Annotated in this window: 57 protein-coding genes (1 of these 57 running past the window's edge); 28 read left to right on the top strand and 29 right to left on the bottom strand. The window is 63.5% G+C overall.

Translation table 11 applies throughout. The features are described from left to right. From ACTRWG_RS10335 to lpxB, 5 genes are all read left to right on the top strand, one after another. Positions 1-90 carry the final stretch of an OmpH/Skp family outer membrane protein gene (locus ACTRWG_RS10335; RefSeq protein ID WP_027237453.1) on the top strand. Its footprint begins 525 nt before the window's first position, so only the last 90 of its 615 coding nucleotides appear in the window; its start codon lies beyond the left edge, outside the window; it ends in the stop codon at positions 88-90. 75 nt (positions 91-165) lie between these two features. Then, on the top strand, positions 166-633 hold the full coding sequence (gene fabZ / locus ACTRWG_RS10330) for a 3-hydroxyacyl-ACP dehydratase FabZ (RefSeq protein ID WP_462829291.1): 468 nt from the start codon (positions 166-168) through the stop codon (positions 631-633). 2 nt (positions 634-635) lie between these two features. Then, on the top strand, positions 636-1,421 hold the full coding sequence (lpxA, locus tag ACTRWG_RS10325) for an acyl-ACP--UDP-N-acetylglucosamine O-acyltransferase (RefSeq protein WP_462829290.1): 786 nt from the start codon (positions 636-638) through the stop codon (positions 1,419-1,421). Positions 1,422-1,425: 4 nt separating this feature from the next. Next, complete coding sequence (locus ACTRWG_RS10320) at positions 1,426-2,214, top strand: LpxI family protein (RefSeq protein WP_462829289.1); 789 nt, start codon at positions 1,426-1,428, stop codon at positions 2,212-2,214. Then, entirely contained in the window at positions 2,211-3,377 is a 1,167-nt protein-coding gene (gene lpxB / locus ACTRWG_RS10315; RefSeq protein WP_027237457.1) for a lipid-A-disaccharide synthase, read from the top strand. The genes ACTRWG_RS10320 and lpxB overlap by 4 nt, the downstream gene beginning before the upstream one ends. Positions 3,378-3,642: 265 nt before the next feature. Here the strand turns inward: lpxB and mnmA are convergent, their stop codons facing one another. Continuing rightward, on the bottom strand, positions 3,643-4,788 hold the full coding sequence (gene mnmA, locus ACTRWG_RS10310) for a tRNA 2-thiouridine(34) synthase MnmA (protein ID WP_027237458.1): 1,146 nt from the start codon (positions 4,786-4,788) through the stop codon (positions 3,643-3,645). Between the two features lie 148 nt (positions 4,789-4,936). Here mnmA and sciP point away from each other — a divergent pair, with 148 nt between their 5' ends. The 5 genes from sciP (at position 4,937) to ACTRWG_RS10285 (ending at position 10,841) form a co-directional block, all read left to right on the top strand. Continuing rightward, positions 4,937-5,224, top strand: coding sequence for a CtrA inhibitor SciP (gene sciP / locus ACTRWG_RS10305; RefSeq protein ID WP_008557698.1), 288 nt, complete (start codon positions 4,937-4,939; stop codon positions 5,222-5,224). Positions 5,225-5,341: 117 nt separating this feature from the next. Continuing rightward, a complete protein-coding gene (gene ctrA / locus ACTRWG_RS10300) occupies positions 5,342-6,061 on the top strand; it encodes a response regulator transcription factor CtrA (protein ID WP_008556381.1) in 720 nt (239 codons plus the stop codon). 142 nt (positions 6,062-6,203) lie between these two features. After that, positions 6,204-8,483: an NAD-dependent DNA ligase LigA gene (gene ligA, locus ACTRWG_RS10295; RefSeq protein WP_209320217.1), complete on the top strand. Its 2,280-nt coding sequence runs from the start codon at positions 6,204-6,206 to the stop codon at positions 8,481-8,483. Next, on the top strand, positions 8,480-10,570 hold the full coding sequence (gene recG / locus ACTRWG_RS10290) for an ATP-dependent DNA helicase RecG (RefSeq protein WP_462829288.1): 2,091 nt from the start codon (positions 8,480-8,482) through the stop codon (positions 10,568-10,570). Before ligA ends, recG begins: the two co-directional genes overlap by 4 nt. A gap of 148 nt (positions 10,571-10,718) precedes the next feature. Further along, on the top strand, positions 10,719-10,841 hold the full coding sequence (locus tag ACTRWG_RS10285; RefSeq protein WP_008557605.1) for a hypothetical protein: 123 nt from the start codon (positions 10,719-10,721) through the stop codon (positions 10,839-10,841). Between the two features lie 292 nt (positions 10,842-11,133). Here ACTRWG_RS10285 and ACTRWG_RS10280 read toward each other — a convergent pair whose 3' ends face one another. After that, positions 11,134-11,586 (bottom strand): iron-sulfur cluster assembly scaffold protein, encoded by a 453-nt coding sequence (locus tag ACTRWG_RS10280; RefSeq protein ID WP_027237461.1) that lies wholly within the window; start codon positions 11,584-11,586, stop codon positions 11,134-11,136. Between the two features lie 77 nt (positions 11,587-11,663). Between ACTRWG_RS10280 and hisI the strand changes: the two genes are divergently transcribed. Continuing rightward, positions 11,664-12,035, top strand: a complete 372-nt coding sequence (hisI, locus tag ACTRWG_RS10275; RefSeq protein WP_462829287.1) for a phosphoribosyl-AMP cyclohydrolase — start codon at positions 11,664-11,666, stop codon at positions 12,033-12,035. Positions 12,036-12,088: 53 nt separating this feature from the next. Here the strand turns inward: hisI and gluQRS are convergent, their stop codons facing one another. The 4 genes from gluQRS to ACTRWG_RS10255 form a co-directional block, all read right to left on the bottom strand. Further along, entirely contained in the window at positions 12,089-12,949 is an 861-nt protein-coding gene (gene gluQRS / locus ACTRWG_RS10270; protein ID WP_462829286.1) for a tRNA glutamyl-Q(34) synthetase GluQRS, read from the bottom strand. Further along, a complete protein-coding gene (locus tag ACTRWG_RS10265; protein ID WP_462829285.1) occupies positions 12,946-13,560 on the bottom strand; it encodes a class I SAM-dependent DNA methyltransferase in 615 nt (204 codons plus the stop codon). Before ACTRWG_RS10265 ends, gluQRS begins: the two co-directional genes overlap by 4 nt. A gap of 33 nt (positions 13,561-13,593) precedes the next feature. Further along, positions 13,594-14,949 (bottom strand): methylenetetrahydrofolate--tRNA-(uracil(54)-C(5))-methyltransferase (FADH(2)-oxidizing) TrmFO, encoded by a 1,356-nt coding sequence (trmFO, locus tag ACTRWG_RS10260; protein ID WP_462829284.1) that lies wholly within the window; start codon positions 14,947-14,949, stop codon positions 13,594-13,596. A 353-nt stretch (positions 14,950-15,302) separates the two neighbouring features. Then, positions 15,303-16,088, bottom strand: coding sequence for an enoyl-CoA hydratase (locus ACTRWG_RS10255; RefSeq protein WP_462829283.1), 786 nt, complete (start codon positions 16,086-16,088; stop codon positions 15,303-15,305). Between the two features lie 58 nt (positions 16,089-16,146). On the opposite strand from ACTRWG_RS10255, the gene ACTRWG_RS10250 reads away from it, so the two are divergent. Beyond that, positions 16,147-16,569: a PaaI family thioesterase gene (locus tag ACTRWG_RS10250; protein ID WP_027237467.1), complete on the top strand. Its 423-nt coding sequence runs from the start codon at positions 16,147-16,149 to the stop codon at positions 16,567-16,569. On the opposite strand, the gene asd is transcribed toward ACTRWG_RS10250, so the two are convergent. From asd to ACTRWG_RS10230, 4 genes are all read right to left on the bottom strand, one after another. Continuing rightward, positions 16,566-17,456, bottom strand: coding sequence for an archaetidylserine decarboxylase (gene asd, locus ACTRWG_RS10245; RefSeq protein WP_027237468.1), 891 nt, complete (start codon positions 17,454-17,456; stop codon positions 16,566-16,568). The two genes, ACTRWG_RS10250 and asd, sit on opposite strands and share 4 nt — an antisense overlap. A gap of 295 nt (positions 17,457-17,751) precedes the next feature. Continuing rightward, positions 17,752-18,615 (bottom strand): polyamine aminopropyltransferase, encoded by an 864-nt coding sequence (gene speE, locus ACTRWG_RS10240; RefSeq protein ID WP_027237469.1) that lies wholly within the window; start codon positions 18,613-18,615, stop codon positions 17,752-17,754. After that, on the bottom strand, positions 18,612-19,118 hold the full coding sequence (speD, locus tag ACTRWG_RS10235) for an adenosylmethionine decarboxylase (protein ID WP_027237470.1): 507 nt from the start codon (positions 19,116-19,118) through the stop codon (positions 18,612-18,614). The genes speE and speD overlap by 4 nt, the downstream gene beginning before the upstream one ends. Before the next feature lie 244 nt (positions 19,119-19,362). Next, positions 19,363-19,596, bottom strand: coding sequence for a DUF1127 domain-containing protein (locus tag ACTRWG_RS10230; protein ID WP_027237471.1), 234 nt, complete (start codon positions 19,594-19,596; stop codon positions 19,363-19,365). 96 nt (positions 19,597-19,692) lie between these two features. On the opposite strand from ACTRWG_RS10230, the gene ACTRWG_RS10225 reads away from it, so the two are divergent. The 6 genes from ACTRWG_RS10225 to ACTRWG_RS10200 all read left to right on the top strand — a co-directional run bounded on the left by ACTRWG_RS10225 (position 19,693) and on the right by ACTRWG_RS10200 (position 24,546). After that, positions 19,693-21,096 (top strand): aminotransferase-like domain-containing protein, encoded by a 1,404-nt coding sequence (locus ACTRWG_RS10225; RefSeq protein ID WP_027237472.1) that lies wholly within the window; start codon positions 19,693-19,695, stop codon positions 21,094-21,096. 165 nt (positions 21,097-21,261) lie between these two features. Further along, positions 21,262-21,720, top strand: coding sequence for a 50S ribosomal protein L13 (gene rplM / locus ACTRWG_RS10220; protein ID WP_027237473.1), 459 nt, complete (start codon positions 21,262-21,264; stop codon positions 21,718-21,720). 5 nt (positions 21,721-21,725) lie between these two features. Beyond that, the gene (gene rpsI, locus ACTRWG_RS10215; RefSeq protein WP_036797529.1) at positions 21,726-22,211 is read left to right on the top strand and encodes a 30S ribosomal protein S9; all 486 of its coding nucleotides are present in this window, start codon (positions 21,726-21,728) and stop codon (positions 22,209-22,211) included. A 151-nt stretch (positions 22,212-22,362) separates the two neighbouring features. Further along, a complete protein-coding gene (locus tag ACTRWG_RS10210; protein ID WP_259972615.1) occupies positions 22,363-22,986 on the top strand; it encodes a CatB-related O-acetyltransferase in 624 nt (207 codons plus the stop codon). A gap of 136 nt (positions 22,987-23,122) precedes the next feature. Further along, positions 23,123-23,491 (top strand): group I truncated hemoglobin, encoded by a 369-nt coding sequence (locus tag ACTRWG_RS10205; RefSeq protein ID WP_027237476.1) that lies wholly within the window; start codon positions 23,123-23,125, stop codon positions 23,489-23,491. After that, complete coding sequence (locus ACTRWG_RS10200) at positions 23,488-24,546, top strand: adenylate/guanylate cyclase domain-containing protein (RefSeq protein ID WP_462829282.1); 1,059 nt, start codon at positions 23,488-23,490, stop codon at positions 24,544-24,546. Before ACTRWG_RS10205 ends, ACTRWG_RS10200 begins: the two co-directional genes overlap by 4 nt. Here ACTRWG_RS10200 and ACTRWG_RS10195 read toward each other — a convergent pair. The 10 genes from ACTRWG_RS10195 to guaA form a co-directional block, all read right to left on the bottom strand. Beyond that, on the bottom strand, positions 24,543-25,160 hold the full coding sequence (locus tag ACTRWG_RS10195; RefSeq protein WP_027237478.1) for a TetR/AcrR family transcriptional regulator: 618 nt from the start codon (positions 25,158-25,160) through the stop codon (positions 24,543-24,545). The two genes, ACTRWG_RS10200 and ACTRWG_RS10195, sit on opposite strands and share 4 nt — an antisense overlap. Then, entirely contained in the window at positions 25,153-26,022 is an 870-nt protein-coding gene (gene ppk2 / locus ACTRWG_RS10190; protein WP_259972613.1) for a polyphosphate kinase 2, read from the bottom strand. Before ppk2 ends, ACTRWG_RS10195 begins: the two co-directional genes overlap by 8 nt. A gap of 61 nt (positions 26,023-26,083) precedes the next feature. Then, on the bottom strand, positions 26,084-27,037 hold the full coding sequence (locus tag ACTRWG_RS10185; RefSeq protein WP_259969649.1) for an alpha/beta fold hydrolase: 954 nt from the start codon (positions 27,035-27,037) through the stop codon (positions 26,084-26,086). Position 27,038: 1 nt separating this feature from the next. Further along, complete coding sequence (metA, locus tag ACTRWG_RS10180) at positions 27,039-27,956, bottom strand: homoserine O-acetyltransferase MetA (protein ID WP_027237481.1); 918 nt, start codon at positions 27,954-27,956, stop codon at positions 27,039-27,041. Between the two features lie 59 nt (positions 27,957-28,015). Then, on the bottom strand, positions 28,016-28,879 hold the full coding sequence (locus ACTRWG_RS10175; protein ID WP_027237482.1) for a hypothetical protein: 864 nt from the start codon (positions 28,877-28,879) through the stop codon (positions 28,016-28,018). Positions 28,880-28,934: 55 nt separating this feature from the next. After that, entirely contained in the window at positions 28,935-29,849 is a 915-nt protein-coding gene (locus ACTRWG_RS10170) for a DMT family transporter (RefSeq protein ID WP_027237483.1), read from the bottom strand. A 122-nt stretch (positions 29,850-29,971) separates the two neighbouring features. Next, positions 29,972-31,096, bottom strand: coding sequence for an OmpP1/FadL family transporter (locus ACTRWG_RS10165; protein ID WP_027237484.1), 1,125 nt, complete (start codon positions 31,094-31,096; stop codon positions 29,972-29,974). A 103-nt stretch (positions 31,097-31,199) separates the two neighbouring features. Next, a complete protein-coding gene (locus ACTRWG_RS10160; RefSeq protein WP_027237485.1) occupies positions 31,200-32,084 on the bottom strand; it encodes a DMT family transporter in 885 nt (294 codons plus the stop codon). Positions 32,085-32,228: 144 nt separating this feature from the next. Continuing rightward, complete coding sequence (locus tag ACTRWG_RS10155; RefSeq protein ID WP_027237486.1) at positions 32,229-33,734, bottom strand: hypothetical protein; 1,506 nt, start codon at positions 33,732-33,734, stop codon at positions 32,229-32,231. A 160-nt stretch (positions 33,735-33,894) separates the two neighbouring features. Next, the gene (guaA, locus tag ACTRWG_RS10150; RefSeq protein WP_027237487.1) at positions 33,895-35,457 is read right to left on the bottom strand and encodes a glutamine-hydrolyzing GMP synthase; all 1,563 of its coding nucleotides are present in this window, start codon (positions 35,455-35,457) and stop codon (positions 33,895-33,897) included. 243 nt (positions 35,458-35,700) lie between these two features. Here guaA and ACTRWG_RS10145 point away from each other — a divergent pair, with 243 nt between their 5' ends. Further along, the gene (locus ACTRWG_RS10145) at positions 35,701-37,245 is read left to right on the top strand and encodes a trimethylamine methyltransferase family protein (RefSeq protein WP_027237488.1); all 1,545 of its coding nucleotides are present in this window, start codon (positions 35,701-35,703) and stop codon (positions 37,243-37,245) included. A gap of 16 nt (positions 37,246-37,261) precedes the next feature. Here ACTRWG_RS10145 and ACTRWG_RS10140 read toward each other — a convergent pair whose 3' ends face one another. Continuing rightward, entirely contained in the window at positions 37,262-37,621 is a 360-nt protein-coding gene (locus ACTRWG_RS10140) for a DUF6477 family protein (protein WP_027237489.1), read from the bottom strand. Positions 37,622-37,855: 234 nt separating this feature from the next. Between ACTRWG_RS10140 and ACTRWG_RS10135 the strand changes: the two genes are divergently transcribed. Then, a complete protein-coding gene (locus ACTRWG_RS10135; RefSeq protein WP_027237490.1) occupies positions 37,856-38,923 on the top strand; it encodes a DUF6456 domain-containing protein in 1,068 nt (355 codons plus the stop codon). 72 nt (positions 38,924-38,995) lie between these two features. On the opposite strand, the gene ACTRWG_RS10130 is transcribed toward ACTRWG_RS10135, so the two are convergent. Together ACTRWG_RS10130 and ACTRWG_RS10125 are read right to left on the bottom strand one after the other, a co-directional pair. Then, positions 38,996-39,544 carry a peroxiredoxin gene (locus tag ACTRWG_RS10130; RefSeq protein WP_027237491.1) on the bottom strand — a complete coding sequence of 183 codons (549 nt, stop codon included), beginning with the start codon at positions 39,542-39,544 and terminating at the stop codon, positions 38,996-38,998. A 196-nt stretch (positions 39,545-39,740) separates the two neighbouring features. Continuing rightward, positions 39,741-40,655 carry a hypothetical protein gene (locus ACTRWG_RS10125; protein WP_036797532.1) on the bottom strand — a complete coding sequence of 305 codons (915 nt, stop codon included), beginning with the start codon at positions 40,653-40,655 and terminating at the stop codon, positions 39,741-39,743. Positions 40,656-40,877: 222 nt separating this feature from the next. Between ACTRWG_RS10125 and lipA the strand changes: the two genes are divergently transcribed. Continuing rightward, positions 40,878-41,828, top strand: a complete 951-nt coding sequence (gene lipA, locus ACTRWG_RS10120; RefSeq protein ID WP_027237493.1) for a lipoyl synthase — start codon at positions 40,878-40,880, stop codon at positions 41,826-41,828. A 294-nt stretch (positions 41,829-42,122) separates the two neighbouring features. Here the strand turns inward: lipA and ACTRWG_RS10115 are convergent, their stop codons facing one another. Both ACTRWG_RS10115 and hpt read right to left on the bottom strand, forming a co-directional pair. Then, positions 42,123-42,497 (bottom strand): hypothetical protein, encoded by a 375-nt coding sequence (locus ACTRWG_RS10115; protein WP_462829281.1) that lies wholly within the window; start codon positions 42,495-42,497, stop codon positions 42,123-42,125. A gap of 278 nt (positions 42,498-42,775) precedes the next feature. After that, the gene (gene hpt, locus ACTRWG_RS10110) at positions 42,776-43,321 is read right to left on the bottom strand and encodes a hypoxanthine phosphoribosyltransferase (RefSeq protein ID WP_027237495.1); all 546 of its coding nucleotides are present in this window, start codon (positions 43,319-43,321) and stop codon (positions 42,776-42,778) included. 74 nt (positions 43,322-43,395) lie between these two features. Here hpt and ACTRWG_RS10105 point away from each other — a divergent pair, with 74 nt between their 5' ends. Both ACTRWG_RS10105 and tmpT read left to right on the top strand, forming a co-directional pair. Next, positions 43,396-43,842: a type II toxin-antitoxin system RatA family toxin gene (locus tag ACTRWG_RS10105; RefSeq protein WP_027237496.1), complete on the top strand. Its 447-nt coding sequence runs from the start codon at positions 43,396-43,398 to the stop codon at positions 43,840-43,842. Between the two features lie 94 nt (positions 43,843-43,936). Continuing rightward, positions 43,937-44,578, top strand: a complete 642-nt coding sequence (gene tmpT / locus ACTRWG_RS10100; RefSeq protein WP_462829280.1) for a thiopurine S-methyltransferase — start codon at positions 43,937-43,939, stop codon at positions 44,576-44,578. Positions 44,579-44,676: 98 nt separating this feature from the next. Here tmpT and ACTRWG_RS10095 read toward each other — a convergent pair whose 3' ends face one another. From ACTRWG_RS10095 to ACTRWG_RS10080, 4 genes are all read right to left on the bottom strand, one after another. After that, entirely contained in the window at positions 44,677-45,858 is a 1,182-nt protein-coding gene (locus tag ACTRWG_RS10095) for an ammonium transporter (protein WP_462829279.1), read from the bottom strand. A gap of 139 nt (positions 45,859-45,997) precedes the next feature. Continuing rightward, positions 45,998-46,489 carry a CinA family protein gene (locus ACTRWG_RS10090; RefSeq protein WP_435659477.1) on the bottom strand — a complete coding sequence of 164 codons (492 nt, stop codon included), beginning with the start codon at positions 46,487-46,489 and terminating at the stop codon, positions 45,998-46,000. Between the two features lie 2 nt (positions 46,490-46,491). Next, entirely contained in the window at positions 46,492-46,998 is a 507-nt protein-coding gene (locus tag ACTRWG_RS10085) for a phosphatidylglycerophosphatase A family protein (RefSeq protein WP_259959314.1), read from the bottom strand. Further along, positions 46,995-48,131, bottom strand: coding sequence for a bifunctional 2-C-methyl-D-erythritol 4-phosphate cytidylyltransferase/2-C-methyl-D-erythritol 2,4-cyclodiphosphate synthase (locus ACTRWG_RS10080; protein ID WP_462829278.1), 1,137 nt, complete (start codon positions 48,129-48,131; stop codon positions 46,995-46,997). The genes ACTRWG_RS10085 and ACTRWG_RS10080 overlap by 4 nt, the downstream gene beginning before the upstream one ends. Positions 48,132-48,312: 181 nt before the next feature. On the opposite strand from ACTRWG_RS10080, the gene dusB reads away from it, so the two are divergent. From dusB to ntrX, 5 genes are all read left to right on the top strand, one after another. Beyond that, positions 48,313-49,299, top strand: coding sequence for a tRNA dihydrouridine synthase DusB (gene dusB / locus ACTRWG_RS10075; RefSeq protein WP_260004152.1), 987 nt, complete (start codon positions 48,313-48,315; stop codon positions 49,297-49,299). Beyond that, a complete protein-coding gene (locus ACTRWG_RS10070) occupies positions 49,296-50,375 on the top strand; it encodes a two-component system sensor histidine kinase NtrB (RefSeq protein WP_027237503.1) in 1,080 nt (359 codons plus the stop codon). Before dusB ends, ACTRWG_RS10070 begins: the two co-directional genes overlap by 4 nt. Before the next feature lie 3 nt (positions 50,376-50,378). Next, positions 50,379-51,746, top strand: a complete 1,368-nt coding sequence (locus tag ACTRWG_RS10065; protein WP_462829277.1) for a response regulator — start codon at positions 50,379-50,381, stop codon at positions 51,744-51,746. A 100-nt stretch (positions 51,747-51,846) separates the two neighbouring features. Further along, the gene (locus ACTRWG_RS10060) at positions 51,847-54,129 is read left to right on the top strand and encodes a sensor histidine kinase NtrY-like (protein WP_462829276.1); all 2,283 of its coding nucleotides are present in this window, start codon (positions 51,847-51,849) and stop codon (positions 54,127-54,129) included. Then, positions 54,126-55,511 (top strand): nitrogen assimilation response regulator NtrX (ntrX, locus tag ACTRWG_RS10055; RefSeq protein WP_462829275.1); only part of this gene is annotated, 1,386 nt, incomplete at its 3' end. The genes ACTRWG_RS10060 and ntrX, both read left to right, overlap by 4 nt.

Here is a 55,511-nt window from a genome sequence, read left to right as displayed (position 1 = left end):
GCAGATGCAGCCGACATCACCAGCCTGGCGATTGCCCGGATCGACGCGGTGCTGGGCGACGGCGCGGCGCAAGAGGATGGCGATCGCTGAGCCGGCGAACTTGCCCAAACGCTGCCTCCTTGCTAGGGACGGCGCAGCACATTTGACGAATATGGGAAACCAAGCATGACCACCGAGCTGCAAAGCGCTGACATTCAACTGATCCAGCGGATCCTGCCGCACCGCTACCCGTTCCTGCTGGTCGACAAGGTGGTCGATATCGACAGCTACAAGTCGGCACGCGGCATCAAGAATGTCACCATGAACGAGCCGCACTTCCAGGGCCACTTCCCGGGCACGCCGATCATGCCCGGCGTCACCATCGTCGAGGCGATGGCGCAGACCGCGGGCGTGATGCTGGGGGTTGGCATGGATATGGTCGACACCAACCTGCTGATCTACTTCATGAACATCGACAAGTGTAAATTCCGCCGCAAGGTGGTGCCGGGCGATGTGCTGGATATGCATGTGGAAACCCTGCGCGGCAAGCCGGGCGGCAAGATCTTCAAGTTCTCCGGCCGCGCCACCGTCGATGGCGATGTGGCGGCCGAGGCGGAATTCTCGGCTATGGTCGACGTGCAGAAGGACGGATGAACATGAGCCGGATTCACCCCAGTGCCGTGATCGAAGAGGGCGCCAAACTTGGAAAGGACTGCGAAATCGGCCCGTTCTGCCTGGTTGGCCCTGAGGTTGTGCTGGGGGACCGGGTTGTTCTGAAATCCCACGTTGTCGTCACCGGGGACACTGAAATCGGGGATGAGACTGTTGTCTTTCCCTTTGCCGTGCTGGGCGAGATCCCGCAGGATCTCAAGTTCAAGGGCGAGAAGTGCCGGACCGTCATCGGCAAGCGCAACCGCTTCCGCGAACATGTGACGGTGAATGCCGGCACCGAGGGCGGCGGCGGCGTGACGCGTATCGGCGACGACGGCCTGTTCATGGCGGGCTGCCACATTGCCCATGACGCCCAGATCGGCGACCGGGTGATCGTTGTGAATTCCGCTGCGGTGGCGGGCCACTGCGTTCTGGAGGATGATGTTATCATCGGCGGGTTGTCGGGCATCCATCAGTGGGTGCGGATCGGCAAGGGCGCAATTATCGGCGCCGTCACCATGGTGACCAACGACGTGATCCCCTATGGCCTGGTGCAGGCACAGCGAGGTGAGCTGGACGGCTTGAACCTGGTCGGCCTCAAGCGCCGCGGCGTGGCGCGCAGCGACATCACTGCCTTGCGCGCAGCCTTCCAGATGCTGGCGCAGGGGGAGGGCACCTTCCAGGAACGCGCCAAGCGATTGGGAGATGAGACCGAAAGCCAGTATGTTCAGGAGATCGTCGCCTTCATTACCGGCGAAAGCGACCGCTCCTTTCTGACACCGGGAGGCTGAACCCATGCTGGCTTTGATTGCAGGCACCGGCGGCTTGCCGGCGGAAGTGGCGGCGCGGGCTCCGGGCCGTCCGCTGATCTGTGCGATGGCGGGGTCGGAACCGGATGCGGTGGATCCCGAAATCTCCTTCCGGTTTGAGCAGCTGGGCTCTTTTCTCGAACGGCTGAAGGCAGCGGAGATCACCGAGATCTGCATGGCAGGCGCGGTGCAGCGGCCCAATATCGACCCCTCGGCCATCGATGCGGCGACCCTGCCGCTGGTACCGGTGCTGCAAGGCGCGCTGGCTGCGGGCGATGACGGCGCCTTGCGGGCGATCATCGGCATTTTTGAGCAGGGAGGATTTGCCGTGCGGGCCGCGCATGAGGTTGCGCCGGATCTGCTGATGGCGGCTGGCGTGCCGACCAAGGTGCAGCCGGGCGAGCTGGACAAGGCGGATGCGGAGCGCGGCGCGCAGATCGTGGCCGCGATGTCAGCCGCCGACATCGGCCAGTCCTGCGCCGTGCGCAAGCGGCAGGCGATTGCGGTGGAGAACGTCTTTGGCACCGACTGGATGCTGGCCGCACTGGCGCAGCGTCCGGACGGGCAGGGCGGCTTGCTGTTCAAGGCGCCCAAGCCCGCGCAGGACCGCCGCGCCGATCTGCCCACGATCGGCGTCGAAACGGTTGAGGCTGCGGCCAAGGCCGGCCTCTCCGGCATCGTGCTGGAGGCGGGCGGCGTGATCGTTTTGGATCAGGATGCGGTGATTGCGGCCTGCGACCGGCTGGGCCTGTACCTGTGGCTGCGTGAAGCATGAACCTTCGGGTGTTCATCCTGGCCGGGGAGCCTTCGGGCGACCGGCTGGGCGGGGCGCTGATGGCGGGGCTGAAACAGCTGGAACCTGGCGTCAGCTTTGACGGTATCGGCGGCCCGCTGATGGCGGAGCAGGGGCTGTACTCCCGCTTTCCGATGGATGAGTTGTCGGTGATGGGGCTGGCCGAGGTGCTGCCCAAGTACCGCCATCTGAAACGCCGCATCCGGGAAACCGCGGAGGCGGTGCTTGAGACCCGCCCGGATGTTCTGATCACTATCGACAGCCCGGACTTCAGCTTGCGCGTGGCGCGGCTGGTGAAAGAGAAAAGCAACATCCGCACGGTGCATTATGTGGCGCCTTCGGTCTGGGCCTGGCGGCCCAAACGGGCCGGGAAGATGGCGGAAGTGATCGACCACGTTCTGGCACTTTTGCCGTTTGAGCCGCCTTACATGGAGGCGGCAGGCATGGACTGCGACTTCGTCGGCCACCCGGTGGTTGCCGAACCGCAGGCCACCGGGGCGGAAACTGCCGCATTCCGCGCGGAGTTCGGTCTGGGCGAGTCGCCCTTTGTGCTGGCGCTGCCCGGCTCGCGGCGGTCCGAAGTCGCGCGGCTGGCACCGGATTTCGGCGGCGCGCTGCAGCGCTTCACGGCGGCGCACCCGGACTTCCGGATCGTCGTGCCCGCCGCCGCGCCGGTGGCCGGGCTGGTGCAGGACGCGCTGAAAGACTGGCCGGAGGCTACGGTGCTGGTCGATCCGAACCGGTTTGAGGCTGCCACCGCCAAGGCGCACAAACGCGCCGCCTTTGCTGCGGCGGATCTGGCGCTGGCCGCCTCCGGCACCGTCTCGCTGGAGCTGGCGGCCGCAGCCACTCCGATGGTGATCGCCTACAAGTTCCAGTGGCTGACCTGGCAGATCATGAAGCGCATGGCGCTGATCGACACGGTGACTCTGGTCAACCTGGTGAGCGAGACCCGGGTGGTGCCGGAATGCCTGGGGCCGGAGTGTACACCTGGAAACATTGCCGCCCGGCTGAATGCGCTGGCGGCAGATCCGGGGGCACAACTGGAAGCGATGGAACTGACTATGCAGCGCCTGGGCCAGGGCGGTGAAGCGCCCGGTCTGCGGGCCGCCCGCGCGGTCCTGGACCGTCTGCCTAAGAGCTAAGGCGAAGCGCGCCGGATGCAGAGCCTCCGGCGCGCGCCTTCTGGCAGCACGGGCGCTGGTGCACCCGCGCGGCGCTTGCCGCTCCGGTCATGCAGACCTCTGACAGTCAGGAAAAGAGGGCGCGCGGGAGCTTCTTCTGCTGAGAGGCGCCTAAGGGCAGGTCTGCCCTCAGGCGCCAATCCGATTTTAATCTGGAATACCGCGTCACGGACAAGCCGCGCTGTCGCGCGGCGGCTGCGCCGTCCTTGACCCGGCGGTCAGGCTATCAGTAGCCGCGCCAGATCCAGCCGCCGCCGAAGATGCGGGAGCCTTCGCTGGCGTAGAACACGCAAGCCTGGCCGGGGGAGACGCCTTCCTCCGGGGTCAGCAGCTCCACTTCGGCGGTTGTATCCGTCAGCGGCCGGATGATCGCCTCCCGGGGCGGGCGGGTGGAGCGGACCTTGACCTTCAAATGCCATTCGTCCCGGCTGGTGAAAGGCTCATCGCCCAGCCAGTTGATCTCGCGCACCGGAATGGTGCGGGTGGCCAGCAGCTCCTTGGGGCCGACCACCACCTGTTTCTTGTCCACATCCAGTTTCACCACATAAAGCGGCTCCGAGAGACCGCCGATGCCAAGGCCGCGGCGCTGGCCGATGGTGTAGTGAATCACCCCTTCATGGCTGCCCAGCACCCGGCCATCGGCGTGCACGATCTCGCCCGGATCCACGGCGCCGGGGCGCAGTTTCTCGATCACGCTGGCGTAGTTCCCGTCCGGCACGAAACAGATGTCCTGGCTGTCCGGCTTGTCCGCCACCGCCAGCCCGTATTGAGCCGCCATCTCACGCGTTGCGTCCTTGGAGGGCAGGTGCCCCAGCGGGAAGCGCAGAAAATCCAGCTGCTCCGGCGTGGTGGAGAACAGGAAATAGCTCTGGTCGCGGTTGGCATCCTCGGCGCTGTGCAGCTCCGGCCCGCGGGTGCCTATTTTGCGCTGGATGTAATGGCCGGTGGCCATGCAGTCGGCCTCCAGGTCCTTGGCAGTTTCCAGCAGGTCCTTGAACTTCACCCGCTCATTGCAGCGGATGCAGGGTACCGGGGTGGCGCCCGCCAGATAGCTGTCGGCGAACTCGTCAATCACCGCATCTTTAAAAATGTTCTCATAATCCAGAACATAATGCGGGAAGCCGCGCTCCTCGGCGACGCGGCGCGCATCGTGGATATCGATGCCGGCGCAGCAGGCGCCTTTCTTGGCCAGCGCCGCGCCGTGATCGTACAGCTGCAGGGTCACGCCGACCACATCATAGCCCTGATCGGCCAGGTATGCTGCAACGACAGAGCTGTCGACGCCGCCGGACATGGCCACCACCACCCGGGTTTCCGAGGGCGGTTTGGCAAAGCCAAGCGAGTTCAAGGTGGTGTTGTGGTCCAGCGCCATGGGGCAGCTCCTGAAGGCAAGGGGGCAGGCGCCGCAGAATATAGGAAAATCCTAACGACTCTCAAGGGCCTTGGTTCACGCCCCGTTAAGCCTGATCGGAAATTCTTTTGCCGGACCGCAACGAAAAAGATCTTCAAAGGGAAGACGGATGTTTTTGAAGAAAGTCGACGGCCCGCGGGCAGTCACCCTGCCGGACGGAACCATCATGACCCGGGCGGATTTGCCGCCGGAAACGACCAAGCGCTGGGTCGCCTCGCGCAAGGCTGCGGTTGTGCGCGGCGTGCTTTACGGGCTGCTGCCGCAGACCGAGGCGATGCGCCGCTACGGGCTCAGTGAGGAGGAATTCCGGAGCTGGGTTGCGGCGGTGGCCGACCACGGTGAAGAAGCGCTGAAAACCACACGGTTGAAGAAATTCCGCAACCCGGACGCAAAATAGTTTGGGCCGCCCTTGAGTTGAATTCGTAAATTAACCATCATGGTAACGGGCCATTAACTTTTTTCCACCAAGGTTAACGAGACCTGAGGGAAACAGTGTACAGGCGGAGAATAAAATATGCGCATTCTTTTGGTTGAGGATGATCCGACCACGGCAAAAAGCATCGAGCTGATGCTGACCCACGCCAACCTGAACGTCTATTCGACGGATTTGGGTGAGGAGGGGATCGATCTGGCCAAACTCTATGATTACGACCTGATCCTGCTGGATCTGGGGCTGCCGGATATGAACGGCCATGAGGTTCTGCGCCAGCTGCGCATGTCCCGTATCGAAACCCCCATCCTGATTTTGTCCGGTGCCGATGATACCGACAACAAAATCAAGGGCTTCGGCTTTGGGGCGGACGACTATCTGACCAAACCGTTCCACCGCGAGGAACTGGTGGCGCGGATCCATGCGATCATCCGCCGGTCCAAGGGCCATTCGCAGTCGATCATCAAGACCGGCAAGATCTCGGTCAACCTGGATGCCAAGACAGTTGAGGCTGACGGCAAGGCGGTGCATCTGACCGGCAAGGAATACCAGATGCTGGAGCTTTTGTCCTTGCGTAAAGGCACCACGCTGACCAAGGAAATGTTCCTCAACCATCTTTATGGCGGCATGGATGAGCCGGAACTGAAGATCATCGACGTTTTCATCTGCAAGTTGCGCAAGAAACTCAGCAACGCAACAGGCGGCGAAAACTATATCGAAACGGTCTGGGGCCGCGGCTATGTGCTGCGTGATCCGCAGGAGGATCATATGTCCGGCGGCCAGCGGATGGCGGTCGGCGCTTGAAAGAATGAAAGTCCGGACGGCACTTGAATTTGTGCCGCCGGTTGTAAAGGCCTGCCCTTTGGCGGGCTTTTTTCATGTCTGCCGGCGCAGCAGACCGCTCTGACAGAGTCGCTGGACGCGGCGCGCGCGGCGTCCTATCACCATGGGTGAGAACGAAGAGGGACCGCGCGTGGCAGAGAATTCGGAAAAAGACGTGACCGGCCTGACGGCAGAGGACGCCCGGGCAGAGTTTCTGGCGCTGGAGGAGCAGCTGCAGGCGGCGGATCTGGCCTATCACCAGGCTGACGCGCCCGAGATCAGCGATGCCGAATATGATTCGCTGAAACGGCGCTACCGCATGCTGGCGGACGCCTTCCCGGAACTGGCGGAAGAAGCAACTCAGCTGGAGGCGGTCGGCGCGCCGGCGGCGTCGGGGTTCGGTAAGATCACCCATACGGTGCGGATGCTGTCGCTGGGCAATGCCTTCGAGGATGAGGATGTCTCCGACTTTGACCGCAGTATCCGCAAATATCTGGGCCTCGGCGGCGGGGCCGCGCTAGGCTACACGGCGGAGCCCAAGATTGACGGCCTGTCGCTGTCTCTGCGCTATGAGCAGGGCCGACTGGTCCAGGCCGCCACACGCGGCGACGGCAGTGTGGGCGAAAACGTGACCGCCAACGCGCGAACCATCACCGATATTCCGCAGCAGCTGAACGGCGCGCCGGAGGTTCTGGAGGTGCGCGGCGAAGTCTATATGAGCCACGCCGATTTCGAAGCACTGAACGCCCGCCATGCGGAACGCGGAGGCAAGATTTTTGCCAATCCGCGCAACGCCGCCGCCGGGTCCTTGCGGCAGCTGGACGCAGAGATCACCCGCGCCCGGCCTTTGCGGTTCTTCGCCTACAGCTGGGGAGAGCTGAGCGCACCTTTGGCAGAAACGCAGTTGGAGGCGATCGAACGGCTGCAGTCGCTTGGGTTCCAGACCAATCCGCTGACCCGGCTGTGCACCAGTGTTGCGGAGATGATTGATCATTACCGCAGCATCGAGGAACAGCGCGCGACGCTCGGCTATGACATCGACGGCGTTGTCTACAAGGTCAACGATCTGGCGCTGCAGGGACGGCTGGGGTTCCGCTCCACCACCCCCCGCTGGGCCATTGCGCATAAGTTCCCGGCCGAACTCGCCTGGACCCGGCTGGAAGCCATCGACATCCAGGTCGGCCGCACAGGCGCGCTCAGCCCGGTGGCGCGGCTTACCCCGGTGACCGTTGGCGGGGTGGTGGTGTCAAACGCCACTTTGCACAACGAGGATTACATTCAGGGGCGCGACTCCAAGGGCGAGGAGATCCGCGGCGGCAAGGACATCCGCATCGGCGACTGGGTGCAGATCTACCGCGCCGGCGATGTGATCCCGAAAGTGGCCGATGTGGACCTGTCCAAGCGCCCGGAAGATGCAGAACCCTATGCGTTTCCGCACACCTGCCCGGAATGCGGCAGCCCGGCGGAACGGGAAGAAGGCGATGCCGTGCGCCGGTGTTCCGGCGGTCTGATCTGCCCTGCGCAGGCGGTCGAAAAGCTCAAGCATTTCGTCTCCCGCGCGGCCTTTGATATCGAAGGACTGGGCGCCAAGCAGGTGGAGCAGTTCCACAGCGATGGCTGGATCAAGGAGCCTGCGGATATCTTTGATCTGCAAGAAAATTATGGCTCTGGCCTGCAGCAGCTGAAGAACCGCGAGGGCTGGGGGGAGAAATCCGCTGACAACCTGTTCGCGGCGATTGAGGAAAAGCGCACGATCCCGCTGGCCAAGCTGATCTTTGCCCTTGGCATCCGCCACGCGGGTGAGGTCGCGGGCCGCGATCTGGCGCTGCACTACCGGGACTGGCAGGGAATGGCGGCTGCGATTGACGCGGCCCGTCCGGCGGCGCTGGCGCACCGGGCCGCCGATGAGGCCGAGGAGACCGAACGCCAGGCCGCCAAGGAGGAGGGCCGCCGCGCCCGGATATCTGAGACCCGTTCTGCCGCCGTTGCTGATTGCGGCGTGCCGGCCGAAGCCGCAGCCGCCTGGGCGGACCTGATCGGCGTCGACGGGATCGGCGCGGTGCTGGGCCTGTCGCTGTCGGATGCCTTTGCCAACCCGGAGGAACGCGCGGCCATCGACCGGCTGGTGGCGAAACTGACCATCGTGCCGCCCGATGCGCCGGCTGCGGACAGCCCGGTGGCGGGCAAGACTGTCGTATTCACCGGCACATTGGAGAAAATGACCCGCGCCGAAGCCAAGGCCCGGGCCGAGGCGCTGGGGGCCAAGGTCTCGGGCTCAGTTTCCAAGAAGACCGATATCCTGGTGGCTGGCCCCGGGGCGGGCTCCAAGGCCAAGAAGGCGGCAGAGCTGGGCATCCAGACCCTGGATGAAGACGGCTGGCTGGAGCTGATCGCAGAGGCATGAGCGGGCGTCCGGAGATCCTGTTTCCGCTGTTTGCCGGCGCCGAGACCCTGCAGGGTGTCGGCCCGAAAACCGCGCAGAATCTGCTCCAGATGGATATAGAAACGCCGCGCGACCTATTGTTTTCACTGCCTTATTCAGTGATCGACCGTCGGCGGCGCGACACCATCCGCGGGGTGGATTTGCCCGCGGTGGTGACGGTTGAGGTCACTGTGGGCCGTCACCGGCCCGCGCGGAGCAAGGGCGGTGCTTACCGCATTCATGTGCAGGACGCGGAGACCGAGTTCCAGCTGGTCTTTTTCCACGGCCGCAGCCGCTATCTGGAGGCACAGCTGCCGGAAGGCGCGCGCCGGGTGGTCTCGGGCAAGCTGGAGCTGTTCGACGGCATCGCGCAGATGGTGCATCCCGATCACATGCTGCCGGTGGAGGAGGCGCATGAGATTCCGGAGTATGAACCGGTCTACAGCCTGACCCATGGGGTCACGCAGAAAACCATGTATAAGGCGGCGCAAAGCGCGCTGTCGCGGATGCCGGAGCTGGCGGAATGGATCGACCCGGCGCAGATGCTGAAGGAAGGCTGGCCCGCCTGGCATGAGGCGCTGCAGTCTGCCCATGCGCCACAAGGCCCGGATGACCTGAGCCCGTTGTCGCCGGCGCGGGCGCGGTTGGCCTATGATGAGCTGTTTTCGCATCAGCTGACCCTGGCCCTGGCCCGCCAGACGGAGCGCAAGGCGCGGGGCATCGAAAGCCACGCCACCGGTCGGCTGCAGTCGCGTGTGCTGAAGGCGCTGCCTTACAAACCCACCAATGCGCAGGCGCGAGCGATCGAGGAAATCTCCGCCGACATGGCATCGCCCAAGCGCATGAACCGGCTGTTGCAAGGCGATGTTGGCGCCGGGAAAACCCTGGTTGCTTTCATGGCTTTGCTGGTCGCGGTTGAAGCGGGCGGGCAGGGGGTGATGATGGCCCCGACCGGCATTCTGGCGCAACAGCACATGGAAGGTCTTGCGCCGCTGGCCGAGGATGCGGGCGTGGTGATCGAAATCCTGACGGGCCGCGACAAAGGGGCTGAGCGCAAGGCCAAGCTGGCGGCGCTTAAGCGCGGCGACATTCAGGTTCTGGTCGGCACCCATGCGGTGTTCCAGCAGGATGTCGAATTCCGCGACCTGCGGCTGGCGATTGTCGATGAACAGCACCGCTTCGGCGTGCGCCAGCGGATGGAGCTTGCGGAAAAGGGCAAGGGCGCCGATGTGCTGGTGATGACCGCAACGCCGATCCCACGCTCGCTGGCGCTGGCGCAATACGGCGACATGGATGTCTCGGTGCTGGATGAGAAACCGCCCGGGCGCAAGCCGGTCAAGACGGCTGTCATCAGCACCGAACGCATGCAGGAGGTTGTCGATCACCTGCGCAAGGCGATTGCGGAGGGGCGGCAGTGCTACTGGGTCTGCCCGTTGGTGGACGAGTCCGAGCTGAGCGATCTGACCGCGGCGGAGGAGCGATTCAAGCATCTGCGCGCGGTGCTGGGCGAGGGGATTGCTGGCCTGGTGCACGGTCAGATGCCGCCCGCCGAGAAAGATGCCGCGATGGCGGCGTTCCAGGAGGGCAAGACCAAGGTTCTGGTCGCGACCACGGTGATCGAGGTGGGGGTGAACGTGCCCAATGCCTCGATCATGGTGATTGAGCGGGCGGAAATCTTCGGCCTGGCGCAGTTGCACCAGCTGCGCGGCCGGGTCGGGCGCGGCAGCGCTGAATCGACCTGCCTGCTGATGTATCAGCCGCCGCTGACCGAAGGCGGCCGCAAGCGGCTGGAGGTCCTGCGCGAGACAGAGGACGGCTTCCGGATTTCGGAGACCGATCTGCAGATGCGCGGGGCGGGCGACATGATTGGCACCGCGCAATCGGGCGTGCCGCGATTCCGGATTGCCGACCTGGAGCGTCAGGCCGGGCTGATGGCGGTGGCGCAAAGCGACGCCCGGTCGCTGCTGGCAGCCGATCCCAAGCTGGAAAGCGTCCGCGGCAAGGCGGCGCGTGTTCTTCTGTGGCTGATGAAGCAGGATCAGGCAATACGTTTGATTTCAGTGGGTTAAGCCGCGCTTCCGTGGCTGGCCTCCTGCCGCGTTCTTGTTTGTTCGCAAATGTTCTCAAAAAGTTCTTTACAGGTGGTCCTGAAAATGAGAACAAAGAGGAAACAAGATTGCCAGAGAGCAGCGAACCAAACTGGAGGAGGCCCGAGCCATGATGACACAGATCAAGACCACCATTCAGAATGCCCATTCCACCCTGCTGCAGGACGCCATCGGCGCGGCCTCGCTGATGGTGATGCTGGTGGCCGCACTTCATTTGCCCGGCCTGCTGTGACCCTGATTCCGAATTCCTGATTGCATCTGCCGTGCCGGGCCGGCCCTTTCCTGTCCCGGACTGTTTTAGGGGGTCAACCGCCTGTCCCGATCCCTGAATGGATTGCCTCAAGATCCTGCCTGGCCCGCCCGGGTCCCGCACAGCAGAGCATAACTGCCGCCGCCATCCTGCCCGGATGCGCGGCGGTTTTTTGTTGGACAGGCGGATTCAGCAGCAAATTCACCCTTGCAGTACTGCAGGGGAGGGCGCGGGTTTTACAGTCAATTGCTGTCAGTGGCGCAAAAGGCAGGCGTCAGGCGCACTGCTCCTTGGCGGCGGTCTGCATCGCCTCCAGGGTGGCCTCAAGCGCCAGCATGATGGAGGCGTGGCGGTTCTTGAACTCGCGCGCGGGCTGCAGAACTTCCAGCCCGTCAAAGGGCGCATCCGGCACCGGGCCGTCCTGGGTCAGCATGGTCTTCAACTGGTCGCGCGCCGTTTCAACCTCAGCCAGCGAGCGGCCGACCACATTGGCGCCGACCACCGCTGCTGAGGCTTGCCCCAGCGCGCAAGCCTTTACGTCCTGGCCGAAATCCGTGATCCGCCCGTGCTCAACTTTGATATCAACGGTAACGGTGGAGCCGCACAGCGGGGAGCGTTTCTTGACCGTGGCGTCAGGGGCCTCCAGCCGGTCGAGATGCGGAATATCCGCGGCCAGCGCCAGAATGCGCGAAGAATACAGCTTGATCAGATCGGATTCGCCAGACATCGCTTTCCCGGGCTTTCCCTGCTTGGTGGTTCCCCATACATAGGGAGCCGAACAGCAGATGCAAAAGGTTTTTGTCCATGTCTATTGCCGCGCCCTTTGATCCCGCCAGCCTGGTATATAATGATGCGGGACTGATCCCCTGCATCGCGCAGGACGAGGCCTCGGGCGAGGTGCTGATGATGGCCTGGATGAACGCGGAGGCGGTGGCGCGCACGCTGGAAACCCGCCGGGTCACCTATTGGTCGCGCTCGCGCAAGGCGTTCTGGATCAAGGGGGAGACCTCCGGCCACGTGCAGGAACTGGTCGATCTGCGGGTCGATTGCGACCGGGACTGCCTGCTGGCGCTGGTGCGCCAGACTGGCGCCGCCTGCCATACCAACCGCCGGACTTGTTTCTATACCGCGGTGCGGGAAGGCGGCGAGGTCGAGCTGATGAAGCCGATGGAGTGAGCAGCACCTAAGGGGGGCGGCCCTGGCGGGCCGTGCCTCCGGCGGGGATATTTTCAGCCAGAAGAAGCGGGCAGACCCACTAGGCCGCGGATGTCCTGCGGGGTGGCACCCTCGGCGCGGTACCTGGCGATGGCGCGGGCGTCGTCGCGTTTGGCGAGCCGCTTGCCCTGTGCATCGCGGATCAGGCGGTGATGATGATAAACCGGTGTGGGCAGGCCCAGCAGACTTTGCAGCAGCACGTGGATTTGGGTGGCCTCGAACAGGTCAGCGCCGCGCACGGCATGGGTGATGCCCTGGTCCGCGTCATCCGCCACCACCGACAGGTGGTAGGAGCTGCCCATGTTGCGGCGCACCAGGATGATGTCGCCAACACCTGAAATCAGCTGCTCAGGGTCCAGCTGGTGCGAGCCTTCAAACTCCGGCCCGGTTTCGGTGAAGCTGCGCAGCTCTGCGGCCTGCACGGCCTTTTCCATGTTCAGCCGGATCACGTCGCGCTCTGTCGCTTCAGCGGGCGGGCGGCTGCGGCAGGTGCCGGGGTAGATGCGCCCGTCGGGGCCGAATTGCGGCACGCCTTCCTGCGGCGCCCCCGCCGCGGCCTCGATATCGGCGCGGTTGCAGCGGCAGGGGTAGGTGAGCCCCAGGGCGGTCAGCCGGTCCAGTACCGCGCGGTAGCGGGGCAGCCGCTGTGATTGGCGCATCACTGGCTGCGGCCACTTAAGGCCCAGCCAGTGGAGGTCGTCATAGATCTGCGCCTCCCATTCGGGCCGGGCACGGGACTGGTCGATATCTTCGATGCGCAGCAGGAAACGGCCGCCCGCAGCCACGGCCATATCATGCGCCAGCAGTGCGGAATAGGCGTGGCCCAGGTGCAGCGGTCCGGTTGGCGAGGGCGCAAAGCGGGTAGTGAATGTCACGCTTTCTCAATTACATAAACAGTGGACTTAAGGTCGATTCCGGGCAGATGGTCGCCGTATTCCCTGAATAGCAGCCGTGCCGCGGAACAGTCCAGCCAGTCATTGAGCTTGCCGGTATAGGCGCGGTCCTCCAATGCGTGATCGTTGTAAGAGAAGACAAACAGGCCGCCGCGCGGCAAGGCGTGCATGATCATATCGAACACCGCAGGCGGGGCCGCGCCGGTGCCCAGCACACCGCAGCCGGTGATCAGGCGGTAGGCGCCTGCCGGGATCGGTGTGCTGTCGGCAACATCAATCAGAGTCAGATTACGGTAAACGCCTTTGCTGCGGGCCTGGGCAAGCATTTCCGCCGAAGGCTCCATGCCGTCCACGGTTTCAAAACCCCGCAGCCGAAGGGCCAGGCCCGAGAGGCCAGTGCCGCAGCCGAAATCCAGAACTGGTTCGCCCATCTCCGGTTGGAATTTCGCCAGTGCTTGGGCAATCCGCCCCGGTGTCGCATACCCGTTCCCGGCAATCTCGGCGTCATAGGAAGCGGCCCACTGATTGTAGTGCTCCAGGGTCGCTTCCGGTGTTTCAAGGTCGTAGGCCTTGTCCAGAAACTTATCGCTCATGGCGTAAGTTTAGGCGCTGCTTCCGTATCGCGTCTAGGAAAAGTTGCCAAGCCATTCCTGCCAGACCACTTTGGCGCGGTCGGTATAGGCCTTGTAGCGGTCCTTGCGGCCGCGGCGGCCGCCCTTCAGGCCGTCGACCGGGCGGAACAGGCCGAAGTTCACGTTCATCGGCTGGAAGGTCTTGGCCTCCGCGCCGCCGGTGATGTGGTGGATCAGCGCGCCCATGGCGCTGTCCTGCGGCACGCCGGGCAGTTCCCGGCCGAGGATCTCCGCCGCTGCCAGCCGCCCTGCCAGCAGGCCCATGGCGGCGCTTTCGACATAGCCCTCGACACCGGTGATCTGACCGGCAAAGCGGATGTTGGGTTTCCGCTTCAGCCGCATCTGCGCATCCAGCAGGGTGGGCGAGTTGATGAAGGTATTGCGGTGGATGCCGCCGAGGCGGGCAAAGCTGGCGTTCTCCAGGCCCGGGATCATCCGGAACACCTCAGTCTGGGCGCCGTATTTCATCTTGGTCTGGAAGCCGACGATGTTGAACAGCGTCCCCAGAGCATTGTCACGGCGCAGCTGCACCACGGCATGGGCCTTTTCTTCAGGCTTATGCGGGTTGGTCAGCCCCACCGGCTTCATCGGCCCGTGGCGCAGCGTTTCGCGGCCGCGTTCGGCCATCACCTCGATCGGGAGGCAGCCGTCGAAATAGCCCGCGGTTTCGCCCTCGTGGAACTCGGTTTTGTCAGCTGACAATAAGGCGTCGATGAAGGCCTCGTACTGGTCCTTGTCCATCGGGCAGTTGAGGTAAGCGGTGCGCTCTTCCTCGGTCTCGCCCTTGTCATAGCGCGACTGCATCCAGGCCTGAGACATGTCGATGCTTTCGGCATAGACGATCGGCGCGATGGCATCGAAAAAGGCGAGCGACTCGGCGCCGGTCTCGGCCTGGATCGCTTTGCCCAGTTCCGGCGAGGTCAGCGGGCCGGTGGCAAAGATCCAGTGGCCGTCTGCAGGCAGCTCGGTGATCTCCTCGTAGGAGACCGACACATTCGGATGCGCCTTCAGCCTGGCGGTCACGGTTTCGGCAAAGGGCTCCCGGTCAACGGCCAGGGCGCCGCCAGCCGGCAGGCGGTGCTGATCGGCGGTGGTCATGATCAGGCCGTTCGCCTGACGCATTTCCCAATGCAGCAGGCCCACGGCGTTCTGCTCGTCATCATCCGAGCGGAAGGAGTTGGAGCACACCATCTCGCCCAGGTTGCCGGTCTGGTGGGCAAAGGTTTCCACCTTGGGGCGCATTTCGTGGATCACCACCTGAACGCCCATGTTTGCCGCCTGCCAGGCCGCTTCCGAGCCGGCCATGCCGCCGCCCACGATGTGCAATGTCTGTGCCGAATGATCTGTCATGCCCGCCACATAGGGCAGGGGGCGGGGCTGTGCAACCGGCTTGGCGGCTCAATGCGGGCCGCGGAGATGCCGCATTCTGCGCGCGGCAAATACCGGATGCTCAGGCTGAACGGATGAAGGGGGAATTTGGGGCCGCCGCTGCGGGAATGATCGACCGGTGAGAGAGAACCGGCTGGAGGGACCCTTCCGCAGCAGCAGCCCAAATTGTGCAGGCCCGGGACTGTGCACCGGCCTTGCCCAATCTTTGCCATCTTTCCGCCTGAATTGAAAGGCAGTTGGCTGGCGTCTTAAGGAAACAATAGGTTTCGATTGGTAAACAAAGCCTAAAGTTCTCCGAAAATTTTCGGTTAAACTTATTCCTGCCAGTCCGGCGCGCGTTTTTCGATAAAGGCGGCCATGCCTTCGATGGTGTCGCGGTACATAAGGTTCTCGACGATCACCCCGCTGGTATAGGCATAGGCCTGATCCAGCGGCATCTGCAGTTGCTCATAAAACGCCTGCTTGCCGATCTTGACCGCCGCGCCCAGTTTCGCGGCGATTGTTTCGGCCAGCTTGGTGGTTTCCGATTCCAGCTGATCCAGCGGCACAGCGCGGTTGGCCAGCCCCAGTTCCACCGCGCGGGCCGCGTCGATGAATTCGCCCGTGGTCAGCAGCTCAAACGCCTGCTTGCGCGGGATGTTGCGGGACAAGGCCACCATCGGGGTGGAGCAGAACAGGCCGATGTTCACCCCGTTGACGCCGAACCTGGTGCCCTCAGCCGCCACCGCCAGATCGCAGGAGGCGACAAGTTGGCAGCCCGCCGCCGTGGCGATGCCGTGAACCTGAGCGATCACCGGCTGGGGCAGGGACTGCAGCCCTGTCATCACGCGGGTGCAGCGGGCAAACAGATCCTGGAAGTAGGCCTTGCCGCCGTCTTCTGCGGCGCGGCCCGCAGTCATCTGCTTGATGTCATGGCCTGCGCAAAAGCCTTTGCCGGTGCCGGACAGGATCACCACCTTGATGCTGCTGTCCTCGCGCAGGGCCTCAAACTGTTCCTGCAGCGCCGCCAGCATCTCGTCCGACAGCGCGTTCAGCTTTTCCGGTGTGTTCATGGTCAGCCGGGCAATGCCGCCCGTGTCGCAACGTTCCAGAATTGCCATCTTGCTCTCCTCCCAAGGGTTGCGCCAACTCTAGTCAGCGCGAAGGGAAAGGAAAAGCATGGCACTGGCATTTGATGTCGCAGGTCTGACGGACTACCTGCATGAGATCTTTCCGCAGGTGAAGGACGATTTTGCCATTGATGCGATGGATGAGACGGGTCTGCGGATGCGCCTTCTGACCGCGGAGCGGCACCTGCGGCCCGGCGGCACCGTGTCGGGCCCGTCGATGTTCGCGCTGGCCGATTGCGCGATCTATGCGCTGATCCTGTCGCGGCTGGGGCGCGAGGCGCTGGCGGTCACCACCAATTGCGCGCTCGATTTCATGCGCAAGCCTGTGGCAGGCGCCGATGTGATCGCCGAGGCGCGGTTGCTCAAGCTGGGCCGGGTTCTGGCGGTGGCGGATGTGCTGATGTATTCCGAAGGGATGGCGGAGCCGGTCGCCCGCGCCTCCATGACCTATTCGATCCCGCCCAAGCGCTAAAGCCCGGTGGCCAGCGGCTGGCCGACCTTGACCAGCGTTTCCCGGCCCTTGGCGCTGTTGGCCGCGAGGTCATCGGCAAACCGGATTCTGCCCGGCTCGAACACCACCACCACGGTGGAGCCGCCGAACTTGAAATAACCCTTTTCGTCCATCTTCTGCACTTCGCCGGCCGTGCGGGTGTTGACGATGGCGCCGACGCCAAAGGCGCCGACCTCGACAAAGCAGTAGCTGCCGAAGTTTTCGGTCTCAACCAGCGTCCAGCTGCGCTTGTTCTCGCCGAACACATCCGGCCCGGCCCCCAGCGCAATCGGGTTCACCGAATGCAGCGCGCCGGGAATGTCCTCTGCCGCTGCGATCCGGCCTGCGGCGGGGAAGTGATAGCGGTGATAATCCGCCGGGCACAGCCGCACGATGGCCAGCGCGCCGCCGATGAAGCGGTCCGCAATGCCCGGCAGCATGGTACGGACTGACATCGGATAGCCCTTGACCGGGACAAACACATCCTCTGCCAGTTCAGGGAACACCAGCACCCGGCCGTCGGCGGGTGATACAATATCCTTCGGGTCATCGCTGAAGGGGCGGGCTTCGGGTTTCAGGTGGCGCACAAAGAAATCGTTGAAACAAGCGTAGCTGTCAGCAGGGGCCGTGGCCTCAGACATGTCAATCGACAGATCGTCGACCACCTTGGCGATCTTGCCCCTGGAAAACCGCGAGTCGAACCAGGCGCCCATCAAGCGGCTGATGAGCGCGGAGCGGAACAGCAGCTTTTCCACCGGCCTGGCGCTGGCATTCTGATAGGCCCAGCGGATCCATTTCTCGCCCAGCACCACCTCCTCAAAGGTCTCGCCGGTTTCGCGGTCAACAACAAGGATGGGGTCGCGCTGCATTTGGCCTGCCACGTCTGATGAATGTCCCGCCGCGCCTAGCAAAGACGAGCAGTCAGGCCAAGGGGGATTGGTGCGCAACGTTAGGGCCGGGACCGTCCAGGGGCTGGATCAATCAAATCAGCGTTCGCCCGCCGTGGGGCGGGCGGACGCGTGTTTGCCGCTGGCGCGGCAGGCGAATTGGAAAAAACAGACCCGGTTCAGGCTGCAACCAAACAAGACGTAATAGATTACAACAAGGTTTCCGAATTAGCCCCGGATACGAAAAAGGGGGCCGAAGCCCTCTCATGCCTCCCGCTTACGGGAACAGCTTTTTCACATAGTTCGGCAAGGCAAATGCGGCTTTGTGAACTTCCGGGTTGTAATACCCGGTCTCGATCCCGGCAGCGGCAAAGCGTGCCTCCAGATCCTCAAGGCTCACGTTGCGGGCTTTGTCCGAGTGGCTGCCCCAGCCGAACGCCATCGGCCCGCCCGCATAGGTCGGCACGGTGGCCAGATAGCAGGACGCATCGGCAAACAGCGCCTGGAATGCGCGCAGGGTGCCGGTCAGCTCATCGCCCTGCATGAACGGCACGCCGTTCTGGGTGACGATGATTCCGTCCTCGGTCAGCGACCGCGCCGCATGGCCATAGAAGGTATCGGTGAACAGAACTTCACCGGGGCCGATCGGGTCAGTCGAATCGACGATGATCACGTCGAACTTCTCGGTGTTCTCTTTCATGAAGAGCGCACCGTCGTTGATCACCAGATTGAGGCGCGGATCATCAAAGGCGCCGTCGCTCAGCATCGGCAGATACTCTTTCGAGAAATCCACCACGCCGCCGTCGATCTCCACCATGGTGACATGCTCGACCGAGGTGTGGCGCAGCGCCTCGCGGGCCATGCCGCCGTCGCCGCCGCCGATGATCAGCACGCGCTTTGCGTTGCCATGCGCCAGGATTGGCACATGGGTCAGCATCTCGTGGTAGATGAAGTTGTCGCCTTCGGTGGTCTGCACCACGTCGTCCAGCGTCAGAATGCGGCCGAACTGGCCGTTCTGGAACACTTTCAGGCGCTGGTGCTCGGTGTTGCTGTCATAGAGCATCTCATCCACGCGCAAACGCTGGGCGTAATGCGCGTGCAGGCTCTCTGTGACCCACTCCTTCTTGACGGCATCGCTCATGCTGCCACCTCTTTGGCGATCAGCTCCTCCCCGCGCAGCAGTTCGCGCACTTCCACCATGTCGGTGCTGAACGCTTCCTTCAGCACGCCGACGGCTTTCCAGGGCTCTGCATCGCCGCACATGAACACGTCAAACGCGCCATAGCCGATTTCCGGCCAGGTGTGGACGGAGATGTGGCTTTCCGCCAGCACGGCCACGCCGGACACGCCCTGCGGCGAGAACTTGTGGGTGTGGATGTGCAGCAGGGTGGCGCCGCAGACCTCGACGCATTTGCGGAAGGCGTTCTGTATGCGCTCTTCGCAGTCCAGGCCGGTGCCCTTCATCACTTCGATGATCAGATGGGTGCCGGCAAACACCTTGCCATCCTTGCGGATGAAATGGTCTTCGCGGTCGGAATCAACAACAGCATCAAGATTCGCGGCAGTTACACCGCGGGCGGTATCTTCCTCATGGGCGCCTGTCTCCAGACCGATCCCCAGTTGGAAGAGGTTGGCGTCTTTCATGGCGCTCCCCTTCGTTCCAGTAGATGACAATCCAGACGGCCCTTAGCGCCCCCCCGGATAAGAGTCCGGGGTTGGGATCGGTGCCGAAAGTGAAGGGGCATGTAGGACCCATGAAGGATTCGATCAACCTTTAATTTCCGCATAGCTGGTAACGCATGGGCGGGCGGGTCCGGCCGGGGCGCGGAGGGCATAAAAAAAGGCCGGGGCGAACCCCGGCCGTCAGGTTGTTCTTTTGCCCAGGGGATCATGGGCGCCAGAACGGAAGAGTGGCTTCATAATGAGCGTCGGCGCGGGACAGGCCGATGTCCTGCAGTTGCGCGTCGCTCAGGTGTTTCAGCTGGCACCGGGTTCGGTGGCGCAGGCTCCACTTGGTCACCAGCACGGCAAAGAGGACGGCCCACTGCGCCAGCACCGGCAGGGCCGGGCGGCTGTTCAGAAAGGACATGTTCGATTGTGCCATTTGCGTGTGCTGTGCCATGGGAGGCTTCCTTCGTATTGTGTTGATACAATCCTGTTGATTTGCTGTAAATTCCTGATACAAAGAGGCGGGTGTAATGTCCAAGGATGGATTGTAATGGGTACAATTTGGCCGCAGAGCCTGGCAGAGGCCAAAGGGCCGAAGTATAAGATGGTGGCCGACACAATCCGGTCCGCCATCGAAACCGGCGGATTGAAAACCGGTACAAAGCTCCCTCCGGTCCGCGATCTCGCGTACCAGTTGAGCATTACGCCCGGCACCGTGGCCCGCGCCTACAGCATTCTCACCGATGAGGGGGTGCTGGAAGCCGAGGTCGGGCGCGGCACCTTTGTAGCCGAAAAGAAGAAACCGGTGCCGGATGACGTATGGTCGCGGCAGCTGCATTTGGCCGAGGCGCGCGATCCCGGCCACGTCAGCCTGTTCAGCCCGCGCATTGCCGACATGGGGCAGGTCGCCGCGGTGCGCGAAGCGCTGCAAAAAGTGGCCGAAGGCGACGCGCAGAAGTTTCTGAATTACCCGACCCGCGACGCCTATCTGCCGGTGCGCCAGGCCGCAGCCGCCTGGGTGGGGCAATCGCCGGTCGGCACTGTCACCGAAAATGACATTGTACTGACGCACGGCGGCCAGAACGGGCTGATGGTGGTGCTGCAAGCCATCCTGGAGGGGCCGCAGCCGGTCATCATGGTCGAGGATCTGACCTATGCGGGCTTCCGCCGCGCGTCGGAGCTGCTGAGGGCGCAGGTGGTCGAGGTGGCGATGGACGACCACGGCATCCGCCCGGATTCGATGGAGCTGGCCATCCGCAAGACCGGCGCCACCGTCCTGTGCACCAGCCCGGAGGTGCACAATCCCACCGGGCTTTACACGCCTTTGGAGCGGCGAAAGGAAATTGTCCGGATTGCCCGCCGCCACGGGGTGCAGATCGTCGAGGACGACTGCTACCGCCTGGGCGAGTCCCGGGCGCCCAGCTACCGGGCGCTCGCGCCGGAGCTGGCCTGGCACGTCTCCTCGATCTCCAAGATCCTGACGCCCGCCCTGCGCGTCGGCTTTGCGCTGGCGCCAGAGGGGCGGGCGGCGGATCTGCGGCGGGTGGCGGAACACGGCTATTTCGGGCTGGCGCAGCCGCTGGCCGATCTGATCCGTATCCTGCTGACCGATCCCCGGCTCCCCGGGCTGGTCGGCAAGGTCCGCGCCGAGATGGCCCGCTATGTGCGGGTGGCGGTCAATGCACTGGGCGGCTTTGACCTGACCTGGAACCCGGATGTGCCGTTCCTGTGGCTGCGGCTGCCCTCGGGCTGGCGGGCGGCGGCCTTCACCCGCGCGGCAGAGGCGAACGGTGTGCAGATCCGGTCTGCCGATGAATTCGCCCTGCGCGACGGCCGCGCCCCGCACGCGGTCCGCATCGCCGTCAACGCCCACGTGCCGCTGAAACGCTTCGAGGAGGCGATGCTGCGCCTGCGCGCCCTGCTGGACAACCCGCCGGAGCAGATCAGCGTCTGAAATTATGGGGTATTATAATACCTATTTTATAAATCATTGAATACTAAAGGTTTATTATTGTTTGACCCTGTTGACGCAGCATTGCGATCCCCGTAAACCCCCTCCATCGCATTCAGGCGGGACCGTTTTGGATTCTGCCTTCACGACAAACAGGATTGACCTGCCATGAAAACCTTCTCTGCTACTCCGGCAGATATCGAGAAGAAGTGGATCCTGATCGACGCCGAGGGCGTTGTTCTGGGCCGTCTTGCCTCGATCGTTGCCATGCGCCTGCGTGGCAAGCACAAAGCCTCGTTCACTCCGCATATGGACATGGGCGACAACGTCATCATCATCAACGCCGACAAGGTGCAGATGACCGGCAAAAAGCGTGACGAAAAATTCTACTGGCACACCGGCCACCCGGGCGGCATCAAGTCGCGCACCAAACAGGACATCCTGGAAGGTGCCCACCCGGAACGCGTCGTGTTCCAGGCCGTCAAGCGCATGCTGCCGGGCAACCGCCTGTCGCGTCAGCAGATGACCAACCTGCGTATCTATGCCGGTGCCGAGCACCCGCATGAAGCCCAGGCCCCCGAAGTTCTGGATGTTAAATCCATGAACAAGAAAAACACCCGGAGCTGATATCGATGGCTGATCAGATCAACACTCTCGAAGAGCTCGCAGCTGCAACCGGCGTGGAAGCAGTGGCTGAGGAAACCATCGCGCGTGAGCCGGTTCGTGACGAACTGGGCCGCTCCTATGCCACCGGCAAGCGTAAAGACGCTGTTGCCCGTGTCTGGATCAAGCCGGGCTCCGGCAAGGTCGAGGTGAACGGCAAGGAAATCAACAAGTACTTCGCCCGTCCGGTGCTGCAGATGATTCTGCGCCAGCCGTTCCAGGTTGCCGGCGTCGAAGACCAGTTTGACGTCTACGCCACCGTCAAGGGCGGCGGCCTGTCCGGTCAGGCCGGCGCGGTCAAGCACGGCATCTCCAAAGCGCTGCAGCTGTACGATCCGTCGCTGCGCGGCGCGCTGAAGGCCGCTGGCTTCCTGACCCGCGACAGCCGCGTTGTGGAACGTAAGAAATACGGCAAGGCCAAAGCCCGCCGCTCGTTCCAGTTCTCGAAGCGTTAATTCGGAACACATCCAATTCGAAAGGGTCCGCCGCTGGCGGGCCCTTTTTTTTGCCTGCCTGCTTTTGCCGAAATCTTTCAGGGTTCTTTTAGAAAGATTTTCTAATTTGTTTCCGGATTCGAGTGACCAGCAAGCGAAGGCAGGACAGATAATGGTAACACCGGAAAACCCCAAGACCGCACCGATCGGAAACGGGCAGCTGGACATCGGCCGCTTCACCCATGGCTACGAGGGCCTGGACATCCAGGAGCAGGGCGGCGGCGCCAATGTGTCCATCGGCGCGTTTTGCAGCATCGGCAGGGGTGCAAAGATCCTGCTCGATGCCTCGCCCGCGCTGGACCGGATCACCGCCTTTCCCTTCGGCGAGGTTTTCACCGGGGAGCTGGGCAGCGCCGGGGTTCACGTGCCGCGGCAGGGCGGCGGCGATGTTGTCATCGGCAACGACGTCTGGATCGGCGCCAATGCAACCGTGCTCGCCGGGGTGACCATCGGCAACGGCGCCGTCATCGGCCCCAACGCCACTGTTACCTGCGATGTCGGCCCCTATGAGGTTTGGGCAGGCAACCCGGCGCAGATGGTGCGCAAGCGGTTTGACGATACGGTCTGCGGAAAACTGCAGGAACTGCGCTGGTGGGACCTGCCGCTGCCGCTGATCCAGGAAATGGCGCCGCTGCTGTCGGCCCAGCCGACGGTGGAGCTGATTGAAGGTCTGCAAGGCATCGTCGCCGATTTGGTGACCTTCACCGATCAGGAGGCCGCCGGCAGCGCAGCCTGAGGCGGGGCAGGGCCTTTGCCCGCGGAACACCACCGTGATTTCCGGCCCGGGACCCGGCCAGGTCCCAGGGCCGTTAACTTTTGCGGAAAACTGTCGTAACATCGGCGGCACTGCTTCCTGATGGGGGAAAGCTGTCATGCCGCAAACCATTTACGAGAAATACGGCGGGTTCAGCGCCATCAGCCGCGTCGTGATGACATTTTACGAGATGGCGCTCGATTCCGATCAGATCGGGGACTACTTCGCCGACGTCGACATGGCGCGGCTGATTGACCACCAGACCAAGTTCATCTCCTCGCTTTTGGGCGGGCCGGCCTCCTTCAGCGATGAACGGCTGGAGGCGGTGCACCGGGCCCTCGGCATCACCCATGAGGATTTCGACGAAATGGCGGCCCTGCTCAAGGACGCGCTGGAGCAGCATGGCCTTTCTGAGCCGGATGTCCGCACCACGCTGGCGGCGATCGAGGCCAAGCGCAACATCATCGTCACCAGGAACGCGGCATGAGCATTGCCGCCATCAACGAACAGCTGCTGCGCGCGATCGGCGTCGGGGTGGCGGTGGTGCGGGCCTCTGACCTTGGGTTTGTTTTTCACAATCAGCCCTTTGCGGAATGGTTCGGCACGCCGAGCGAGGGCGCGGCGCTGACCGATGCCATCGACGGGCTGGACCGCGAGGATCTGGGCCCGCTCTGCGAGGAGGGGCTGCGCTATTCGGCGGAACTGAAGATCAAGCGCAAGCGGCGCACCCTGGTTTTTGCCATCAACATCTCGCAGGCCAGCCATCTGGATGAGGCGCTTCTGGTGGTGGAATGCCAGAACATCACCCGCATCCGCGAGCTGGAAAGCATGATCGACAGCTACTCCGCGATGGTCGAGCGCAACACCCGCGAATTGGAGCGCGAGAAGGAGCGGGTGGAGCGGCTCCTGCTGAACCTCATGCCGCGCCAGGTCTATGAGGAGTTCAAGACCTTCGGCGTCGTCACCCCGCAGCTGTACCCGCAGGTGTCGGTGGTGATGCTGGATTTCGTGAATTTCACCGATTTCGCCTCCCGCACCGATCCGACGGTCACGCTGGGAGAGCTGAACGACATCTTCACCGCCTTCGACCGCATTGTCGAACAATACGGCTGCGAGCGGATCAAGACCATTGGCGACGCCTATCTGGCGGTGGCTGGAATGCCGGAACCGATGCCCGAACACGCCACCGCCGTGGCCCATTGCGCCACCCGCTTCCTGCGCTATCTGGAGCGGCGCAACCTGAGCCACCAGCACAAATGGCAGGCGCGGATCGGGCTGGGCACCGGCTCTGCCGTCGGCTCGGTGGTGGGAATCCAAAAATATGTCTACGACGTGTTCGGCCCCGCGGTAAACCTGGCCTCCCGCCTGCAAGTCTTTGCCAACCCGATGAAAATCGTCGCGCCAGAGGAAATGAAGGACGCCTTGTCCGAGGAATTCCATGTCACCGACATCGGCCCCGAGGACATCAAGGGCATTGGTGAGGTGAACCTGATCAACGTCGGTGCCGAGTTGAGCGCGCCGCAGCCTGCCAGCCGGTTTTAGCTGTCCGGTTCAATCAGCCCCAGCCCGCGCAAGTAGATGCCGATGCCGCTTTCCAGTAAATCCTCGGGCGGAAACGGCGACGTGGCCCCGGGAGAGTTGCGCGCATACAGCTCCACCACCCCGTGGCTCATCGCCAGAACATGGGCCGAAAACATCGAAGCGGGCGGGCGTTTGTGCTCCGGGATATGCTGGCTCAGGTCCGCGGCGGCGCGTTCCAGGATCGCCCGTGCGCGGGCGGCGGCATCAGCCAGTTCCGGCGTGCGGTTCACTGACACACCGCTTTCGAACATGGCGATGTAATGGCCCGGGTGTTTGCGCGCAAAGGCCAGATAGGCCCGGCCCGTCGCCTCAAACGCCGCCAGCGCCGAGGGCTGGTATTTCTCATAGGCATGCTGCATCAGGTCGGCAAACATGACGTAGCCCTGGCGCGCGGCTTCTGCGATCAGATCCTCGCGCCCCTCGAAATGCCGGTAGACCGCCGCCGGGGTGACGCCCGCCTTTTTGGCAGCTTCCGACAGGGTGAATCCGGTCGGGCCCTTGGCCTCGATCAGCTGCAGGGCGGCTTCGACCAGCGCCTGGCGCAGGTTGCCGTGATGATAACCGCGTTTAGGCATCCCAGATGTCCGGGCCTCCGCAAATTTCGGTGTCCAGGGCGCCGATGGCCTTGGCGTCCTTGTTGTCATAGTCGATGGCGGTCAGAACCGCCCGGATCGCCGCCAGCCGCGCCCGCCGCTTGCCGTCGGAGCGCACGATGGTCCAGGGCGCCTCGGGGCAATGGCTGCGGTCCAGGGTCTCGGAGATTGCGGCGGTGTACTCGTCCCATTTCTCCAGCCCCTTGACGTCGATCGGGCTCAGCTTCCATTGCTTCAGGGGATCGGATTCCCGCTTCAGGAAGCGGCGCAGTTGCTCCGCCCGGCCGACGTTGAGCCAGAACTTGAACAGCAGCACGCCGTCCTCCACCAGCGCCTGCTCAAACCCCTTCACCTGGTGAAAGAACCGCTCGCGCTGGTCATCGGTGCAAAAGCCGAACACCTTCTCCACCACGCCGCGGTTGTACCAGCTGCGGTCAAAGAACACGATCTCGCCGCCCGAGGGCAGGTGTTCGATATAGCGCTGGAAGTACCACTGGCTCTGTTCCTCTGCGGTGGGTTTTGACAGCGCCACAACCCGGGCGCCGCGCGGGTTCAGGTTTTCGCGGAAGCGCTTGATCGTGCCGCCCTTGCCGGCCGCATCGCGGCCCTCGAACACGATGGCGATGCGCGCGCCGCTGGCTTTGACCCAGGCCTGCAGCTTGACCAGTTCGATTTGCAGCGCCTCCAGCTCCTTTTCATAGGCTTTGCGGCCCATCCGCTCCCGGTGGGGGTAGCTGGAGTTGAGGATTTCGTCCTTGTCCGCATCCTGGATCGCCTCGCGGATGTGCTCTGGCGCGCCGGTCTCGTAAAAGCGGCTGATGGCTCCGTCAAATGGCAGCGTCATATGCAAAACCCTTCTGTCCTCAACACCTTATATGGGTATGCAGTATGGAATGTGAATCGCATTAACGCAAACGTGCCCGGGCGGCAGCGCGGTGCACCGCTTCGGCCACAGCATCGGTTGCCACGTGATGCGGCATGTGGCCGATCCCCTCCAGCAGGGTCAGGGCGGCACTGGGGACGTCCCGGACCAGCTGCCGGGCGTGGATATTGGGGCTGACGGTGTCATCCGCGGTGCCGTGGATGATCTCGACCGGCACGCCGATCCGGCTGTAAAGCGGCGCCAGCGCCTTTACCTCAGACAGCAGATTGGCGCGCTGCCGGGCATTGGCCCGCAGGGAATTGCGCCGCAGAGTCAGGCCGATGCCGAAGTGCTCGGCATAGCCGTCCGGCACCGGCTGGGGGGCAAAAACGGCGTCCAGCGTCTCCATCACCGTGGCACGGGACACAAACGCGGTGAGGGCCGGGACCGCGAGGGCGCTGCCGATCCGGGAAGACGTCACCTTGTAAAACGTGTCCAGCGGCGTGTCCCAGGGGTGCGAAACGCCTGCAACAGACACCAGTGCCGCCAGCGCCTCCGGGTGGTCGACGGCCCAGGCCAGTGCCACCGCGCCGCCATAGCTTTGGCCCAGCACCACGGGTTTTTCCGCGCCTAATTGCGCCGCGGCCTGGCGCAGCACGTCCGCCTGCTGCCGGATTGTCGCGCCGGTGCCGTTCAGACGGTCGGAATAGCCCAGCCCCGGCCGGTCAAAGACAAGGATGCGGAACTCCTTGGCCAGCGCCGGTGCCAGCCGGAAGGTCATGTCCCGGGTGTTGCCGCTGGAGCCGTGGATCAGCACCAGATCGGGCGCACTGCCCTTGGGGCGGCCCATTTCAACCACGTGCACCCGGTGGCGGCCGACCACCAGCACCTGGCCCTGCGGCGGGTGGCTGGCCTCGGCAGCTGCCTCGCGCCGTCCGGCCTGCCAGGCGGTCAGCGCGGCGCCGGTTGCAACAGCAAGGCTCAGGTAGACCAGCATCTTACCGGCCGATCTGATCCAGCTCATATGGCGTGGTCTGGTAGATCTCATTGATCCAGTTGCCATACAGCAGATGCGCGTGGCTGCGCCAGCGGTTCTGCGGCTGCTGGCTGGGATCATCGTCCGGATAATAGTTGTCCGGCACGTTGATCGGGGTGCCATTGGCCACGTCGCGGTCATACTCCTGCTTCAGTGTATCACTGTCATACTCAAAATGGTTGAAGATATAGAGCGCCCGGTGCGCCTTGTCCTCAACCAGGCAGGGGCCGACCTGATCGCTGCCCAGCAGGGTTCGCAGCCCCGGGGCCGCGTCAATTTCTGCTTGCTTCATTTCGGTCCAGCGGCTGACCGGGATCACGAAGTCATCCGAAAACCCGCGAAGGTACGGCGAGGCCGGCGCCAGGTTCTGGTGCCGGAAACAGCCGAACGCCTTGTGGTCCAGCATGTGTTTCTTCACGCCATGGAAATGGTTGATCATCGCCATGCCGCCCCAGCAGACGCCAAAGGTCGAATGCACGTTCGTCTGGGTCCATTCGAACACCTCGCGCATCTCGTCCCAATAGGTGACTTCCGGAAACTCCAGATGCTCAATCGGCGCGCCGGTGATGATCAGCCCGTCGAACTTCTGATGCTTCACTTCCTGGAAGGAGTGGTAGAACTCCTCCATATGCTCAGCCGCGGTGTTCCTGGTCTGATGCTCGGTCATCCGGATCAGGCTCAGCTCGATCTGCAGCGGCGTGGCGCCGATCAGCCGGGCAAACTGGTTCTCGGTCTGGATCTTCTTGGGCATCAGGTTCAGCAGCCCGATGCGCAGCGCCCGGATATCCTGACGCGCCGCCTGATCCGGCGACATGACCATCACGCCTTCGTTCGTCAGAACGTCATAGGCGGGGAGGTCTGCGGGGATCTTGATGGGCATGTCACTGTCCTGATTTGCGGAAGGGTGTGCGATATAGCGGAAGCTGAGAGATAAGCGGCTTAGCCGCGGGCCTCAAGGGCCGAGGCGATCAAATCCACGAAACCGGCCTCGTCCTTGACGGCTGAGATCTGGTCGGCGGTGACGGTGATGCCCCAATTGTCCGCCATCGCCTGATAGCGCGGCTGGCGGTGCGCCAGCGCCTGGGCATAGGTCCAGCGGATAAAGGCGTCGGGGTCCACATCCCCCTCAGCTATGCCATTTTCGTTGAGATACTCTTGCCAGACCCGGTCCAAGAACTCCGGCTGATAAGACATCGGCTTGGGCGCGCGGTCGAACCGGCGCACCAGCTCCTCGGTGTGCGCCTCATCGCCTTTGATCCAGACCATTAGCGTGTGCTTGCTGAGTTCCGACAGGATCTGGTCGTTGGGGTCGTTTGCATCGACCCATTCGCAGATCGACCCGCCGGTATCGCAGATGAAATTCGGATAGCCGTAAAGCTGCTGCGCCCGGTCTTCAAAATACTCGGTGTCCAGCAGCGCGCGGATTTCCGCGACCCGGAACTGCTCCTGCCGCCGCTTGTACTCCGCGATCGGCAGTCCGCCTTTGGCCGTGTCGCCGGGCTTGCCCAGATAGGCGGCAACCGGCGTCAGGTTTTCAAAGGTGATGTTGGAGCCGATGAAGATCGAATCCGACAGCAGAAGCTCCCGCAGGAATGGCACTTTCATCGCCTCGGCCTTGGCGTTGTCGGCGATGTATTCGCCCATGTAGCGGGTGCCGATGCGGTAATCGACAGAGTAGTGGAACCAGCTGCCGGCACCGCGCAGGACGTTGCTGACATAGGTTTTGCCAAGCCCGGACATGCCAAAGAACAGCACCCGTTTTTTCTGCGCATCGCGCCAGTCCTGTGCGGAAGAGTAGAGCATGAGATCCTTAGTCCCTGAAGGTTTCACGCCTTGCTAATCGCCTGCGCAGGCTGGGTCAATTCCGTGCGCGCTTGCGCCGCAAGCGGGGCTTGCCGTTCAGGACCGCAAGCCCCGCCGCCAGTAGGGCAAAACCTGCATAGGCCTGCGGCTTCAGCGCTTCGCCCAGCACCCCTGCGCCCAGCACGATGGCGACCGGCGGGATGATCAGCGTGACCAGCATCAGATTGCCGCTGCCCGCCAGCCCCAGCACCCGGTAATACAGCAAATAGGCCCCGGCGGTGGCAATCAGCGAGAAATAGGCGATCGACATCCAGGTGTCCGTTTCCAGCGCCAGCACAGGCGCGCCGTCGATCAGCAGCGCTGCCGGAGCCAGGCACAGGGTGGAACCGGTCAGCATCCCCGCCGCCGCCACCTGCGGCGGCAGGCCGGACAGGTGCAGCCGCGCCCAGGCGCTGGCAAAGGCATAAGAGACCGTGCCCGCCAGAACTGCCAGCTGCGCGGTGCTGCGGATGTCGAAATCGGCAAACTGCTCCAGCCCGATGGCCGTGGCCACGCCCAGGAAGCCAAGGCTGACCCCCAGCGCCTTGCGCGCCGTCAGCCGCTCATCAGCAAAGACCAGGGCCGCCACGATCACCCCGAACACAGCCGTCGCTGCATTCAGGATCGAGGTGAGGCCGGTTTCGATATGCAGCTGCCCCCAGGCCATCAGCCCGAAAGGAATCACGTTATTGAGCAGCCCCATCACCAGAAAAGCCCCCCAGACCCGCGGCGCCTTGGGCACCGGCAGCCCTCTTAGCAGCACAACCCCCCACAGCAGCAGCGCCGCCCAGCCGCAGCGGTGCAGCACCAGGGTGGCAACGGGGATTTCATCCAGGGCGATGCGGATCGACAGAAACGATCCGCCCCAGATCACGCCGAGCAGGATCAGCTCGGCCCAGGCGCGGGGGGATATGGTCTTTTGCGGGCTCATGACGCTCAGCTAGCGCGCCGCCGGGCGCCAAGCGACCCGGTTCTTGCGGCAAAACAAAACCCCGCCCGGAAAAGGGGCGGGGTAGAAGGCAGGTCCTGCACCGGCAGCGGCCGGAGAAAGGATCAGAAGTTGTAGCCGACCTTCAGGCCGAAGCTGACAGCGTCGTTGTCCTGGAAGTTGGTGACAGGGTTGCCGCCCGGAGAGGCAACCGCGTCGCCCAGCTGGGTATAGCGGATGCCCGCGGAAATGGTCATGTTGTCCTGCTTATAGCGCACGCCCAGGCGGATCGCCTCATAGCCGTGGGTCGGCGCCAGCGGCGACACCAGGTCGTCGCCGTCCACATCCGCATAGATCAGCGCCAGCGACCCGGACCAGTTTTCGTTGAAGCTGCGGCCGATCCCCAGCGTGTAGGTAAAGGAATCGTCCAGGTCGATCAGGTCGACGGAGCGGCCGGCAAGGGTGCTGAGGCCCGGGACCACCAGATCTGTCACGCTGTGTTCAGCCCAGCGGATTCCGCCGAACAGCAGAGTGTCCTTGGCGATGCCGGTTTGAAAGTCCAGGTTCACCGACTGCGGCGTCTTGGTCTGGGTCGAGGTGCTGGCGGTGGCCCCGCTTGCGAAGGTTTCGTTCAGGTTGAAATCATGCTCGATTTCAGAGCTGTAGGTCAGGGCTGCGCGCAGAGCGATCTCGGGGATCTCATAGGCAACGCCGGCCACCCAGCCAAAAGCGCCTTCCTTGTTCACCTTCACGTTGTAGACGCCGCCGATAGAGGTGTAAGCACCGCCCTGCAGATTGATTTCGCCGTCAATCTCCTGATAGCGGATGCCGCCGTGGACGCTGAAGCGCTCGTTGAACTTGTAACGCAAAAGGGCGGTGATCGCGTTGGAGTCCGCCTGTGCGGTGGTGCCGCCCAGAAGCAAAGAGCCGGTTGTCGGGTAGTTGACGTCCACACCCCAGGGCTGATCGAAGATCAGGGCGAAAGACAGCTGTTCGTTGAGGTCGCGCTTGTAGCCTGCACCGAACATGTTGAAGCGTTCGCCGACATCCCCGGTGGCAGAGCCAAGCGGGTTCAAGGTCGTCCTGTCGTTGCCCGACAGGTCCACCGAAGTGGTCGCAAATGAGAATTCGGCGTAGTTGCCTTCTTCGAAGATAATGCCGATCGGCTGGCCGGTGCGGTCAAGGCCGCTGGCCATGGCAGAGCCGGACACCAGCGCCAGAGCGGCGGTTGTTGCAAGATAGCGTTTCATTGTTCCTCCCTTAGCAGCGGCCTGAGCGGGCCGCTTTACGCGAAGGTAATAGGGCAGAAATCCGCAGATCAACGGTAACCAAGCGGCAACTAGCGTGAAACGTTCAGTTCCGGGCGGACCTGACGGGACGTCCGGCAACGATGTTGAGGTAATTGGCGATGCAGATGATGGCTGCGCCGCTCAGCACCCAGGCATCCAGCGCCTCACCGTAGATCACCATGCCCAGGATCGCGATGGCGGGCAGGCGGGCGAAATCGACCGGCACCACAACGCTGGCGGGGGCCAGCGACAGCGCGGTGGTCAGGCAGAAATGCGCGGTGAGGCCGGCGATTCCGATCAGCACCAGCCAGGGCAGGGTAGAAGCATCCGGCAGCGCCATATCGCCGTCCCAGCCCGCTGCCAGCAGCCCCATGCCCAGCTGCATCGCCGTCAGCCATAAAAGGATCGACGCGGTCTGCTCGTGCCGGGTCAGCCTTTTGGTCAGGATCGCGGTGAGCGCAAAGAAGATCGCGCAGCTGGCCGCCGCCCCCAGACCCAGGTTCAAGGTGTCCGGACTGGGGCGGGCCACGATCAGGATGCCGGCAAAGCCCAGGCCAACCGCCAGCATCCGCCGCCGGGTCAGGGTCTCGCCCAGCAGCAGCGGCGACAGGATGATGACCCACAGGGGCGAGGTGAACTCCAGCGCAAAGACCTGCGCCAACGGCACCAGCGTCACCGCCAGGAACCACAGGTTCTGACCGGTGAAGTGAAACATGTTGCGCAACAGATGCACGCCCAGCCGGTCCTGACGCACCTGATGCCAGCGCCCGGTGGCCGTCAGCACCGCTGCCACGATCAGCAGGCCCACCATGCTGCGGTAGGTCATGATCTCGAACGTGTCCAGCGTCAGCCCGGCCTCGCGGCCCGCGATGGCCATGGCGGAAAAGGACACGATGGCGCCCACCATCCACAGGGCTGCCAGTCCCGCGCGCGCTTCACCCTCTGCCATTGCGGCACCTCTCCCGTTGCTGCTGGCGGGACCAGACAAGGATCGGGGCCGGGGGTCAAGCACAAGAATGGCCCGGCTGCAGCAGGCGCGCAGCCGGGCCGGGTATCAGGATCCGCAGGGCCGGGGCTGGCGACACCCCGGAGGTCAGGCCGCCGCGCTGCGCCGGGCAGCGCCGTCCAGAGTGCGGCCCGCGTTGATATAGGCGGTTGCCTGAGCCACCGGGTCAAAGTTCAGCCGCCCCAGCAAGGTCCGGATTTCGGCGGTCAGTGCCTCCGTCACCTCAGACTGATTGACGGTGGCGTTCTTCTTCTCCGGCAGAACCGGCACGCCGTGGTGGCCTAGGGCCGCCAGCAGCCTGGCGGCACCTTCCGGTTTTGTGGCTTCTTCCAGCTTTGCTTCGACAAAGTTGATCTGATCGCCGTATTTGATCTGATAGTAGGCATAGCGCGCTTCCATCTCCAGCGCGTACCAGATCGCCCAGCCGATCTGCCCCAGCTTCCGCAAGGCAGAGGCGTTTACGATCACATTGGTATAGCCCATGTCCAGATACCACTGCCATGGGATGGTGATGTTCTGGAAATCGTTGCGTCCGACATAGCTGGCACATTGCTTGGCCAGGTCCCGGCGCAGGATGATGACAGTAGTGCGGCTGCCGATGCTGCTGTCCGCCAGCGCCTCGATCAGCCCGCATTTGCCCAGCGTGTGGTTGGCTTCGGCATAAGGCGCCTGCAGCGAGGCCAGCTTGTTGCGCCAGAACTTTCGCGTTACGCCGTCCATGCCCAGGGTGTTGAACCTGCGCATGTGGCTGATTTCCGGCATTGCCGTGCCGAAATCCTCGACACCGATCGGTTCGTGGACCGATCGTATGCGCAGGTTGTCACCCAGGAACTGCGCCAGCCAGGCAGTGCCGGTGCGCCCGGCGGAGAGGGTGAAGATAAAGTCGGTCCTGCCGGCCGTTTCCGGCTTGGCCATTGCCGGCGCTGTGCCAGGGCGTTTGTAGCCGAATTTGCGGATTTCAGCTGCGCACTGCTCTGCCACGATATCTGCCGCCGCGGGGTGCAGGGTATACAGTGTCTCCGGATCGGCGCCGCTGCGCGGGCGGATGGCGCCTTTTGCGCGAAGGCCGGAGAACCGCTCCCACAGACCGTCAATGCCGAGCGCGGAGATATCTTCCTCCAGATGCTCGTAGCGCAGGTAGACGTCCAGCGCATCCGGCCCGTCCAGCGGGGCGATTTGGCTGTTCTCGGTCAGCATGCTTGTGAAACCGCGCACGAACTTTCCAAACGGAATGCCGGCAGCGTCCGCCTTTTCCCAGTAGTAGCGGGAAATGATGGCATCATAAGGATCCCGCCAGATCGTAACCTTGGTGTAACTGTCCCAGATCTCTTGCGGGATGATGGCTTTAGCCTGGGCCGCTGGGATGTGGTTATAGAAAGTTTCAGCGGTCTCAGTGCCGTCCGGCCAGACCTGCTGCTGATGGTTCTGGGCGCCGCGATAGCCCAATTCAGCACGGGTCTTTTCATCGTTCGGGGAAATCGGCGTTATGACACTTGTTTCGTCGCAGAAACTGGACAGGGCGATTTCAAAGGATGTGCCGCCGACCTTCTTGGTCTTGATGAAGATCAGTTTCAGCGGGTGGCAAATGATCATTGGGTTCTCCAAACCAGCGGACCTTGGGGAAACTATCCAATAAACACCTGACGGATTGGTTAATGCGGAGAAAAACTGCTTTGAAATTTTATTCTATTTTTCCGCTGGGCTGCACATAAATAAAAACCCCGGCCGCCGGGCCGGGGTTCCTGTGTCCTGATCATTCCCACTCGATGGTGCCCGGAGGCTTGGAGGTGATGTCATAGGTGCAGCGGTTGATGCCCTTCACCTCGTTGATGATCCGGGTGGCGGTTTCGCCCAGGAACTCATGGCTGAACGGGTAATAATCCGCGGTCATGCCGTCCACCGAGGTCACCGCGCGAAGGGCGCAGGCATAGTCGTAGGTGCGGCCGTCGCCCATCACGCCGACGGTGCGCACCGGCAGGATCGCCACAAATGCCTGCCAGATCTCGTCGTAAAGACCGTGCTTGCGGATCTGGTCGATATAGACCGCATCGGCCTCGCGCAGGATGTCCAGCTTCTCGCGGGTGATCTCGCCGGGGCAGCGGATCGCCAGGCCCGGCCCCGGGAAGGGGTGGCGGCCGATGAAGCTCGCGGGCAGGCCCAGCTCGTGGCCCAATGCGCGCACCTCGTCCTTGAACAGCTCGCGCAGCGGCTCGACCAGTTTCAGGCCCATCTTCTCCGGCAGGCCGCCCACGTTGTGGTGCGACTTGATGGTGACAGAGGGGCCGCCCGAGAAGGAAACCGACTCGATCACATCCGGATACAGCGTGCCCTGCGCCAGGAACTCGGCGCCGTCGATGGTGTCGGCGTGTTTCTGGAACACGTCGATGAACAGCTTGCCGATGATCTTGCGCTTGGTCTCGGGGTCCGACTGGCCTTCCAGCTCGCCCAGGAACAGTTCGCTTTCGTCCGCGTGGATCAGCTGAATGTTGTAGTTGTCGCGGAACATCTTGACGACTTCTTCCGCCTCGTTCTTGCGCAGAAGGCCGTGGTCCACAAAGACGCAGGTCAGCTGGTCGCCGATCGCCTCGTGGATCAGCACCGCCGCAACCGAGGAGTCGACGCCGCCCGACAGGCCGCAGATCACCTTCTTGTCGCCGACCTGCTCGCGGATCAGGCGGATCGCCTCGTCCTTATAGGCGCCCATGGTCCAGTCGCCGGTAAAGCCTGCGATCTTGACGAAGTTTTCATACAGCGTCTTGCCGTTCGGGGTGTGGTGCACCTCGGGGTGGAACTGCACCGCAAAGAAGTTGCGCTCCAGATCGGCGGTGATCGCAAAGGGCGCGTTGGGCGAGGTGCCGTAGACCTCAAAGCCCGGAGCGATTTTGGAGACATGGTCGCCGTGGCTCATCCAGACCTGCTCGCGCTCTTCCAGGAACCAGCCGTTCAGCAGCGGGATGCGCTCCTGGCTCGGGGTCACATAGGCGCGGCCGAATTCGGCGGTGCCGTGGCCGCTGACCACTTGGCCGCCCAGCTGGTGCATCATCACCTGCTGGCCGTAGCAGATGCCCAGGATCGGCACGCCATAGTCGAAAATCTCCTGCGGCACACGCGGCGACCCCTCGCGGGTGACGCTGTCCGGCCCGCCCGAGAAGATCACTGCCTTCGGCGCCAGTTCGCGCACGAAGTCCATGGTGACATTCTGATAGGGGTGGATTTCGCAATAGACGTTCAGCTCGCGCAGGCGGCGCGCAATCAGCTGCGTGACCTGGCTGCCAAAGTCGATGATGAGAAGGCGGTCATGGGATGTCTCTGTCATGCACGCGCCATAGGGCAGGAACGCATTTTCCGCAAGAGGGTTTGGCGCTTGGCCCGCGCGCGGCCCGTTTTTTCACGGCTGTGCGGCCCATTGCCGGCGCAAGCTGTGCCAAGGGCCGCCGCTTCGGTGGAAAATGCCCCGCCAATGTCGCTTTTCAACTTGAATGGCCGTAATCCTGCGGCGCGGGGCGGCGCGGTGGCTATAATACCCTTCGCAATGAAATGCCTGTGGTGAGGATAAACCATGACAGAAGCAGCACCGCGCCGGCGTGCCCGGGGTGGCGGCGGCGCCGCCCGCCGCGCCGAACGCACCAGCGTCAAGATCGAGACCGCCAAGTACATCGAGCGCAATATCCCGAACTTCGAAGTTCTGAACGACGAAGCGCTGGAGATCATCGAGTACAACGCGGAAACCATCCTCGAAGAGGTCGGTGTCAACTTCGTTGACAACCCGGCGGCGCTGGAGCGCTGGCGCGAGGCGGGTGCGGATGTTCAGGGCGAGCGTGTGCGCATCCCCCGCGGCCTGGCCCGCAAGCTGTGTGAAACCGCGCCGTCGGAATTCACCCAGCATGCCCGCAACCCCGAAAAATCGGTGGTTATCGGCGGCCGCAACATGGTGCTGGCGCCGGTTTACGGCCCGCCGTTCGTGCGCGACGCCAATGGCGGCCGCCGCTATGCGACCATGGACGACTTCAACAAGTTCGTGAAGCTGGCCTATATGTCCAAGTGGCTGCACCACTCCGGCGGCACCGTGTGCGAGCCCACCGACATCCCGGTGAACAAGCGCCACCTGGACATGCTGATGGCCCACATGACCCTCAGCGACAAGCCGTTCATGGGCTCTGTCACCGAACCCAGCCGCGCCCAGGACTCCGTCGAAATGGCCGGCATTCTGTTCGGCAAGGAGTTCGTGCAGAACAACACCGTGATGACCTCGCTGACCAACATCAACTCGCCGATGACCTTCGACGACGTGATGATGGGCTCGCTGGAAGTCTACGCCAAGAACATGCAGGCCTGCATCATCTCGCCCTTCATCGTCGGCGGCGCCATGGCGCCGGTGTCGGTGGCGGGCACCCTGACACAGGTTCTGGCCGAGGTTCTGGCCGGCATCGCCTACAGCCAGCTGTGCCGGGCCGGTGCGCCCGCGATCTTCGGCGCCTTCGTGTCCTCGATCGACATGAACTCCGGCGCGCCGACCTTCGGCACCCCCGAAGCGTCGCTGGTCACCTATGGCGCAGGCCAGCTGGCCCGCCGCCTCGGCGTGCCGTTCCGCTCGGCCGGCTCCTTCTGCGGCTCCAAGCTGCCGGATGCGCAGGCAGCCTATGAAACCGCCAACTCGCTCAACATGGGCCTCTTGTCCGGTGTGAACTTCATGCTGCACTCCTGCGGCTGGCTCGAAGGCGGCCTGGTTGCGGACTTCGAAAAGTTCGTGATGGACGCCGACCAGCTGGGCACGCTGCACGGCCTGGCCAAGGGCATTGCAGTCGACGAAAACGGCCAGGCGATGGATGCCATTCGCGAAGTCGGCCCCGGCGGCCACTACCTGGGCTGCGCGCACACTCAGGCCAACTTCAAATCTGCCTTCTGGAAGACCGAACTGCTGGACTACAAGCCGTTCGAGCAGTGGGAAGAGGAAGGCAGCCGCGACACCTATGCGCTGGCCACCAGCCGGGTCGAGAAGCTGCTGGCCACCTACGAGCAGCCGGCAATGGACCCCGCCATCAAGCAGGCGCTGGAGGAATACGTTGCCGAGAAAAAGGCCTCGATGCCCGACGCCTTCATGTAAGCGCGCCTGAAATCATTCAGGGGCAGGGGGCTGCGCTCTCTGCCGCTGTGGAACGGCGGTCCGCAAGGGCCGCCGTTTTTGCTTCCCCCGGACGGCCCGGCGCCCGCAAACAGGCCGCTTCGCCGGCCAGCGCGATCAGCACATCCACATGGCGGATCATTGAATAGCCCGCTTCACCCGCCTTGCGCGCTGTATTCAGGGCGCTTTCCATCTCCAGCAGCCGCATCACCGCGGCGGCCGGCTTGGGCAAGCCGCCATAGCCCAGGATCCGCCGCAAATCGCGCTGGCGGCAATAGTTTGCGGCGCCCAGACGGGCCGCCCTGGACAGAATCCGCGGACGGCGAAGCAGCGAGACCCGGGTGACTACATCCTGCATTGTCCTCTCCTTTTCCATTCTCTGTGCCGGACCTGCTATAACACAACCTATCGTGGTGTTGCGGAAAGGGCGCTACCGGCGAACGGTCCGTTTTTTGATGATTATTCATTTTCTGGAAACAATAGCGCCTGATCTGAATTTCTTTTCAAAACCAGTCGGGTGACCGTGGAGGAGCCTTCGGGCGCGTTGCGCGCGGCCGGCGGGCGGGCCCGACTGACGACCGGGGGTCTGAAAATGCAAAACCTACCGCACGCGCCCTTGCCTGGCTGGGTGCCGCTTGAGACATGCCGTTATCTTCAGCACACGGAGGCGGGCCGCCCGATCCGGCAGCTGGCCCGCAAGGCCGGATGCCATCCGTCCACCATTCTGCGCCAGGTCCGGCGGGTGGAAACCCTGCGGGATGATCCGCTGATAGACGAGGTTCTGAATTATCTTGCCGGGCGCTATCAGGCCGCCGCCAAGCCAGGCGCGGCTGTGGACAAGCCAGCGCCGCGCGGCCTGACGGCCGGGTTCGAGCGCGAAGCGGCCAGCGTTCTGACCCTGCTCAGCCGCGGCGGCGCGGTTCTGGCTGCGGCTGAGGGGATGGAAATGGCGGTGGTTGTGCGCGAAGGTCAGGACAGCGACGGCCAGAAGGTCGCCGTGTCCCGCCCGCTGGCCGGGGCGCTGGCGCTCACTGGCTGGATTTCCTGCGCCCGGCGGGGGCGGATCAGCCGCTATGCCATTACGCCCGCCGGCCGCAACGCCCTGAAACGGATTATCGCCGATCAGGAAAACCGGGCGCGGGCGCGGCTGGAGGGTGGATTTGCCGAGGCGCAGGCGCCGTTCCTGGCGCCGGATGCCGAAGGCAAGCCCGGCTATGGCCGCAAACCGCGCTATGGCACCTCGGAAACCCCGCTGGAGATGCTGGCCCGGCTGGCGGACAAGGACGGCAAGCCGTTCCTGTCCGACGCCATGGTCAGCGCCGGCAAACGGCTGCGCGAGGATTTCGAGCTGGCCCAGATCAGCAGCCATCTGATGCAGGAGACGCTCTATTTCACGCCGGGCAGCCAGGCCCTGCGCAGCAACAGCCACGAGGCCGGCGCCGCCGCGCAGCAGCGGATGACGGAGGCGCTGCAGAAACTGGGCGCGGGCCTCAGCGACATTGCCTTGCGCTGCTGCTGCCATCTGGAGGGGCTGGAAACCGCCGAACGCAGCCTGGGCTGGCCGGCCCGCTCCGGCAAGGTGGTGCTGCGCATCGCCCTGCAGCATCTGGCGGATTACTATGGCGAAACCAGCGCCCGCGAAGCTGAACTGATCGGCTGACCGCCCGATGCCTGCAAAAGAAAACGGGCCCGCACCTGGCGGACCCGTGAAACTGCCTGATTAGGCAATGCCTCAGGCGGTGACTTCTGCCTTGGCTTCTTTCAGGTGCTTCAGCACGGTTTCCGGGGAGGACACGCCATAGGGGTCTTCGCCGTGGTTGTCGCGCAGGCCCGGCTCTTCGAACCATGCTTCGACCACACCATCGTTGACGATGGCGGCGTAACGCCAGGAGCGGGCGCCGAAGCCCAGGTTGTCCTTGGCGACCAGCATGCCCATCTTGCGGGTGAACTCGCCGGAGCCGTCAGGGATCACCTGCACGTTTTCCAGCTTCTGATCACGCGCCCAGGCGTTCATCACAAAGCTGTCGTTCACGGACATGCAGTAGATCGCGTCGATGCCTTCGGCCTGGAAGTCGGCAAAGCCTTTTTCAAAGCCCGGCAGCTGGTAGGTGGAGCAGGTCGGGGTGAAGGCGCCCGGCAGCGAGAACAGCACAACGCGCTTGCCTGCAAAGTAATCAGCGGTGGTCTTGTCTTCCCAGCGGAACGGGTTCGGGCCCTCGATCGACTCGTCACGGACACGGGTGCGGAAGGTCACGTCGGGCAGCTTAACGCCAGCTTTCATCTCTGAATCTCCTGAAGGTGTATGCTCGTTCGGCGCGCAGACTTAAAATGATTCTAAGCCGGTATCAACACGTCCATGACTCCAGGATATACGTTCTGTTTCTGCGCTGCGGCAAGCGGCGCAGATGCGCCTTTCAAGGCGCGGAACGCGGCAGATCCTTGCCGCCGCTATTCCCTGTCAGCCGGCAGGCGCGGCGCTAGGCCGCAGCCTTCTTGATCGTCACCGTGGTGCCGCGCAGCTTGCGCTCGGCGGCGGCGGTGAGGTCATTGAATTTCTTCAGCGTCGCCAGCAGTTTCTTCTTGTCCTTGGAATCGTCGATGGCGCCGGGGAACTTCTTCTTCACGGTCTGGTACTGGTCGTTGATCTTCTTCAGATCCTTGTACTTGGCCGCGGCAGCCTTCAGATCCGGCGCCGCTGCCTTGAGGTCCTCTCCCGCCTTGTCGATGGCCGCCACGCAATGGGCGTTGATCGCCTTGACCAGCGCGCCAACCTGGTTGGTGTATTTCTTCAGGTTGCGGTCCACCAGCAGCTGCGGCAGCTCGGTCGCGTCCAGCTTCTTGTCATGGCTGTCCGGCTTTTCCTTCATGATCTTGGCGACGTTCTTCTGGAAATTCGCCGCATACAGCTTCTGCATCGCGTTCAGCTTACCCTCGTATTCCGAGGCCTTCTTGACCCCGGCAATCTCCTTGGCCAGCGCGCCCTGCAGCGCCTCGATGTCCTTCTTGGAGTCCGAGGTCTTGGACCGCTTTTTCAGATCCTTCTCGATATCTGCCGCCAGCTTGCTCATCTTGGCCAGATGCGCCTTGGCCTCGCCGCAAAAGGCGGCCATCGCGTCGACTTCGCCTTGGTGAATGTCCACCGCCTTGTTCCAGGTGGTCATGCCGTCCTTGAAATGCTTGTTCTTCTGGAAATCCGCCAGTTTGCCGGAGGTCACCCCGTCGGCGCGCGCCTTGGCCAGGCTTTCGCGGAAATAATCCTCCCCCTCCCAGGCGTTGCCCAGCGAAATCCCGATCCGCTTCTTGATCTTGTCGCCCTCGGCGGTGGTGAATTTCTTGGTGCCCGCCGCCAGCTTCTTGTGCTCCGCCTTGAACTTCTCCAGCTCTTTGGCCATCACGCCCTCCCGTACTGATAACCTGTACCGTTTTCCCGTGCAGTTGCCCTGCACAGCTAGACTATGTGCGGCGATGCGGCGCTTTGGCAAAGGAAAACGGCACCTGTATGGGGTGGCCAAGCCATGATCAGGCAGCAAGGCGGGGTTGACGATATGCCCGTGCCAAGCCAAATCAGCTATGGTACACCCGCAAGGAAGCCAGAGGCCGGAAGGGAAACCCACGTGAGAGACCTAAAGATCCCGGAGCAGCGCCACCCCGAAAAGGCGCATCGTCCCGACAACGCTCAGCCCAAGAAGCCAAGCTGGATCCGGGTCAAGGCGCCGGGCGGCAAGGGTTATGCCGAAACGCATAAGATCATGCGCGACAACCAGCTGACCACGGTCTGCGAGGAAGCGGGCTGCCCCAACGTCGGCGAATGCTGGAGCCAGGGCCACGCCACCATGATGATCATGGGCGAGATCTGCACCCGCGGCTGCACCTTCTGCAATATCGCCACCGGCCGCCCCGACGCGCTGGACGCGTTTGAGCCGGGCCGGGTCGCCCATGCGGTGCAGAAGCTGGGCCTGAACCATGTGGTGATCACCTCCGTCGACCGCGACGATCTGGAGGATGGCGGGGCTGAGCATTTTGCCCAGACCATCCGCGCCGTGCGCCACCGCAGCCCCAAGACCACGATTGAGATCCTGACGCCCGATTTCATCAAATGCGATGACAGCGCGCTGGAACTGGTGGCCGAGGCCAAGCCCGACGTCTTCAACCACAACCTGGAAACCGTGCCGGGCCTTTATCCTGAGGTCCGCCCGGGCGCGCGCTACTTCCACTCCCTGCGCCTGCTGCAGCGGGTCAAGGAGCTGGATCCGTCGATCTTCACCAAGTCCGGCATCATGGTGGGGCTGGGCGAGGATGCGCAGGCGGTGAAACAGGTGATGGACGACATGCGTGCGGCCGACGTCGATTTCCTGACCATCGGCCAGTACCTGCAGCCGACGCCCAAGCACCACGCGGTCGACCGGTTCGTGACGCCTGAAGAATTCAAAACCTACGAGAAAGCCGCCTATGGCAAGGGCTTCCTGATGGTGTCGGCAACGCCGCTGACGCGCTCTTCCTACCACGCGGGCGACGACTTTGCCCGTTTGCGCGAGGCGCGCAACAAGAAGCTGGGCCTGGCATAACCCTGCAGCCTCTGGCGCAGCTTGTCCGGCTGCGCCGCGCGCTCCAGCGGACCCTTGCGGTTCCCGGCACCGCGGTAAAGACCACCGCGGGAAGGGCGCCATGCCCCGGCACTGGTCCGGGGGCTGAGGTCAGTCCGGCAAGACGGACAAGGCAGCGATGCTTTGACCGGAGTTAGACACAGCCGCAGCTGCACAATTCGGTTTGCGATGTCCGGTTTTCGATGTCCCGGACGCGGCAATCCCGGCCGGAGCCGGGATTTTTCAGCAATGTTGTGCACCCGGCTGGGCTGACCTTTACTGGGTCAGTGCATTAACGACGGCCACCGCACCGACAATTGCCAGCGTGTCTTTGACCACCTCGAAAATCTTGTTGTCCTGCCGCACATAGCGGTGCCCGTCGCGCGGCGGCTCCAGCCCCCAGCGGCCGTAGTCGTCCACATAAACCCAGTCATCACCGCGGATGCGGTCCTCATAGCGGTCATGCTCATGGTCGCGATCGTGATCGTGGCTGTGCTTGGAGTGGTGGCGTTTCTTGACTTGGCCCGGAGCGTAATGGGCGGCGCTGTTGTCGTGGCCCGGCGCCCATTTCGGCGGCCCGGCATAGGCGGCTGCGGGGGCTAGGGCGAGGCTTGTGGCGGCGGCGGCGGCCGTCATCAGAAACTTGTGCATGTGCGGATCTCCTGTGATCTCTGCGATTGCCATCCAAATGGGCAAGACGGGCAGAAAAGGCAAATCCGCTGCGCCGGAATGCGCCGGCGGCAAGCGGAAACCGGCGGACCGGCGCCGGTTCCTGCTGCGGTGCAGGTTCCTGATTTTTGTGGCATTTCTGCACAGAGACTGCGGCAGGCTGCACAGGCGGTGTACGGGTGGTGCACAGGGGGCGCACGCTGGGTGCCGCATGGTCTTGACGGATGGCGGGCGATTCCGCCCGCCGCTTGGGGCCTGGTTCAGCCCTCTCCGGTGAACCGCACTTTGCCGATATGGGGCAGGTTCCGGTTGCGCTGCGCATAGTCGATGCCATAGCCGACGACGAATTCATCCGGGATTTCAAAGCCAACCCAGTCGGAGCGGAAATCCACCTCGCGCCGCGACGGCTTGTCCAGCAACGCAATGGATTTCAACCGCGCGGGATTGCGGCTTTGCAGCAGGTGGGTGACATGGTTCAGCGTGTGACCGGTGTCGACGATATCTTCCACTACCAGCACGTCGCGCCCTTCAATAGCGCCGCGCAAGTCCTTGAGAATGCGAACTTCCCGGCTGCTCTCCATCGCATCGCCATAGGACGATGCTTCCAGAAAGTCGACCTCGATCGGCAGGTCCAGCTCGCGCACGAGATCGGCAATGAACACAAAGCTGCCGCGTAAAAGGCCGACCACCACGAGTTTGTCGGTGCCTTCGAATTCATGGTGAATCTCTGCGCAAAGCTCCTCGATCCGTGCTGCGATTGCCTTGGCCGAGATCATCACATCAATGACATATGGACGCTGTGACATGGCTGCCCCCTTGAATTTCCCGCGCGTACATAGGACATGACGCGGCACAATTGTAGCAGAAAATCAGCGGACAGATGCCCACACACTCGGAAACCCGCCAGATGCCCTATACGGCGCAGCAGATGTACGATCTGGTGGCCGACGTCGCGCAGTACCCGAAATTCCTGCCCTGGTGCGCCGCCGCCCGCATCCGCAGCCGTGCCCGGATGGGCGAAGCAGAGGTGATGGAAGCGGATCTGGTGATCTCCTTCAAGGTCTTCCGCGAGCGGTTCGGCAGCCGGGTAACCCTTTATCCTGCTGAGAAAAAAATAGACACCGAATACCTCGACGGCCCGTTCCGCTACATGAAGTCGAACTGGTCCTTTGCGCCGCGCGAGGACGGCACCTGCGACGTCTCTTTCTTCGTTGATTTCGAGTTTAAAAACGCGGTTCTGCAGGGCATCATCGGCGTGGTGTTCAACGAGGCGATGCAGCGCATCGTGCGCGCATTCGAGCGCCGCGCGGCGGATCTGTACCGGTAACAGCCGGCTGGCCGCAAATCTGTTGACCTGAAGCCGGCTTCAAGTTGTATCACCGCGGGGCTTTGGATTTTCTCAATGGAAGGAACGGCCCGTAATGGATCAGGATTTCTGGCAGGCACGCTGGCGCGAAAACCGCATCGGCTTTCACGAGGCTGCGCCAAATACCCTGCTGGTAAAGCACTTTTCCCGGCTTGAATTGGCGGCGGGGCAAACTGTCTTTGTGCCGCTTTGCGGCAAGGCGCTGGATCTGGACTGGCTGTGCGGGCAGGGGCTGCGCGTGACAGGGATTGAGTTCAATCAGGACGCAGTCGAAGAAGTGTTCGCGCGCCAGGGGCTGAAGCCGGAGGTGTCGCATACAGGCTCTCTCTCACGCTATCAGGCCGGACGCCTGACCCTGTTCGCCGGGGATTTCTTTGCGCTGGCGGCAGGGCATCTTGGCCCTGTGGATGCGGTCTATGACCGGGCGGCCCTGGTTGCGGTCAAACCGGAAGACCGCGCGGCGTATACTACCCATCTCAACCAGGTTACGCGCACGGCAAAACAGATTCTGATCGGGTTTGATTATGACCAGACCCTGATGGAGGGTCCGCCGTTTTCAGTGCCGGGCGAAACTGTTCAGGCGCTCTACCGGGACACCCATGCCATAACGCTGATCGAGGAACGCGCCGCAGACGGACGGATCGGCGAGCGTTGCAGCGCGCTGGAGCAGGCCTGGCTGCTGGAACCCCTGTCATAAGGCCGGCGGGCTGACACGAAAACGGGTCCCCGAAGGGACCCGTCCGGTGCGAATTATGCACCGCCTGCCGTGAGTGGTGGCATTCGTCATTGCCGGAGTCAGCTGTTCATGTCGTATGCACGCTCACCGTGAACTGAAAGATCGAGGCCGTTGGTCTCGCTTTCAAGATCCACGCGCAGGGATGTGATCGCGGCGGTGAGTTTCACCAGCAGGATGGTCACCACCACGGTGAAGATACCGACGATCACCAGCGCGCCCAGCTGCGCGGCCCAGGCGCCGGCGCCGAAGACGGCAATCATGATAGTGCCGAAGATTCCGCCCACGCCATGCACCGCGAAGACGTCCAGCGTGTCGTCAATTTGCATCCTGTTGCGGATCAGGTTGACCATCTCCTGGCACAGAACGCCGGCAACCGCGCCGATGATCAGCGCCTCCACCGGGCCGACAAAGCCGGAGGCGGGGGTGATCGAGGCGAGTCCCGCAATGGTGCCGGTGACCAGGCCCACGAGGGACGCCTTGCCGTATTTGATCTTTTCCCACAGCGCCCAGCTCAGCGAGGCCGTGGCGGCAGAGAGATGGGTCACGGTCAGCGCCATCGCCGCGCCGCCGTCGGCTGCAAGCTGCGAGCCGCCGTTGAAGCCGAACCAGCCGACCCACAGCATCGCGGCCCCGATCATCACATAACCGGGGTTGTGCGGCGGAATGGTGCGGTTTTTGCGCGGGCCCAGGAAGAAGGCGATGATCAGCGCTGCCAGGCCTGCGGTTTCATGCACCACGATTCCGCCGGCAAAGTCTTTCACTCCGGTCTCGCCAAAGATGCCGCCATCCGCCAGGAAGCCGCCGCCCCAGATCCAGTGCACCACGGGCGCGTAGCACAGCAGCATCCAGAGGCCGGAAAACACCAGGACGAAGCCAAAGCCGACCCGCTCCACATAGGCGCCGACGATCAGTGCGGGCGTGATGATTGCAAAGGTCATCTGGAAGGCAAAAAACAGAACCTCGGGCAGGGTGCCCGACAGGCTGTCGGCGGTGACACCGTTCAGGAACATCTTGTCCAGCCCGCCCCACAGGCCGCTGGTGCCGTTTCCGAAGGCGATTGTGTACCCGAAGGCCAGCCACAAAACGCTCATCAAACAGGCAATGGCGTAGCAATGCATGAAGACGCTGAGCACATTGCGGGCACGCACAAGGCCGCCGTAAAACAGGGCCAGCCCTGGCAGTGTCATGAAGAGGACCAGGGCCGTGGCCACAATGATCCATGCGGTATCCGCTCCGTTCATCCGATTGTTCCTTCCCCTCGAAAACCGTTGGGATCAGGAGAAAGCGGAAAGCCCGCGCAGAAAAAAGCGGCAGGGGTGCGGGGAGCGCACAAAAACGGGGCTTTTTTGCAAATGCCGAAAAATTGGGCGGCGCTGGGGGTCAGCTGCCTGTTTCGCGTTCGATTTGGGAAACTGCTTGCGCCAGCAAGTCCAGCGCATGGTCGCGGGTGGCGGCGCGGACCTTGTCCCGCCCGATGGCGCCGTATTCCACCGTTTCGGTGACGGTCTCCTGGCCGCTGCGGGCGAGGCCAAAGCAGACGCGGCCCTCGGGCTTGAACTCTGACCCGCCGGGGCCGGCAATGCCGGTGACGGAGACCGCCAGCGTCACGCCTGCGTTCGCCAGCGCGCCAGCGGCCATTTCGGCGGCGACCTCCTCGCTGACCGCGCCCACCGCATCCAGCGTCTCCGTCTTGACCCCCAGCATCTGCATCTTGGCTGCGTTGGAGTAGGTGACAAAGCCCCGGTCCACCACGGCGGAGGAGCCGGGGATGTCGGTCAGCGCTGCGGCAATCATCCCGCCAGTGCAGCTTTCAGCCGTGGCGATGGTAATGCCAGCAGCAGTGGCGCGGCGGATGAGCTCTGCGGTGTCCATTCTCACATTCCTAGAACACCGTGGGACAGGAATGCCAGCGCAACAACGCCGATGGCGGCCATGATGCCGGCAATAACGTCATCCATCATCACGCCGGTCGCCCCCTTCTGCCGGTCGGCCCAGCCGACTGGGCCGGGCTTCCAGACGTCGAATAGGCGGAACAGCACAAAGGCGGCAATCCAGCCCGGCCACAGGGCGGTGATCTCGATATCATGCGCCCAGGCCGGATAGGACACGGCCCACAGCGCGGTGAACTGGCCTGCGACCTCGTCCAGAACAAATTCCGAGGGGTCCATGTTTTCGCGGTTGCGGGTCATGGCTTCCGCTGCCCAGACACCCACCACCATGCAGACCACGGTCGCCAGCGCCAAAAGGAGAAAGCCGCCCAGTTGATGCAGCGCATAGGCCATGGGAAGCGCTGCAAGCGAGCCCCAGGTGCCGGGAGCCGGGCGCAGGTAGCCGATGCCGCCGACGGTGCCGATGAAGAAGGCCAGATGCGATCTCTTCATGGTTTCACCAGCGCTGCGGTGGCGATGGCGGCGATGCCCTCGCCGCGTCCGGTAAAGCCAAGGCGCTCGGACGTTGTGGCCTTGATCGACACCCGGCTGGCCTCGATGCCCAGAATCTCTGCCATGACGCTGCGCATTTTGGCCGCATGCGGGCCGACCTTGGGGTATTCGCAGACCAGGGTGCAGTCCACATTCGACAGGGTGAAGCCCATCTCGCGCGCCAGATTGGCGGCGTGGCGCAGGAAAATCTCGCTGGCGGCACCCTTCCACTGCGGGTCAGAGGGCGGGAAGTGCTGGCCGATATCGCCCTGCGCCAGGGCACCATAAATGGCGTCGGTGACGGCGTGCATGCCCACATCGGCGTCGGAATGGCCCTGCAGAGTCTTCTCGTGCGGGATTTCGACGCCGCAGAGGATCACGCTGTCGCCGGGGCCGAACCGGTGCACGTCGTAGCCATTGCCAAGCCTGATATCCATGTCTGCTCCCAGTGTGCGCTCCGCCCGGGCAAAATCCTCGGGGCGGGTGATTTTGATATTGTCGGGCTCGCCCGGAATGATGCGGACGTCAAGCCCTGCGGCGCGGGCGACCTCCACGTCATCCGCTGCTCCGCCCGGGTGGGCGAGGTGCGCGGCGAGGATGTCCTGATAGCGGAAGCCCTGCGGCGTTTGCGCCGCAAACAGGCCGTTGCGGTCCTGGGTGCCGGTCACGCTGCCGTCGGCGCCAGTCCACAGCGCATCGGTGACGGCAAGCGCCGGCGCTGCTGCAGGTCCGAGGTCCAGTGCATTGATAATGCCGTGAATCAGAGCCGTGCTGACACAGGGTCGGGCGGCGTCATGGATCAGAACTTTATCCACGCCGCGGCCATCCAGAGCCTTCAGCCCGTTCAGGGCAGAGGCCGCCCGCTCGGCTCCGCCTTCGGCAAGGATCAAACCGGGTTTTCCGGAAAATTCCGTCCAAGCGTGAGGGTCGTCCGCGGAGAGAACCAGAACGGTGAAATCCACCCCCGCCTTTTCAAAAGCGTCCAGCGTCCAGTCGATCACCCGGCGGCCATTCAGCGGGCGCCACTGCTTGGGCGTGCCGCCGCCCGCGCGGGTGCCGCGTCCGGCGGCGACGATCAGGGCGGCTGTGGTCATGAAGGCCTCATTGCAAATCCGGTCTTTGTTTATGAGGTGGCGCGTGGTTAGGCAATCACCTGGCGGAATGTGCCTAAAAATTAGGCAAACAGCGGCTGACTGTGCCTTGCAGAGGGCGGTTTCATTGCTGCATAGCAGGGACTTCGGATAAAAACGCTTCAGTTGCACAAGGATTAGGCAGTTGTCCTTCACGCTTGGAACCACCTCGATGTCTCCGCCGATTGCATTGGCGCCGATGGCCGGAATCACCGACCGTCCGTTCCGGGATCTGGTCCGCTCCTTCGGCGCCGGGCTTATGGTGAGCGAGATGGTGGCAAGCCAGGAGATGGTGCAGGCCAAGCCCGGCGTGCGCGAACGGGCTGAGTTGAGCGCGGATGTGGAAAACACCGCGGTGCAGCTGGCGGGGCGTGAGGAATACTGGATCGCCGAGGCCGCCAAGCAGGTCGCGGGACAGGGCGCGCGGATCATCGACATCAACATGGGCTGCCCGGCCAAGAAGGTGACCAACGGCTATTCCGGATCGGCCCTGCTGAAGACGCCGGATCACGCGCTGCGGCTGATCGAGGCGGTGGTCGGCGCGGTGGATGTGCCGGTGACGCTGAAGACGCGGCTGGGCTGGGACGATACCTGCCTGAACGCCCCCGATGTGGCGCGCCGCGCGGCGGAGGCCGGGGTGCAGATGGTGACGATCCACGGCCGCACCCGCTGCCAGTTCTACAAGGGGTCGGCCGATTGGGCGGCGATCCGGGCCGTCAAGGACGCGGTGACAGTGCCGGTGCTGGCGAATGGCGATATCGTCGATACCGCGGCTGCGCGGCAGGCGCTGGAGCTGTCGGGTGCGGACGGTGTGATGATCGGGCGCGGCGCGGAAGGCAAGCCCTGGCTGCTGGCAGAGGTCTCCCATCACCTGTGGGGCACCCCGGCGCCGGAGATCCCGGCAGGGGATGCATTTGTCCAAATGGTTTCAGAGCATTACCGGGCAATGCTTGATTTCTATGGGCAGGACCTGGGCGTGCGCGTCGCGCGCAAGCATCTGGGCTGGTACATGGACGAGGCCGGGACCGGCCCCGCGATGCGCCGGGCGGTGCTGACGCAAAAAGACCCGGCAGAGGTCCTGGCCCTGCTGCCGGACGCGCTGAGCGCGCAAAGTGCGGAGGCCGCCGCATGATGGACAGTGCCGCCCTCTGGGCCTCCCTGCCGGTGCCTGCGTTTCTGATCGACGCCTGGGACAACATTGCCGATGTGAATGCGGCCGGAGAGGGATTCTTGAACACCTCCCGCAAGGCTTTGCTGGGCCAGCCGGTCTGGGACACGCTGGCCATCGACGCGCCGATTGAGGACGCATTTGCCCGCGCCCGGGTGCAGGGCACGCCGCTGTTCGTGAATGACATCGATGTGGGCTCCGGCAGCCGGGCGCCGCTGCAGTGCGGGGTGCAGATCGCCTCGCTGCAGGGGCAGGAGGGGGTGATGCTGCTGATGGTCACCCCGCGGGAGCTGGCCGGGCGGATGACCCAGACCCATTCCGCCAAATCCGCCGCCGCCTCGGCCATTGGCATGGCGGAGATGCTGGCGCATGAGATCAAGAACCCGCTGGCAGGCATCACCGGTGCAGCGCAGCTCCTCAGCATGAACCTGGGGCCGGAGGACCTGGAACTGACCGACCTGATCGTCAGCGAAAGCCGCCGCATCGTGAAGCTGCTGGAGCAGGTGGAGCAGTTCGGAAACCTGTCGGAACCGGCCTTTCAGCCGGTGAACCTGCATGACGTGCTGGACCGGGCGCGGCGGTCTGCTTTGCTGGGGTTCGGCGCCCATATGACCATCACCGAGGAATACGACCCCTCGCTGCCGATGGCCTGGGGGGATGCGGACCAGCTGCTGCAGGTGGTGCTGAACTTGTTGAAGAACGCCTCTGAAGCTGCTGATCCCAAAGGCGGGCATATCCATATCCGCACCTACTATGAGCATTCATTCCGGCTGCGCCGCAGTGACGGGACCGGCAAGCTGCTGCCCCTGCAGATCGAGATTATCGACGACGGGCCGGGGCTGCCGGAAAAGATCAGGGATGATATTTTCGACCCGTTTGTGTCGGGCCGGGAGAATGGCACCGGGCTGGGCCTTGCTTTGGTGAGCAAGATCGTCTCGGAGCATAATGGCTGGATATCAGTAAGCTCGGTTCCCGGGCGCACGGTGTTCCGGCTGTCGCTGTCGCGCGTGCCGCGTGACGGAAAACCGCAGGAGAGCTGATCTATGGACGGCACCGTTCTGGTCGCTGACGACGACCGCACCATCCGCACCGTTCTGACCCAGGCGCTGACCCGCGCCGGGTGCAAGGTGCATGCGACCTCATCGCTGACCACGCTGATGCGCTGGGTGGGCGAGGGCAAGGGCGATGTTGTAATATCGGACGTAATGATGCCGGACGGGAACGGGCTGGAGATGCTGCCCAAGATCCAGTCCGACCGTCCCGGGCTGCCGGTGATCGTGATCTCGGCGCAGAACACCATCATGACGGCAATCAAGGCGGAAGAGGCTGATGCCTATGATTATCTGCCCAAGCCCTTTGACCTGCCGGAACTGATGAAGCGCACCGCCAAGGCGCTGGCGGCCAAGCGGGTGGCGCCAGGCGTCCAGAAAGGCGAGGCGCAGGAACGGCCGGAGGAACTGCCGCTGATCGGCCGCAGCGAGGTGATGCAGACGCTGTACCGGTTGATTGCACGGGTGATGAATACCGATCTGCCGCTGCTGATCACCGGTGAAAGCGGCACCGGCAAGTCCCTGATTGCGCAGGCAATTCACGATTTTTCCGACCGCCGGACCCTGCCCATTGTGCATGCCGATGCCGCCAGCCTGATTGAGCTGGAGGGCCCGGCGCGGCTGCTGGCGCAGGCAAAGGGCGGCACGCTGGTGATTGACGAGCTGGCGGACCTGCCGGAAGAGGCGCAGGCGCGGTTGGTGCGGATGATGGACAGCCCCGGCGACCACGCGCCGCGCTTCATCGCCTCCAGTCAGAAGGACCTGGCATCCGCGATGGAGGCAGGTGAATTGCGCCAGGACCTGTATTACCGGATCTGCGGCACCGCGCTGCATGTGCCGGCCCTGCGCGAGCGGGTGGAGGACATTCCGCTGCTGTCGGAGCATTTCCTGATCCGGGCCGAAAATGAGGGCGCGCCGCACCGGGTGCTGAGCGAGGGCGCGCGCGAAGTGCTGCGCCATTTCGCCTGGCCGGGCAATGTGCGGCAGCTGGAAAACGCGGTGCGCCGCCTGGCCCTGACCGCGCGCGGGGAGGAGATCACCCAGGCCGATGCAGCCGCGGTGCTGGGGCCGCAGACCGGGCCGGAGCCTGCAGTGGCCGGCCTCTCCAATGAGAAATTGTCCGAATCCGTCGGCCGCCACTTGCAGCGCTATTTCGACCTGCATGGAGACATGCTGCCGCCGCCCGGCCTCTACATGCGGCTGCTGCGCGAGGTGGAGACGCCCTTGATCGAGATTGCGCTGGCGGCGACTGGCGGAAACCAGGCAAAATGCGCCGAACTGCTGGGGATCAACCGGAATACCTTGCGTAAGAAGATCACTGATCTGGATATTGAGGTGACACGCCGCCGCAAACTGATGTAATATCGCCACAGAAATGTGGCTTTGCCGTGAATTTCCTAGGCAGGGCCACGAGATATGGCGGTGACTCGCAAAGAGTCGCACATCAGGATGAGGGCAGTAAGTGGCGTATAAGTCACATCTGAGGGCGGCATACGGGCCACTTGCGGCTATTGACCGATGGCGGCGAACCCGCCGCGCCCGCAATATCGGCACCATTGGCCTGGTTTTGCTGGGGCCGGTGCTAGCCTTGGCGACATTCCTCATCATCGGCCCGCTGGGGCAGGGGGCGTCCTCGCGGTCGCTGCGGCTGATTCTGCTGGCGGATCTTGTCTATATCCTGACCATCGCGGCGCTGGTGATGGCGCAGATCGTGCGCCTGTTTGCGGCGCGGCGGTCGAAATCGGCAGGCTCCCGCCTGCATTTGCGGCTGATCGGCGCGTTTGGCTTTCTGGCGCTGATCCCAACCGTGATTGTCGCGGTGTTCGCAGTGCTGACGGTGAATGTCGGGCTTGAGGGCTGGTTCTCGCAGCGGGTGCGCCAGGTGATCGGCAGCTCGCTGGCCGCGGCGGAAGCTTATCAGGCGCAGCAGAAAGGCGACCTGAGCGAAGACGCCCAGGCCCTGGCACGCTATCTGGACAGCAGCCGGGCGCGCAGTTTCTTTATCAACGATGCTGAGCTGCGGCAGGTGCTGGCACAGGGCCAGCTGCAGATCCAGCGCGGCCTGCGCGAGGCCTATATCGTTGACAGCGGCGGGCAGATCCGGGCGCGCGGCGAACGCTCCTATGAATTTGATTTTGAAAAGCCCGACAACCAGCAGCTGGAGGCGGCCCGCCAGGACGGCATGCTGCTGATCGAGGATTGGGACAACAGCGAGTTCCGCGCCCTGGTGCAGCTGAGCGCCTTTGTCGACCGGTTCCTGTACATCAGCCGGGATGTGGACGGCGAACTGCTGAACCTGCTGGATGACACCCAGGAAACCGCTCACCTCTATCAGCAGCTGGAAAGCGAGCGGGGAAGGGTGCTGTTTGAATTTGCGCTGCTCTACATCGGCTTTGCGGTGATCCTGATCCTGGCGGCGATGTGGCTGGGCATGTGGTTTGCTGAACGGCTGTCGCGCCCCGTCGGGCGGCTGACGGTGGCGGCGCAGCGGGTGGGCGGCGGCAATCTGGACGTTCAGGTGCCGGTCGATGACGGCGGTGACGAGATTTCCCAGCTGGGCCAGTATTTCAACCAGATGACCCGCGAACTGAAGGCGCAGCACAGCCGCCTGCTGGACAATACCCGGCAGATCGAACGCCGCCGCCGCCTGTTCGATTCAGTCCTGTCGTCGGTGACCTCCGGGGTTGTAGGCCTGGATGCCGACGGGCGGGTGACATTCGTGAACCGCTCTGCCGAACGGCTGCTGGACTGGCAGGAGGATCAGCAATTGATGGCGCTGGCGGTGGCGGTGCCGGAATTCGGGCCGCTTTTTGCCGAGCTGATCGAGACCGGCGCCGAAGTCGTTCAGGAGGAAATCAAGGTGACCCGCCAGGGCCGGCTGGAAAACCTGCTGGTCCGGATGTCGCCGCGCCGCTCTGAGGAAGGCGGGCTGGAAGGCTATGTGGTGGCCTTCGACGATGTGACCGACCTGGTCAGCGCGCAGCGGATGGCGGCCTGGGGCGATGTGGCCCGCCGGATCGCGCATGAGATCAAGAACCCGCTGACCCCGATTCAGCTGAGCGCGGAACGGATCAAGCGCAAGTTCGCGCCCAAGCTGGGTGAGGAGAACAGCGATCAGCTGCAATCCATGACCGATGTGATCGTGCGCCAGACCAACGATCTGCGCCGGATCGTCGATGAGTTCTCGAAATTCGCCCGCATGCCGGAACCGGAGCGGCGCGAGGAGGATCTGGTCAAGCTGGTGCGGGACGCGGTGATCCTGCAGCAGCAGGGCCAGCCGGATGTCCGGATCACGGCGGAGCTGCCAAAGGTGCAGATGCCGTCGGATCTGGATGCAACGATGATTGGCCAGGCGCTGACCAATCTGATCAAGAACGCAGGCGAAGCCATCGAAAGCCTGCAGAAGAAGGGGGCTCCGGACGGTCTGGTCCCGGAGATCCAGGTGACTGCGGAAAAGACGGGCAGCTTCTACGAAATCCGCATCGCCGACAATGGCATCGGTCTGCCCGAAGACCGGGCGCGGCTGTTTGAGCCCTATGTGACCACGCGCGACGCGGGCACAGGGCTGGGGCTGCCGATCGTCAAGAAAATCATCGAAGAGCACGGGGGCACGCTGACGCTGGAAGACGCCCCGGTGTTCGAGGGACAAGCGCATAACGGCGCAATGGCGGTGATCCGCCTGCCCGCCGCAGCCAAAAAAGCGGCGGCGCCTAACAAGAGCACAGTGAAAGCAGGTCTGACATGAGTGACATTCTGATTGTAGATGATGAGCGGGATATCCGTGAGCTGATCTCGGACATTCTGGAGGACGAGGGCTATGCCACCCGCAAGGCCGGCAGCTCGGATGAGTGCATGGCCCGGCTGGAAGAAGCCAAGCCCGCGCTGATGATCCTGGATATCTGGCTGAAGGACAGCCAGATGGACGGCATCGACATCCTGAAGACGGTCAAGCGGGACACGCCGGACATCCCGGTGGTGATCATTTCCGGCCACGGCAATATCGAAATCGCCGTCGCCGCGATCAAGCAGGGCGCCTATGACTTCATCGAGAAGCCCTTTAACATCGACCAGCTGATGGTGGTGATCCGCCGCGCGATGGAAACCTCGCGCCTGCGCCGGGAGAACTCCGACCTCAAACGCAAGGAGACCGGCCCGGCGGACATGATCGGAACCTCCGCCGCGTTCCGCACCCTGGTCGGCCAACTGGACAAGGTGACCAAATCCAACGGCCGGGTGATGCTGACCGGTCCGGCAGGCAGCGGCAAGGAGATTGCGGCGCGCTACATCCACGCAAACTCCAACCGGGCGTCGGCGCCCTTCATCACCGTGAACTGCGCCAGTATCGAGCCGGACCGGATGGAAGACGTGCTGTTCGGCCGCGAGTCATCCGAACGCGGGGTTGAGCCGGGCCTGCTGGAACAGGCGCATGGCGGCGTTGTGTTCTTTGACGAGGTGGCGGACATGCCGCTGGGCACCCAGTCCAAGATCCTGCGGGTGCTGGTCGATCAGCAGTTCCAGCGGGTTGGCGGCTCGGACAAGATCCGCGTCGACCTGCGGGTGGTATCCTCCACCAACAAGGATCTGGATGCGGAGATCGAGGCCGGCACCTTCCGCCAGGAGCTGTATCACCGCCTGAACGTGGTGCCGGTTGCGGTGCCGTCGCTGGCGGACCGGCGCGAGGATATCCCGCTTCTGGCCAATTACTTCATCTCCCAGTTCAACGAGGCCCAGGGCCTGCCGCTGCGGGAGCTGACCGAGGAAGCCGTGGCGCTGATGCAGACGATGCCGTGGCCGGGCAATGTGCGCCAGCTCAAGAACCTGGTGGAACGGGTGCTGATCCTGGGCGACGGCAGCGGCCCGATTGAGGCCAAGGACCTGCCGCGCGAAGAAGAGAAGACCGAAGAGGAGGGCCGGGTGGTGCTGTCCGGCGCGCTGGCAACCCTGCCGCTGCGCGAGGCGCGGGAGGCGTTCGAACGGGAATACCTGCTGACCCAGATCAACCGCTTTGGCGGCAATATCAGCCGCACCGCGTCTTTTGTCGGCATGGAGCGCTCGGCGCTGCACCGTAAGCTGAAGTCGCTGGGGGTGGTGACCTCCAACAAGGCTGGCGCTCGCGTGGCGCATGTG

The organism is Leisingera sp. G5_S3_59_S7 (assembly GCF_054968485.1).
The sequence above is the reverse complement of the archived record's forward strand: the minus strand, read 5'-3'. Positions and strand labels throughout refer to the sequence as shown.

Coding starts and splice junctions, on each gene's coding strand:
- ACTRWG_RS10250 (WP_027237467.1), top strand. CDS start 16,147: ATGGCACTGGCATTTGATGTCGCAGGTCTGACGGACTACCTGCATGAG.
- guaA (WP_027237487.1), bottom strand. CDS start 35,457: ATGACAGAGACATCCCATGACCGCCTTCTCATCATCGACTTTGGCAGC.
- ACTRWG_RS10170 (WP_027237483.1), bottom strand. CDS start 29,849: ATGAGCCCGCAAAAGACCATATCCCCCCGCGCCTGGGCCGAGCTGATC.
- fabZ (WP_462829291.1), top strand. CDS start 166: ATGACCACCGAGCTGCAAAGCGCTGACATTCAACTGATCCAGCGGATC.
- sciP (WP_008557698.1), top strand. CDS start 4,937: ATGTTTTTGAAGAAAGTCGACGGCCCGCGGGCAGTCACCCTGCCGGAC.
- ACTRWG_RS10230 (WP_027237471.1), bottom strand. CDS start 19,596: ATGGCACAGCACACGCAAATGGCACAATCGAACATGTCCTTTCTGAAC.
- ACTRWG_RS10135 (WP_027237490.1), top strand. CDS start 37,856: ATGCAAAACCTACCGCACGCGCCCTTGCCTGGCTGGGTGCCGCTTGAG.
- ACTRWG_RS10125 (WP_036797532.1), bottom strand. CDS start 40,655: ATGGCCAAAGAGCTGGAGAAGTTCAAGGCGGAGCACAAGAAGCTGGCG.
- ACTRWG_RS10145 (WP_027237488.1), top strand. CDS start 35,701: ATGACAGAAGCAGCACCGCGCCGGCGTGCCCGGGGTGGCGGCGGCGCC.
- ACTRWG_RS10200 (WP_462829282.1), top strand. CDS start 23,488: ATGAGCATTGCCGCCATCAACGAACAGCTGCTGCGCGCGATCGGCGTC.
- ACTRWG_RS10175 (WP_027237482.1), bottom strand. CDS start 28,879: ATGCTCTACTCTTCCGCACAGGACTGGCGCGATGCGCAGAAAAAACGG.
- ACTRWG_RS10165 (WP_027237484.1), bottom strand. CDS start 31,096: ATGAAACGCTATCTTGCAACAACCGCCGCTCTGGCGCTGGTGTCCGGC.
- speE (WP_027237469.1), bottom strand. CDS start 18,615: ATGAGCGATGCCGTCAAGAAGGAGTGGGTCACAGAGAGCCTGCACGCG.
- hisI (WP_462829287.1), top strand. CDS start 11,664: ATGTCTATTGCCGCGCCCTTTGATCCCGCCAGCCTGGTATATAATGAT.
- trmFO (WP_462829284.1), bottom strand. CDS start 14,949: ATGACAGATCATTCGGCACAGACATTGCACATCGTGGGCGGCGGCATG.
- ACTRWG_RS10285 (WP_008557605.1), top strand. CDS start 10,719: ATGATGACACAGATCAAGACCACCATTCAGAATGCCCATTCCACCCTG.
- ACTRWG_RS10140 (WP_027237489.1), bottom strand. CDS start 37,621: ATGCAGGATGTAGTCACCCGGGTCTCGCTGCTTCGCCGTCCGCGGATT.
- lpxB (WP_027237457.1), top strand. CDS start 2,211: ATGAACCTTCGGGTGTTCATCCTGGCCGGGGAGCCTTCGGGCGACCGG.
- lpxA (WP_462829290.1), top strand. CDS start 636: ATGAGCCGGATTCACCCCAGTGCCGTGATCGAAGAGGGCGCCAAACTT.
- ACTRWG_RS10080 (WP_462829278.1), bottom strand. CDS start 48,131: ATGACCACAGCCGCCCTGATCGTCGCCGCCGGACGCGGCACCCGCGCG.
- recG (WP_462829288.1), top strand. CDS start 8,480: ATGAGCGGGCGTCCGGAGATCCTGTTTCCGCTGTTTGCCGGCGCCGAG.
- hpt (WP_027237495.1), bottom strand. CDS start 43,321: ATGTCACAGCGTCCATATGTCATTGATGTGATGATCTCGGCCAAGGCA.
- ACTRWG_RS10210 (WP_259972615.1), top strand. CDS start 22,363: ATGGTAACACCGGAAAACCCCAAGACCGCACCGATCGGAAACGGGCAG.
- tmpT (WP_462829280.1), top strand. CDS start 43,937: ATGGATCAGGATTTCTGGCAGGCACGCTGGCGCGAAAACCGCATCGGC.
- asd (WP_027237468.1), bottom strand. CDS start 17,456: ATGCAGCGCGACCCCATCCTTGTTGTTGACCGCGAAACCGGCGAGACC.
- ACTRWG_RS10225 (WP_027237472.1), top strand. CDS start 19,693: ATGGGTACAATTTGGCCGCAGAGCCTGGCAGAGGCCAAAGGGCCGAAG.
- ACTRWG_RS10280 (WP_027237461.1), bottom strand. CDS start 11,586: ATGTCTGGCGAATCCGATCTGATCAAGCTGTATTCTTCGCGCATTCTG.
- ACTRWG_RS10090 (WP_435659477.1), bottom strand. CDS start 46,489: ATGGACACCGCAGAGCTCATCCGCCGCGCCACTGCTGCTGGCATTACC.
- ACTRWG_RS10160 (WP_027237485.1), bottom strand. CDS start 32,084: ATGGCAGAGGGTGAAGCGCGCGCGGGACTGGCAGCCCTGTGGATGGTG.
- ppk2 (WP_259972613.1), bottom strand. CDS start 26,022: ATGACGCTGCCATTTGACGGAGCCATCAGCCGCTTTTACGAGACCGGC.
- ACTRWG_RS10065 (WP_462829277.1), top strand. CDS start 50,379: ATGGACGGCACCGTTCTGGTCGCTGACGACGACCGCACCATCCGCACC.
- ACTRWG_RS10130 (WP_027237491.1), bottom strand. CDS start 39,544: ATGAAAGCTGGCGTTAAGCTGCCCGACGTGACCTTCCGCACCCGTGTC.
- ACTRWG_RS10105 (WP_027237496.1), top strand. CDS start 43,396: ATGCCCACACACTCGGAAACCCGCCAGATGCCCTATACGGCGCAGCAG.
- ACTRWG_RS10205 (WP_027237476.1), top strand. CDS start 23,123: ATGCCGCAAACCATTTACGAGAAATACGGCGGGTTCAGCGCCATCAGC.
- mnmA (WP_027237458.1), bottom strand. CDS start 4,788: ATGGCGCTGGACCACAACACCACCTTGAACTCGCTTGGCTTTGCCAAA.
- rpsI (WP_036797529.1), top strand. CDS start 21,726: ATGGCTGATCAGATCAACACTCTCGAAGAGCTCGCAGCTGCAACCGGC.
- speD (WP_027237470.1), bottom strand. CDS start 19,118: ATGAAAGACGCCAACCTCTTCCAACTGGGGATCGGTCTGGAGACAGGC.
- ACTRWG_RS10185 (WP_259969649.1), bottom strand. CDS start 27,037: ATGCTGGTCTACCTGAGCCTTGCTGTTGCAACCGGCGCCGCGCTGACC.
- ACTRWG_RS10115 (WP_462829281.1), bottom strand. CDS start 42,497: ATGCACAAGTTTCTGATGACGGCCGCCGCCGCCGCCACAAGCCTCGCC.
- metA (WP_027237481.1), bottom strand. CDS start 27,956: ATGCCCATCAAGATCCCCGCAGACCTCCCCGCCTATGACGTTCTGACG.
- ACTRWG_RS10095 (WP_462829279.1), bottom strand. CDS start 45,858: ATGAACGGAGCGGATACCGCATGGATCATTGTGGCCACGGCCCTGGTC.
- rplM (WP_027237473.1), top strand. CDS start 21,262: ATGAAAACCTTCTCTGCTACTCCGGCAGATATCGAGAAGAAGTGGATC.
- ACTRWG_RS10320 (WP_462829289.1), top strand. CDS start 1,426: ATGCTGGCTTTGATTGCAGGCACCGGCGGCTTGCCGGCGGAAGTGGCG.
- ACTRWG_RS10255 (WP_462829283.1), bottom strand. CDS start 16,088: ATGGCAATTCTGGAACGTTGCGACACGGGCGGCATTGCCCGGCTGACC.
- ACTRWG_RS10265 (WP_462829285.1), bottom strand. CDS start 13,560: ATGAGCGATAAGTTTCTGGACAAGGCCTACGACCTTGAAACACCGGAA.
- ligA (WP_209320217.1), top strand. CDS start 6,204: ATGGGTGAGAACGAAGAGGGACCGCGCGTGGCAGAGAATTCGGAAAAA.
- ACTRWG_RS10070 (WP_027237503.1), top strand. CDS start 49,296: ATGATGGACAGTGCCGCCCTCTGGGCCTCCCTGCCGGTGCCTGCGTTT.
- ACTRWG_RS10155 (WP_027237486.1), bottom strand. CDS start 33,734: ATGATCATTTGCCACCCGCTGAAACTGATCTTCATCAAGACCAAGAAG.
- ctrA (WP_008556381.1), top strand. CDS start 5,342: ATGCGCATTCTTTTGGTTGAGGATGATCCGACCACGGCAAAAAGCATC.
- ACTRWG_RS10195 (WP_027237478.1), bottom strand. CDS start 25,160: ATGCCTAAACGCGGTTATCATCACGGCAACCTGCGCCAGGCGCTGGTC.
- ACTRWG_RS10085 (WP_259959314.1), bottom strand. CDS start 46,998: ATGAAGAGATCGCATCTGGCCTTCTTCATCGGCACCGTCGGCGGCATC.